This window comes from Microbacterium sp. NPDC090014, assembly GCF_044748285.1.
GTDB lineage: Bacteria > Actinomycetota > Actinomycetes > Actinomycetales > Microbacteriaceae > Microbacterium.
The window spans coordinates 2,251,800-2,308,133 of the sequence record NZ_JBIVFS010000001.1 but is presented as its reverse complement, the minus strand read 5'-3'; the positions used below and the strand labels follow the sequence as shown (position 1 = coordinate 2,308,133).

Annotated in this window: 57 protein-coding genes and 2 tRNA genes (1 of these 59 cut by a window edge); 39 read left to right on the top strand and 20 right to left on the bottom strand. The window is 67.4% G+C overall.

Translation table 11 applies throughout. From position 1 onward, the window contains the following. From ACIPV5_RS10975 to ACIPV5_RS10885, 19 genes are all read left to right on the top strand, one after another. A protein-coding gene (locus tag ACIPV5_RS10975) for a primosomal protein N' (protein WP_400341024.1) crosses the window boundary here: on the top strand, positions 1 to 560 show its final stretch. Its footprint begins 1,423 nt before the window's first position; only the last 560 of its 1,983 coding nucleotides appear in the window; its start codon lies beyond the left edge, outside the window; the stop codon is at positions 558 to 560. A 66-nt stretch (positions 561 to 626) separates the two neighbouring features. Then, positions 627 to 1,547, top strand: coding sequence for a methionyl-tRNA formyltransferase (gene fmt, locus ACIPV5_RS10970; RefSeq protein WP_400341023.1), 921 nt, complete (start codon positions 627 to 629; stop codon positions 1,545 to 1,547). After that, positions 1,544 to 3,106, top strand: coding sequence for an RsmB/NOP family class I SAM-dependent RNA methyltransferase (locus ACIPV5_RS10965; RefSeq protein WP_400341022.1), 1,563 nt, complete (start codon positions 1,544 to 1,546; stop codon positions 3,104 to 3,106). The genes fmt and ACIPV5_RS10965 overlap by 4 nt, the downstream gene beginning before the upstream one ends. A gap of 3 nt (positions 3,107 to 3,109) precedes the next feature. Next, positions 3,110 to 3,790: a ribulose-phosphate 3-epimerase gene (gene rpe / locus ACIPV5_RS10960; RefSeq protein WP_400341021.1), complete on the top strand. Its 681-nt coding sequence runs from the start codon at positions 3,110 to 3,112 to the stop codon at positions 3,788 to 3,790. Continuing rightward, on the top strand, positions 3,787 to 4,050 hold the full coding sequence (locus ACIPV5_RS10955; RefSeq protein WP_017202142.1) for a phosphoribosyl-ATP diphosphatase: 264 nt from the start codon (positions 3,787 to 3,789) through the stop codon (positions 4,048 to 4,050). Before rpe ends, ACIPV5_RS10955 begins: the two co-directional genes overlap by 4 nt. A 38-nt stretch (positions 4,051 to 4,088) precedes the next feature. Next, positions 4,089 to 4,931: an ATP phosphoribosyltransferase gene (hisG, locus tag ACIPV5_RS10950; protein WP_053096106.1), complete on the top strand. Its 843-nt coding sequence runs from the start codon at positions 4,089 to 4,091 to the stop codon at positions 4,929 to 4,931. Then, positions 4,931 to 5,692, top strand: a complete 762-nt coding sequence (hisF, locus tag ACIPV5_RS10945; RefSeq protein ID WP_053096104.1) for an imidazole glycerol phosphate synthase subunit HisF — start codon at positions 4,931 to 4,933, stop codon at positions 5,690 to 5,692. Before hisG ends, hisF begins: the two co-directional genes overlap by 1 nt. Continuing rightward, complete coding sequence (gene hisI, locus ACIPV5_RS10940; RefSeq protein ID WP_056278765.1) at positions 5,689 to 6,048, top strand: phosphoribosyl-AMP cyclohydrolase; 360 nt, start codon at positions 5,689 to 5,691, stop codon at positions 6,046 to 6,048. Before hisF ends, hisI begins: the two co-directional genes overlap by 4 nt. Then, on the top strand, positions 6,045 to 6,635 hold the full coding sequence (locus tag ACIPV5_RS10935) for a Trp biosynthesis-associated membrane protein (RefSeq protein WP_285365525.1): 591 nt from the start codon (positions 6,045 to 6,047) through the stop codon (positions 6,633 to 6,635). The genes hisI and ACIPV5_RS10935 overlap by 4 nt, the downstream gene beginning before the upstream one ends. 48 nt (positions 6,636 to 6,683) lie before the next feature. After that, positions 6,684 to 6,929, top strand: a complete 246-nt coding sequence (locus tag ACIPV5_RS10930; RefSeq protein WP_053096098.1) for an HGxxPAAW family protein — start codon at positions 6,684 to 6,686, stop codon at positions 6,927 to 6,929. Between the two features lie 2 nt (positions 6,930 to 6,931). Then, positions 6,932 to 7,702 carry an indole-3-glycerol phosphate synthase TrpC gene (gene trpC, locus ACIPV5_RS10925; RefSeq protein ID WP_400341264.1) on the top strand — a complete coding sequence of 257 codons (771 nt, stop codon included), beginning with the start codon at positions 6,932 to 6,934 and terminating at the stop codon, positions 7,700 to 7,702. Next, positions 7,702 to 8,970 (top strand): tryptophan synthase subunit beta, encoded by a 1,269-nt coding sequence (trpB, locus tag ACIPV5_RS10920; RefSeq protein WP_053096096.1) that lies wholly within the window; start codon positions 7,702 to 7,704, stop codon positions 8,968 to 8,970. Before trpC ends, trpB begins: the two co-directional genes overlap by 1 nt. Continuing rightward, positions 8,967 to 9,770: a tryptophan synthase subunit alpha gene (trpA, locus tag ACIPV5_RS10915; protein ID WP_053096094.1), complete on the top strand. Its 804-nt coding sequence runs from the start codon at positions 8,967 to 8,969 to the stop codon at positions 9,768 to 9,770. The genes trpB and trpA overlap by 4 nt, the downstream gene beginning before the upstream one ends. A gap of 10 nt (positions 9,771 to 9,780) precedes the next feature. Beyond that, complete coding sequence (lgt, locus tag ACIPV5_RS10910) at positions 9,781 to 10,809, top strand: prolipoprotein diacylglyceryl transferase (RefSeq protein ID WP_400341020.1); 1,029 nt, start codon at positions 9,781 to 9,783, stop codon at positions 10,807 to 10,809. A gap of 134 nt (positions 10,810 to 10,943) precedes the next feature. Then, entirely contained in the window at positions 10,944 to 15,467 is a 4,524-nt protein-coding gene (gltB, locus tag ACIPV5_RS10905; protein ID WP_157538235.1) for a glutamate synthase large subunit, read from the top strand. After that, positions 15,460 to 16,926 carry a glutamate synthase subunit beta gene (locus ACIPV5_RS10900; protein WP_053096090.1) on the top strand — a complete coding sequence of 489 codons (1,467 nt, stop codon included), beginning with the start codon at positions 15,460 to 15,462 and terminating at the stop codon, positions 16,924 to 16,926. Before gltB ends, ACIPV5_RS10900 begins: the two co-directional genes overlap by 8 nt. A 55-nt stretch (positions 16,927 to 16,981) precedes the next feature. Beyond that, complete coding sequence (gene pyk / locus ACIPV5_RS10895; protein WP_053096089.1) at positions 16,982 to 18,433, top strand: pyruvate kinase; 1,452 nt, start codon at positions 16,982 to 16,984, stop codon at positions 18,431 to 18,433. Positions 18,434 to 18,569: 136 nt separating this feature from the next. Further along, a complete protein-coding gene (locus ACIPV5_RS10890) occupies positions 18,570 to 19,229 on the top strand; it encodes a triacylglycerol lipase (protein WP_230100793.1) in 660 nt (219 codons plus the stop codon). Between the two features lie 72 nt (positions 19,230 to 19,301). Further along, the gene (locus ACIPV5_RS10885) at positions 19,302 to 19,844 is read left to right on the top strand and encodes a hypothetical protein (RefSeq protein WP_187249650.1); all 543 of its coding nucleotides are present in this window, start codon (positions 19,302 to 19,304) and stop codon (positions 19,842 to 19,844) included. A 16-nt stretch (positions 19,845 to 19,860) separates the two neighbouring features. Here ACIPV5_RS10885 and ACIPV5_RS10880 read toward each other — a convergent pair. Continuing rightward, a tRNA-Leu gene (locus tag ACIPV5_RS10880) sits at positions 19,861 to 19,943 on the bottom strand. A gap of 101 nt (positions 19,944 to 20,044) precedes the next feature. Here ACIPV5_RS10880 and ACIPV5_RS10875 point away from each other — a divergent pair. Both ACIPV5_RS10875 and ACIPV5_RS10870 read left to right on the top strand, forming a co-directional pair. After that, positions 20,045 to 20,665 carry an ANTAR domain-containing response regulator gene (locus tag ACIPV5_RS10875; RefSeq protein WP_042536652.1) on the top strand — a complete coding sequence of 207 codons (621 nt, stop codon included), beginning with the start codon at positions 20,045 to 20,047 and terminating at the stop codon, positions 20,663 to 20,665. Between the two features lie 3 nt (positions 20,666 to 20,668). Continuing rightward, a complete protein-coding gene (locus ACIPV5_RS10870; protein ID WP_400341019.1) occupies positions 20,669 to 21,232 on the top strand; it encodes a GNAT family N-acetyltransferase in 564 nt (187 codons plus the stop codon). Here ACIPV5_RS10870 and ACIPV5_RS10865 read toward each other — a convergent pair. Further along, on the bottom strand, positions 21,207 to 21,635 hold the full coding sequence (locus tag ACIPV5_RS10865) for a hotdog fold thioesterase (protein ID WP_056278760.1): 429 nt from the start codon (positions 21,633 to 21,635) through the stop codon (positions 21,207 to 21,209). The genes ACIPV5_RS10870 and ACIPV5_RS10865 overlap by 26 nt on opposite strands. Before the next feature lie 45 nt (positions 21,636 to 21,680). On the opposite strand from ACIPV5_RS10865, the gene polA reads away from it, so the two are divergent. The 6 genes from polA (at position 21,681) to ACIPV5_RS10835 (ending at position 30,124) form a co-directional block, all read left to right on the top strand. Further along, complete coding sequence (gene polA, locus ACIPV5_RS10860) at positions 21,681 to 24,314, top strand: DNA polymerase I (protein WP_285365539.1); 2,634 nt, start codon at positions 21,681 to 21,683, stop codon at positions 24,312 to 24,314. Between the two features lie 102 nt (positions 24,315 to 24,416). After that, a complete protein-coding gene (locus ACIPV5_RS10855; protein WP_053096084.1) occupies positions 24,417 to 26,093 on the top strand; it encodes a DUF885 domain-containing protein in 1,677 nt (558 codons plus the stop codon). A 53-nt stretch (positions 26,094 to 26,146) separates the two neighbouring features. Beyond that, complete coding sequence (locus ACIPV5_RS10850; protein ID WP_056278758.1) at positions 26,147 to 27,181, top strand: LLM class flavin-dependent oxidoreductase; 1,035 nt, start codon at positions 26,147 to 26,149, stop codon at positions 27,179 to 27,181. Positions 27,182 to 27,223: 42 nt separating this feature from the next. Beyond that, on the top strand, positions 27,224 to 28,576 hold the full coding sequence (locus ACIPV5_RS10845; protein WP_072591281.1) for an MFS transporter: 1,353 nt from the start codon (positions 27,224 to 27,226) through the stop codon (positions 28,574 to 28,576). Between the two features lie 37 nt (positions 28,577 to 28,613). Further along, the gene (locus ACIPV5_RS10840; protein WP_056278756.1) at positions 28,614 to 29,372 is read left to right on the top strand and encodes an SGNH/GDSL hydrolase family protein; all 759 of its coding nucleotides are present in this window, start codon (positions 28,614 to 28,616) and stop codon (positions 29,370 to 29,372) included. An 11-nt stretch (positions 29,373 to 29,383) separates the two neighbouring features. Further along, entirely contained in the window at positions 29,384 to 30,124 is a 741-nt protein-coding gene (locus ACIPV5_RS10835) for a formylglycine-generating enzyme family protein (RefSeq protein WP_400341263.1), read from the top strand. 16 nt (positions 30,125 to 30,140) lie between these two features. Here the strand turns inward: ACIPV5_RS10835 and ACIPV5_RS10830 are convergent, their stop codons facing one another. Next, positions 30,141 to 30,290, bottom strand: coding sequence for a hypothetical protein (locus ACIPV5_RS10830; protein WP_285365548.1), 150 nt, complete (start codon positions 30,288 to 30,290; stop codon positions 30,141 to 30,143). A gap of 79 nt (positions 30,291 to 30,369) precedes the next feature. After that, the gene (locus ACIPV5_RS10825) at positions 30,370 to 31,695 is read right to left on the bottom strand and encodes a nitrate/nitrite transporter (protein WP_053096080.1); all 1,326 of its coding nucleotides are present in this window, start codon (positions 31,693 to 31,695) and stop codon (positions 30,370 to 30,372) included. 96 nt (positions 31,696 to 31,791) lie between these two features. Here ACIPV5_RS10825 and ACIPV5_RS10820 point away from each other — a divergent pair, with 96 nt between their 5' ends. Genes ACIPV5_RS10820 through ACIPV5_RS10805 form a run of 4 tightly spaced genes read left to right on the top strand, consistent with a single transcriptional unit; the run spans position 31,792 to position 34,225 of the window. Then, positions 31,792 to 32,160: a VOC family protein gene (locus ACIPV5_RS10820; RefSeq protein ID WP_056278755.1), complete on the top strand. Its 369-nt coding sequence runs from the start codon at positions 31,792 to 31,794 to the stop codon at positions 32,158 to 32,160. A gap of 15 nt (positions 32,161 to 32,175) precedes the next feature. Next, positions 32,176 to 32,721, top strand: coding sequence for a GNAT family N-acetyltransferase (locus ACIPV5_RS10815; RefSeq protein ID WP_400341018.1), 546 nt, complete (start codon positions 32,176 to 32,178; stop codon positions 32,719 to 32,721). 27 nt (positions 32,722 to 32,748) lie between these two features. After that, on the top strand, positions 32,749 to 33,081 hold the full coding sequence (locus ACIPV5_RS10810) for an ArsR/SmtB family transcription factor (protein WP_400341017.1): 333 nt from the start codon (positions 32,749 to 32,751) through the stop codon (positions 33,079 to 33,081). A gap of 34 nt (positions 33,082 to 33,115) precedes the next feature. Next, positions 33,116 to 34,225 (top strand): GNAT family N-acetyltransferase, encoded by a 1,110-nt coding sequence (locus tag ACIPV5_RS10805; RefSeq protein ID WP_400341016.1) that lies wholly within the window; start codon positions 33,116 to 33,118, stop codon positions 34,223 to 34,225. Positions 34,226 to 34,345: 120 nt separating this feature from the next. On the opposite strand, the gene ACIPV5_RS10800 is transcribed toward ACIPV5_RS10805, so the two are convergent. Continuing rightward, positions 34,346 to 34,672, bottom strand: coding sequence for a hypothetical protein (locus ACIPV5_RS10800; protein WP_053096077.1), 327 nt, complete (start codon positions 34,670 to 34,672; stop codon positions 34,346 to 34,348). Positions 34,673 to 34,772: 100 nt separating this feature from the next. Here ACIPV5_RS10800 and ACIPV5_RS10795 point away from each other — a divergent pair, with 100 nt between their 5' ends. Beyond that, positions 34,773 to 35,618 (top strand): class I SAM-dependent methyltransferase, encoded by an 846-nt coding sequence (locus ACIPV5_RS10795; RefSeq protein ID WP_400341015.1) that lies wholly within the window; start codon positions 34,773 to 34,775, stop codon positions 35,616 to 35,618. 66 nt (positions 35,619 to 35,684) lie between these two features. Here the strand turns inward: ACIPV5_RS10795 and ACIPV5_RS10790 are convergent, their stop codons facing one another. Genes ACIPV5_RS10790 through ACIPV5_RS10780 form a run of 3 tightly spaced genes read right to left on the bottom strand, consistent with a single transcriptional unit; the run spans position 35,685 to position 38,876 of the window. Next, on the bottom strand, positions 35,685 to 38,036 hold the full coding sequence (locus tag ACIPV5_RS10790) for an excinuclease ABC subunit UvrA (RefSeq protein WP_056278728.1): 2,352 nt from the start codon (positions 38,034 to 38,036) through the stop codon (positions 35,685 to 35,687). Between the two features lie 25 nt (positions 38,037 to 38,061). Next, positions 38,062 to 38,472 carry a VOC family protein gene (locus tag ACIPV5_RS10785; protein WP_056279056.1) on the bottom strand — a complete coding sequence of 137 codons (411 nt, stop codon included), beginning with the start codon at positions 38,470 to 38,472 and terminating at the stop codon, positions 38,062 to 38,064. A 5-nt stretch (positions 38,473 to 38,477) separates the two neighbouring features. Then, positions 38,478 to 38,876: a helix-turn-helix transcriptional regulator gene (locus ACIPV5_RS10780; RefSeq protein ID WP_232224559.1), complete on the bottom strand. Its 399-nt coding sequence runs from the start codon at positions 38,874 to 38,876 to the stop codon at positions 38,478 to 38,480. Between the two features lie 179 nt (positions 38,877 to 39,055). Between ACIPV5_RS10780 and ACIPV5_RS10775 the strand changes: the two genes are divergently transcribed. Continuing rightward, positions 39,056 to 39,655 (top strand): HdeD family acid-resistance protein, encoded by a 600-nt coding sequence (locus ACIPV5_RS10775; RefSeq protein WP_400341014.1) that lies wholly within the window; start codon positions 39,056 to 39,058, stop codon positions 39,653 to 39,655. Between the two features lie 63 nt (positions 39,656 to 39,718). On the opposite strand, the gene ACIPV5_RS10770 is transcribed toward ACIPV5_RS10775, so the two are convergent. Continuing rightward, positions 39,719 to 40,483, bottom strand: coding sequence for an SDR family oxidoreductase (locus ACIPV5_RS10770; protein ID WP_056278725.1), 765 nt, complete (start codon positions 40,481 to 40,483; stop codon positions 39,719 to 39,721). A 120-nt stretch (positions 40,484 to 40,603) separates the two neighbouring features. Between ACIPV5_RS10770 and ACIPV5_RS10765 the strand changes: the two genes are divergently transcribed. From ACIPV5_RS10765 to ACIPV5_RS10750, 4 genes are all read left to right on the top strand, one after another. After that, positions 40,604 to 41,077 carry an NfeD family protein gene (locus ACIPV5_RS10765; RefSeq protein WP_400341013.1) on the top strand — a complete coding sequence of 158 codons (474 nt, stop codon included), beginning with the start codon at positions 40,604 to 40,606 and terminating at the stop codon, positions 41,075 to 41,077. A gap of 9 nt (positions 41,078 to 41,086) precedes the next feature. Next, positions 41,087 to 42,013: an SPFH domain-containing protein gene (locus tag ACIPV5_RS10760; protein WP_053096070.1), complete on the top strand. Its 927-nt coding sequence runs from the start codon at positions 41,087 to 41,089 to the stop codon at positions 42,011 to 42,013. After that, positions 42,010 to 42,783 carry a glycerophosphodiester phosphodiesterase family protein gene (locus ACIPV5_RS10755; protein WP_400341012.1) on the top strand — a complete coding sequence of 258 codons (774 nt, stop codon included), beginning with the start codon at positions 42,010 to 42,012 and terminating at the stop codon, positions 42,781 to 42,783. Before ACIPV5_RS10760 ends, ACIPV5_RS10755 begins: the two co-directional genes overlap by 4 nt. Before the next feature lie 125 nt (positions 42,784 to 42,908). Then, entirely contained in the window at positions 42,909 to 43,292 is a 384-nt protein-coding gene (locus ACIPV5_RS10750) for an RNA polymerase-binding protein RbpA (protein ID WP_053096068.1), read from the top strand. On the opposite strand, the gene lnt is transcribed toward ACIPV5_RS10750, so the two are convergent. Genes lnt through ACIPV5_RS10705 form a run of 9 tightly spaced genes read right to left on the bottom strand, consistent with a single transcriptional unit; the run spans position 43,289 to position 53,004 of the window. Then, complete coding sequence (gene lnt / locus ACIPV5_RS10745) at positions 43,289 to 44,812, bottom strand: apolipoprotein N-acyltransferase (RefSeq protein WP_400341011.1); 1,524 nt, start codon at positions 44,810 to 44,812, stop codon at positions 43,289 to 43,291. The genes ACIPV5_RS10750 and lnt overlap by 4 nt on opposite strands. A gap of 11 nt (positions 44,813 to 44,823) precedes the next feature. Continuing rightward, positions 44,824 to 47,301 (bottom strand): RNA helicase, encoded by a 2,478-nt coding sequence (locus ACIPV5_RS10740; RefSeq protein ID WP_056278721.1) that lies wholly within the window; start codon positions 47,299 to 47,301, stop codon positions 44,824 to 44,826. Then, positions 47,298 to 48,056 (bottom strand): twin-arginine translocase subunit TatC, encoded by a 759-nt coding sequence (gene tatC, locus ACIPV5_RS10735; protein WP_056278720.1) that lies wholly within the window; start codon positions 48,054 to 48,056, stop codon positions 47,298 to 47,300. The genes ACIPV5_RS10740 and tatC overlap by 4 nt, the downstream gene beginning before the upstream one ends. 54 nt (positions 48,057 to 48,110) lie before the next feature. After that, complete coding sequence (tatA, locus tag ACIPV5_RS10730) at positions 48,111 to 48,368, bottom strand: Sec-independent protein translocase subunit TatA (protein ID WP_053096064.1); 258 nt, start codon at positions 48,366 to 48,368, stop codon at positions 48,111 to 48,113. A 27-nt stretch (positions 48,369 to 48,395) separates the two neighbouring features. Beyond that, positions 48,396 to 49,385, bottom strand: coding sequence for a YafY family protein (locus ACIPV5_RS10725; RefSeq protein ID WP_053096063.1), 990 nt, complete (start codon positions 49,383 to 49,385; stop codon positions 48,396 to 48,398). Continuing rightward, on the bottom strand, positions 49,382 to 50,377 hold the full coding sequence (locus tag ACIPV5_RS10720) for a helix-turn-helix transcriptional regulator (protein ID WP_400341010.1): 996 nt from the start codon (positions 50,375 to 50,377) through the stop codon (positions 49,382 to 49,384). The genes ACIPV5_RS10725 and ACIPV5_RS10720 overlap by 4 nt, the downstream gene beginning before the upstream one ends. Beyond that, the gene (locus tag ACIPV5_RS10715) at positions 50,377 to 51,294 is read right to left on the bottom strand and encodes a hypothetical protein (protein ID WP_053096061.1); all 918 of its coding nucleotides are present in this window, start codon (positions 51,292 to 51,294) and stop codon (positions 50,377 to 50,379) included. Before ACIPV5_RS10715 ends, ACIPV5_RS10720 begins: the two co-directional genes overlap by 1 nt. Before the next feature lie 10 nt (positions 51,295 to 51,304). After that, complete coding sequence (locus tag ACIPV5_RS10710; protein WP_053096060.1) at positions 51,305 to 52,324, bottom strand: tRNA (adenine-N1)-methyltransferase; 1,020 nt, start codon at positions 52,322 to 52,324, stop codon at positions 51,305 to 51,307. Further along, positions 52,321 to 53,004 carry an HAD family phosphatase gene (locus ACIPV5_RS10705; RefSeq protein WP_072591272.1) on the bottom strand — a complete coding sequence of 228 codons (684 nt, stop codon included), beginning with the start codon at positions 53,002 to 53,004 and terminating at the stop codon, positions 52,321 to 52,323. Before ACIPV5_RS10705 ends, ACIPV5_RS10710 begins: the two co-directional genes overlap by 4 nt. A 91-nt stretch (positions 53,005 to 53,095) precedes the next feature. Here ACIPV5_RS10705 and ACIPV5_RS10700 point away from each other — a divergent pair, with 91 nt between their 5' ends. Beyond that, the gene (locus tag ACIPV5_RS10700; RefSeq protein ID WP_053096058.1) at positions 53,096 to 53,944 is read left to right on the top strand and encodes a PAC2 family protein; all 849 of its coding nucleotides are present in this window, start codon (positions 53,096 to 53,098) and stop codon (positions 53,942 to 53,944) included. 18 nt (positions 53,945 to 53,962) lie between these two features. Here the strand turns inward: ACIPV5_RS10700 and ACIPV5_RS10695 are convergent, their stop codons facing one another. Beyond that, on the bottom strand, positions 53,963 to 54,787 hold the full coding sequence (locus ACIPV5_RS10695) for an undecaprenyl-diphosphate phosphatase (protein ID WP_053096057.1): 825 nt from the start codon (positions 54,785 to 54,787) through the stop codon (positions 53,963 to 53,965). A 45-nt stretch (positions 54,788 to 54,832) separates the two neighbouring features. Then, entirely contained in the window at positions 54,833 to 56,128 is a 1,296-nt protein-coding gene (locus tag ACIPV5_RS10690; protein ID WP_400341009.1) for a M20/M25/M40 family metallo-hydrolase, read from the bottom strand. Between the two features lie 113 nt (positions 56,129 to 56,241). On the opposite strand from ACIPV5_RS10690, the gene ACIPV5_RS10685 reads away from it, so the two are divergent. After that, a tRNA-Leu gene (locus ACIPV5_RS10685) sits at positions 56,242 to 56,324 on the top strand. Positions 56,325 to 56,334: the final 10 nt, after the last annotated feature.

Sequence of the window (56,334 nt, the reverse complement as noted above, 5' to 3'; positions counted from 1 at the left end):
CACGGGGGGCCGAGCCGCTGGCGGAGGGCGGATACCGTGCCGTGGTCCTGCTCGACGGACCGAGGATGCTCCAGGCTCCCGACCTGCGGATCGGCGAGTCCTGTCTGCGCTGGTGGTCGAACGCGGCTGCACTCGCGGCTCCCGGTGCTCCCATCCATCTGGTCGGCGTCGACGGAGCGATCGCGCGAGCGCTTGCCACCTGGAGCCAGTCCGCCTATGCGAGGACCGAGCTCTCCGAACGTGCGCCGTTGCACATGCCGCCGGCTGCGAGGGTCGCGCTGGTCGAGGGGTCGACGGCATCCGTGGCGAGAGCGCTGGCGTCGCTGCAGGAGCTCGCTCTGCCCTCCGACGCAGTACTCGGCCCGGTGCCGATCGAGTCTGACGACTACCCGCCGCGTGTCAGGGCCCTGATCCGGTTCGACTACAGCGCGGGTGCCAGGGTCGCCACCACGTTGCGGGCCGCGGTCGTCGCCGAAGCGGTCAGCAACCGGCGGGGCAAGGGCAAGTCGACTCGGAGCGCCCTCACGGTTCGACTCGATATCCTCGATCCGGAACTCTGAACGCGAAGAACCACCTCGCGCTCCGATTTCACCCGATCCACCCCCGCATCCCTCCGGAGCACCTTCATGCGTCTCGTCTTCGCCGGCACACCGTCGGCAGCCGTCCCCACACTCCGCCGCCTCGCGGCCGAGCACGACATCGCTGCGGTCGTCACCCGCCCGGACGCGCCGCTGGGCCGCAAGCGGGTGCTCACGCCGTCGCCTGTCGCTCACGCCGCCGACGAGCTCGGACTGCCGGTCATCAAGGCGGCTCGCCTCGACGACGACGCGACGACCGCCATCACCGCGCTCGATGTCGAGCTCGGTGTGATCGTGGCGTACGGCGGACTCGTTCGCGAGCCGCTGCTCTCCGCACCGACGAAGGGCTGGATCAATCTGCATTTCTCGCTCCTCCCGCAGTGGCGCGGTGCCGCACCCGTGCAGCGAGCTCTGATCAACGGCGATGCGCAGATGGGTGCCAGTGTGTTCCAGCTCGTTCCCGCGCTCGATGCCGGTGATGTCTTCGCGACGCGGGTCGTCGCGGTCGCTCCCGAGGCGACGGCGGATGCCGCACTCGACGTGCTCGCTCTCGACGGCGCCGAACTGACGGCGGAGGTGGTCGCGGCGATCGCCGACGGCACTGCGCGCGCTGTGCCCCAGGAGGGGGAGGCGTCGCTGGCCCCGAAGCTGACTCTCGACGATGGTCTGCTCGATTGGACCCGCCCGCTCAGCGAGGTGTTCGCGCGGTTCCGCGGAGTCACCCCCGAACCAGGCGCCCACACGACCGTCGACGGGATCCGCCTCAAGGTGCTGGAGGCCACTCCCTCGGAAAGCGACGTCGCCCTCGCGCCGGGCGCGTTCACCGCGACCAAGTCCGCTCTCCTCATCGGAACGGCCTCGGCCCCGCTCGCGGTCACGCGGGTGCAGCCCTCGGGCAAGGGCGCGATGAGCGCGGTCGACTGGTGGCGCGGGCAGCGCGACACCGAGAACCTGCGAGCCGGCGCATGAGCGGGCGGCAGGACGACGGCGCACGTCGCGAGCCGCGTCGCGGCGAGTCCGGCCGCGGATCCCGTTCGGGACCGAGCACGCCGCGCGATCAGCGTCCACGTGACGGCCAGGCTCGGGGCGGGAAGCGCGACGGACAGTCCCGCGGCCCGCAGCGCACGGCGCCGCAGCGCACGGTGCAGCCTGCGCGGCGCGTGGCCTACGACGTGCTGCGGGCGGTGTCGGAATCGGATGCCTACGCGAACCTGATCCTTCCGGCCGCGATCGCGGACGCAGGACTCACTCCACAGGACGCCGCTCTCGCCACAGAACTCGCCTACGGCACACTGCGACGCCGCGGAACGTATGACGCGATCATCGCCGCGGCCGCCGACAGGCCTGTCGAGGAGATCGACGCCGGTGTGCTCGACGCGCTGAGACTCGCGACCCATCAGCTGCTCGCGACCCGCGTCGCGTCGCACGCGGCCGTCAACGAGTCGGTGAACATCGTCGCCGCCACACAGGGCCGCGGTGCATCCAGCTTCGCGAACGCCGTGCTGAGGCGAATCTCCCGCGAGACGCCGGGGGAGTGGGAGCAGCGCATCGAGTCCTCCGCGCGGTCGGACGACGAGCGGCTGGCGCTGCGCTCCGCTCACCCCGTCTGGGTCATCCGTGCCCTGCGTCGCGCGTTGGCCGCTGAAGGTCGCGTCGAGGAGCTCGACGACCTCCTCGACGCCGACAACGCCTCGCCGGAGGTCACTCTCGTCGCTCTGCCCGGCCTCGCCGAGCCCGGGGAGCCACGTCGACCGTATGCGCCGACGGCCTACGGATCTCCGGGCGGCGACCCGCACCACGTGATCGCCTCCTCGGGCGGCACGGTGCGTGTGCAGGATGAAGGGTCGCAGCTCGTCGCACTGGCTCTCGCCGAAGCTGCGCCGATCCGTTCCGGCGAACGCTGGCTCGACCTGTGCGCAGGCCCCGGCGGCAAGACGGCGCTGCTCGCGGCGGTCGCGCGACAGCACGATGTGTCGCTGGAGGCGAACGAGGTGGTGCCCACCCGTGCGCGACTCGTCCGCAACGCCCTGCGCGCCGTGCCCGCCGATGTCGTGGTTCATGAAGAGGACGGCCGCACGTTCGGCACCTCCCACGCGGGCCAGTTCGATCGCATCCTCGTCGATGCGCCGTGCACGGGACTCGGGGCTCTGCGGCGGCGGCCCGAGGCGAGATGGCGCAAGACCCCCGGTGATGTCGCCGAGCTGGTGCCGCTGCAGGTCGAACTGCTCTCGGCGGCCCTCGACGCGCTGGCGCCCGGCGGCATCGTCGCGTACGCGACCTGCTCGCCGCATCTCGCCGAGACGACGGGCGTCGTCCAGGAGGTGCTCCGTGGCCGCACCGACATCACCGAGCTCGATGCGCGTGCGGTCCTCGAGGGTGTCGTGACCTCACCGATCGATCTCGGCAGCGACGGCACCGGGCGGGTCCAGCTGTGGCCGCACCGGCACGGGACCGATGCGATGTTCCTCGCGCTCCTCCGACGAGCCGACACCGATCAGCGCGACGCCAGCGCCGAGCAAGGAGACTAGAGAGTGGACCTGCCCCGCGCACCGCGCATCAACCCCAGCATCCTGGCCGCCGACTTCGTGAACATGCAGCGTGATCTCGCCAAGATCGCCACTGCCGACTTCGCGCATGTCGACGTCATGGACAACCACTTCGTCCCGAACCTCACGTTCGGGCCGCAGATGGTCGAGCGGATCCAGGCGACCAGCCCGATCCCGCTCGACGTGCATCTGATGATCACCGACCCCGAGCGGTGGGCTCCCGCGTATGCGGAGCTCGGTGCCGCGAGCGTCACGTTCCACCTCGAGGCCGCCGCCGATCCGATCTCGCTGGCCCGCACTCTGCGCAGCATCGGGGCGAGGGCCGGAGTGGCGATCAAGCCGGACACCCCCGCGGACGGTCTCTACAGCGTGCTCGAGGAGTTCGACCAGATCCTCGTGATGACCGTCGAACCAGGGTTCGGCGGGCAGGGATTCATACCCGAGACGATGCCGAAGCTGCGCGCTCTCGCCGACGAGGCGAAGCGGCGAGGGTCGAACGTCTGGCTGCAGGTCGACGGCGGGATCTCCGATGCGACGATCGAGGCGGCGGCCGCCGCCGGCGCAGACACCTTCGTCGCAGGATCCGCGGTCTACGGCGCCGACGACGTCGAGGCGGCCGTCACCCGGCTCAGAGACCGCGCCAGAGCCGCTAGCCTGGAATCGTGAAGACTTTCGACGAGCTGTTCGCCGAGCTCAGCGTCAAGGCCGAGACCCGCCCCGAGGGATCAGGCACGGTTGCAGAGCTCGACGGCGGCGTGCACACGATCGGCAAGAAGATCGTCGAGGAGGCTGCCGAGGTCTGGATGGCGTCCGAGTACGAGTCCGACGAGGCCGCTGCAGAGGAGATCTCGCAGCTGCTGTACCACGTGCAGGTGATGATGCTCGCGAAGGGCCTGAGCCTGCAGGACGTCTACCGACATCTGTGAAGCGCTCCGCCCCACTCGCTTCGATCTGAAGGCATCCCATGCTGCGCATTGCTGTTCCCAACAAGGGCTCTCTCTCCGAGACAGCCGCCGACATGCTCGCGGAGGCCGGCTACGCCGGTCGCCGTGACCCCAAGACGCTCCACGTCGTCGACAGCGACAACGACGTCGAGTTCTTCTACCTCCGTCCGAAGGACATCGCGACGTACGTCGGCTCCGGCGCCATCGATGTCGGCATCACGGGTCGCGACCTGCTTCTCGACGCCCGCATGCCCGGCGCGCGCGAGATCGAGGCGCTCGGCTTCGCCGGCTCGACCTTCCGCTTCGCCGCGCCCTCGGGGCGCTACACCGAGGTGTCCGAGCTCGACGGTCTGCGCATCGCGACGTCGTATCCCGGTCTCGTCGACGCGTTCCTCGATGAGCGCGGAATCGCGGTCGACCTCGTGCCGCTCGACGGTGCGGTGGAGTCCGCCGTGCGCCTCGGTGTGGCCGACGCCGTGGCTGACGTCGTCGAGACGGGCACGACACTGCGTCAAGCGGGGCTCGACGTCTTCGGTCCCGTGATCCTGCAGTCCGAGGCCGTGCTGATCGCCGGTCCGCAGGATGCCGAGGGATCCGAGACGCTTCTCCGCCGTCTCCGCGGCGTCATGGTGGCCCGCCGGTTCGTGATGATCGATTACGACCTGCCGCTCGCTCTGCTCGACGACGCCGTGAAGATCGCCGGCGGCATCGAGTCTCCCACCGTCTCGCCCCTGCGCGACCCCGAGTGGGTCGCGGTGCGGGTCATGGTGGCCCGCGCGCGGGTCAACCCCGTGATGGATGCGCTCTACGCTCTCGGTGCCCGAGCGATCCTCGTCACGGCGATCCACAACGCGAGGCTCTGATGGCGCTCGCGAGTCGCGTCATCCCCTGCCTCGACGTCGCCGCCGGCCGCGTCGTCAAGGGAGTCAACTTCGAGAACCTGCGCGACATGGGCGACCCGGTCGAGCTTGCCCGCCACTACGCGGCGCAGGGCGCCGATGAGATCACCTTCCTCGACGTGACCGCGACGGTCGATGCACGCGCGACGACCTACGACGTCGTCCAGCGCACCGCCGAGCAGGTGTTCGTGCCGCTGACGGTCGGCGGGGGAGTCCGCAGCGTCGACGACGTGTCACGCCTGCTGTCCGTCGGAGCCGACAAGGTCGGTGTGAACTCCGCTGCGATCGCGCGCCCCGAGCTGATCGGCGAGATCGCCGACCGCTTCGGGGCGCAGGTGCTCGTGCTGTCGCTCGATGTCAAGCGGGCCGACACGACCGCATCCGGCTTCGTGGTCACCACCCACGGCGGACGCACGCAGACCACCCTCGACGCACTCGACTGGGCGCGAGAGGCCGCTGAACGCGGCGCGGGCGAGCTGCTCGTCAACTCGATCGACGCCGACGGCACGCGAGACGGCTTCGATCTCGAGCTGGTGAAGCTGATGCGCGAGGCAGCCTCGGTGCCCGTGATCGCGTCGGGCGGAGCAGGCAAGGCCGCAGACTTCGCTCCGGCGATCAAGGCCGGGGCGGATGCGGTTCTGGCAGCCAGCGTGTTCCACACCGGCGCGCTCACGGTCGGCGACGTGAAGGATGCACTGCGTGCGGAAGGAGTGCTCGTCCGATGAGCGACGTCGAAGAGCGCATCGCGCAGGTCGCCTTCAATGACGACGGTCTCGCACCGGTGATCGTGCAGCAGTGGGACACTGCAGAGGTCCTGATGCTCGCCTGGGTGGATGCCGAGGCGCTGCGACGTACCCTCACCACCGGACGTGCGGTCTACTGGTCTCGATCCCGCCGGGAGTACTGGCGCAAGGGCGACACCTCGGGCAACATCCAGGTGGTGCACGAGGCGCGGCTCGACTGCGACGGCGATGCGATCCTGCTTCGTGTCGACCAGACGGGACCGGCCTGTCACACGGGCACGCGTACCTGCTTCGACACGACCGACCTGCAGGCCGTCGAGGGGGGCTCCGCAGAATGACGCTCGCACGCAGAGGCCGGTCGATCGCCGTCTCGGGGTTCCTCCTCTCCGGTGCGATCGGCATCATCTCGTCGACGCAGACCTGGCTGACCGTCGCGCGCACCGATGCGGGAGAGGCGATCCTCGTGCCCGGGGCGTCCGCGCTGCCCTTGCTCGCGCCTCTCAGCCTCGCCGTGCTGGCGCTCGGCATCGCGCTCTCGATCGTCGGTCCCGTGCTCCGGCTGATCTTCGGCGTGCTCGCCACCGCTGCCGCGCTCTTCCTCGGGTGGACGACGCTCCAGTTGGTGCTGACCGAGCCGCTGAGCGCCGTCGGCCCCACCGTCACCGAGACGACCGGTCTCGCCGGGAGCTCGGCGATCACGGACGTGGTCGCCGGCATCGAGCTCTCCGCCTGGCCCGTCATGACGCTCATCGGCTGGGTCATCCTGCTCGCGGCATCCCTCGTCGTGCTCATCACGTGGCGCCGCTGGAAGCGCGGCGGCCGCCGCTACCGCACCGATGCCGCACATGTGGACGCGACCGCCGGCCCCGTGGACGCGATCGATTCGTGGGACGACCTGTCTCGCGGAACCGACCCGACGCGATGACCCCGATAGACTTGACCCGAACCAGCACGTCGTCCCCCGGAGGAGACCATGACCAACCCGATCGCTGACCCCGGCCACGGACACTCGCCTGCCGCATGGACGGGCGTCATCATCATGCTCGCCGGCTTCACGATCGGCACGCTGGCGTTCTGCCTCGCCGAGTTCAGCCCCGTCTGGGTCGCCCTGATCTGGGTCGGCGCGGCCATCATCCCGATCGGCGCGCTCGTGGGCTGGCTGCTCGCGAGGGCCGGCTACGGCGTGAAGGGCCCCAAGTACTCGCCGAAGGCGCACTAATGGTGCTCGCCGACCTCACGGCCGGCGCAGTCGCAGACGCTGAGCGTCGCGCTCTCACCAGGCCACTGGCCGAGGTGGAACGCGATGCTCTCGCACGCCCCGCCGCCAAGGACGCCCTGGCGTTCCTCGCTCCCGCCGAGCGCGTGAAGATCATCGCCGAGGTGAAGCGCGCGAGCCCGTCGCGTGGCGCCCTGGCCGAGATCCCGGATCCCGCTTTCCAGGCGTCGCTGTACGAGACGGGCGGCGCGTCGGCGATCAGCGTCCTGACCGAGGAACGCCGGTTCGGCGGCAGCCTCGCCGATCTCGAAGCCGTCACCGCGCGCGTGTCCCTTCCCGTGCTGCGCAAGGACTTCATCGCGAATCGATATCAGGTCCTCGAAGCACGAGCCGCCGGTGCCGATCTCGTGCTGCTGATCGTCGCGGGGCTCGAGCCGCATGTGCTCCGTGAGCTCTTCGGCTTCATCACCGAGCTCGGCATGACGCCGCTCGTCGAGACGCACTCGGCCGACGAGCTCGAGGTCGCGATCGATCTCGGGGCATCGCTGATCGGCGTCAATGCGCGCGACCTGAAGACCCTCGAGCTCGACCGCGATCTCTTCGGCCGTCTCGTCGACCGGATCCCTGAGACCGCGGTCAAGATCGCGGAATCCGCGGTCCTCACACCTGAAGACGTCAGCCACTACCGCTCAGCGGGCGCTGACGTCGTCCTGATCGGGGAGGCGCTCGTCACGGGCGACCCGGTCGCCACACTCAAGAGCTTCCTGGAGGCGTGATGAGCCTGCGAGACCAGCACGGTCCACTGTTCGGCGACTACGGCGGACGCTACATGCCCGAGTCGCTGATCGCCGCGATCGACGAGCTCTCGGCGGCATACGCCGACGCGATCGTCGATCCGGTCTTCCGCGACGAGCTGGCGTCTCTGCTCAGCTCCTACGCCGGGCGCCCATCGCCGCTCACCGAGGTCGCCCGGTTCGCCGAGCACGCCGGCGGAGCGCGAGTGTTCCTCAAGCGCGAGGACCTCAACCACACCGGCTCGCACAAGATCAACAACGTGCTGGGGCAGGCGCTGCTGACGAAGCGCCTCGGCAAGACCCGCGTGATCGCCGAGACGGGGGCAGGCCAGCACGGCGTCGCCACGGCTACCGCTGCCGCTCTCTTCGGCCTCGACTGCACCATCTACATGGGTGAGGTCGACACCGAGCGCCAGGCGCTCAACGTCGCGCGGATGCGACTGCTCGGCGCCGAGGTGATCGCGGTCACCTCCGGATCGCGCACGCTGAAGGACGCGATCAACGACGCGTACCGCGACTGGGTGGCGAGCGTCGAGACGACCAACTACATCTTCGGCACCGCGGCGGGGCCGCACCCGTTCCCCGCGATGGTTCGGGACTTCCAGAAGATCATCGGCGAAGAGGCTCGCCAGCAGCTGCTCGACGAGGTCGGCCGACTGCCTGACGCGGTCATCGCGTGCGTCGGAGGCGGCTCGAACGCGATCGGAATGTTCGATGCGTTCCTCGACGACGCCGGCGTGAAGCTCTACGGAGTCGAGGCGGCCGGCGACGGCGTCGACACACCTCGCCACGCGGCCTCCATCGAGCGTGGGCGTCCCGGCATCCTGCACGGCGCGAAGACCTACGTCCTCCAGGACGAAGACGGCCAGACGGTCGAGTCGCACTCGATCTCCGCAGGTCTCGACTACCCGGGCGTGGGCCCGGAGCACTCCTGGCTCGCCGACATCGGTCGCGCCGAGTACATCCCGGCGACCGACGACGAGGCTATGCAGGCGCTGCGCCTGCTGAGCCGCACCGAAGGCATCATCCCCGCCATCGAGTCCGCCCACGCCCTCGCGGGCGCCCTGCGCCTCGGACGTGAGATGGGTCCGGACGCCGTGCTCGCGATCTGCCTGTCGGGTCGCGGCGACAAGGACATGGACACAGCAGCCCGCTACTTCGACCTCTACGACGCCGAGGCGCTCGCGCACGATGTCGCCGACGAGAGCGACGCCGAAGCAGCCGCGTCGAAGGGGGAGCCGGAGCTGTGAGCCGCGTCGAACAGGCGATCGCCGCCGCCCATGACGCGGGCCGCAGCGCTTTCGTCGGATACCTCCCCGTCGGCTACCCCGACCTCGAGACGAGCATCCGCGCCGCCATCGCCCTCGCCGAGAACGGCGTCGACATCATCGAGCTCGGACCGCCCTACAGCGACCCGGTGATGGACGGCGCCGTGATCCAGGAGGCGACCACCGCGGCTCTCGCGAACGGCTTCAAGATGAAGGACCTCTTCACGGCCGTGCGCGCGATCACCGACGCCACCGATGTGCCCGTCCTGGTCATGACGTACTGGAATCCGGTGTTCCAGTACGGCGTCGATCGCTATGCGGACGACCTGCTGGCCGCGGGGGGAGCGGGCCTGATCACGCCCGACATCACCCCTGACGTGGCAGGGGAGTGGATCGCAGCGAGCGAGCGCACGGGCCTCGACCGCGTCTTCCTCGCCGCGCCCACCTCGACCGACGAGCGCCTCGACCTCGTCGTGAAGTCGTCCACCGGCTTCGTCTACACCGTCTCGACCATGGGCATCACCGGTGAGCGCACCGAGCTCGACCGCGCTGCGCGCACCCTGGTCGGACGCCTTCGCGAGCACGGCGACATCCGCGCCTGCGTCGGGATCGGCATCTCGACCGCCGAGCAGATCGCCGGAGTCTCCGAATACGCGGACGGCGCCATCGTCGGCACCGCACTCGTCCGCGCCCTCCGCGACGGCGGCATCCCCGCCCTCGCAGAGGTCACCCGAAACCTGGCGGTCGGCACGTCGTCGGCACGCCCCGTACACGAGAACTAGAATCGCACTCATGTCCCTCGCGCTCCACAGCACCTTCAGCGGCGTGCTCGCCAGCATCCCGAGCCCCACGGTCTCCTACATCGACCTCGGCCCGCTCCGGATCCACTTCTACGCGCTCTGCATCATCGCCGGCATCATCGCGGCGGTACTGCTCACCAACCACCGCCTCACCAAGCGCGGTGCAGAGCCGTGGGTCGTGATCGACATCTCGATCCTCGCCGTTCCGCTGGCCATCATCGGCGCGCGCATCTTCCACGTCCTGACCCACCCGAACTTCTACTTCGGCGAGGGCAGGAACACCTGGAATCCCTTCGAACCCGGATCCGTCTGGGCCATCTGGGAGGGCGGTATCGCCATCTTCGGCGCCCTCATCGGCGGCGCAGTGGGCGCGTACCTCGGATGCCGCTGGACCGGCATCCGCTTCTGGACCTTCGCCGACGCACTGGCACCCGGGCTCCTGCTCGCACAGGCCATGGGCCGTTTCGGCAACTGGTTCAACAACGAGCTCTACGGTCTGCCCACCGACCTGCCGTGGGGCCTCGAGATCCCCTCCGACAACTCGGCGTTCCCTCCCGGCCTTCCCGAGGGCACGCTCTTCCACCCCACGTTCCTGTACGAGGTGATCTGGAATGGTCTCGGCGTGATCGTGCTGCTCTGGCTGAGCCGCAAGGCGACCGAGTTCCAGTGGGGAAAGCTCTTCGCCATCTACCTCATCTGGTACAGCGCCGGACGTGTGGTCTGGGAGTCGATCCGCATCGATCCGAGCGAGATCATCCTGGGTCTCCGCAGCAACGTGTGGGCCGCCATCATCGGCATCATCGTGGGCATCGCGATCCTCATCGTCCAGTCTCGCCGTCACCCCGGTCTCGAGCCGTCGCCCTACCAGCCCGGCCGCGGCCGGAAGGACCTCGACGCTGATGTAGAATCGCAGAACAATCCCTCCGATTTCGTGGACGTGAGTGAGCCTCCGTCCGAAGAAGTCGCCGCAGGAGCCAGCGCCACAAGCACCGCTCCCACGGACTCGGAAGGCGCTCGATAGCCACCGGTCCGTGCGGACCCCATCGCATCCACCCGGCCAATGACGCCCCCGGGTCATCCGAAGATCTGAGGACGGTACTGGTGTATTTTCAGCCTCCCTACGGCGCTTCCGGCGCTTACCCCCCGAAGCAGGGCATGTACAACCCGGCGTTCGAGAAGGACGCCTGCGGCCTCGCCATGGTCGCGACCCTCCGCGGCGAGGCGGGCCACGACATCATCGCGCTCGCGCTCGAAGCGCTGCGCAACCTGGAGCACCGCGGGGCGATCGGCTCGGATGCCGGCACCGGAGACGGCGCGGGCATCCTGACGCAGATGCCGGACGCGTTCCTGCGCGCCGTCACCGACTTCGAACTGCCCCCGGTCGGCGAGTACGCCGCGGGCCTGGCATTCCTGCCGCGCGATTCCAGCGAACGCCGCCAGCAGAAGGCCGGCATCGAGAAGATCGCCCGCTCGGAGGGACTCCGCGTCCTCGGCTGGCGCGAGGTTCCGACGGTCAACGACAACCTCGGAAAGCTCGCCGACGAGGCGCGTCCCGCCTTCGAGCAGCTCTTCGTGAGCGCCGGGGGAGCGACGCACTCGGACGCCCCGCTCACCGGCATCGCCCTCGACCGCGTGGCATACCGACTGCGCAAGCGCGCCGGTCACGAGCTCGGCGCCTACTTCGTGACGCTGTCCGCCCGCACTCTCGGCTACAAGGGCATGGTCACGACGCTGCAGCTCGAGCCGTTCTACCCCGACCTGCAGGACGAGCGCTTCATGTCAGAGCTCGCGGTCGTGCACTCCCGCTACTCCACGAACACGTTCCCCTCCTGGCCGCTCGCTCAGCCGTTGCGCATGCTCGCGCACAACGGCGAGATCAACACGGTCGGCGGCAACCGCAACTGGATGCGGGCTCGCCAGTCGCAGCTCGAATCCGAGCTGCTGGGCGACGTCGCGCCGCTGCTGCCGATCTGCACCGACGGTGCCAGCGACTCCGCGTCGTTCGACGAGGTGCTCGAGCTGCTCACCCTCACCGGTCGCAGCCTGCCGCACGCCATCATGATGATGGTCCCCGAGGCATACGAGAAGCAGTCCGACATCTCTCCGGAGCTTCGTTCGTTCTACGAGTACCACTCGAACCAGATGGAGCCCTGGGACGGCCCGGCGGCGCTCATCTTCACCGACGGCACCGTCGTCGGCGCGACCCTCGACCGCAACGGGCTCCGCCCCGGGCGCTGGACCGAGACGACCGACGGCCTCATCGTCATCGGCTCGGAGACCGGTGTGCTCACCTTCGAACCCGAGCGGATCAAGCGTCGCGGACGCCTGCAGCCCGGCAAGATGTTCCTCGTCGACACGTCGCAGCGACGCATCATCGAAGACGAGGAGATCAAGCACGATCTCGCGACCATGCACCCGTGGCAGGAGTGGCTGGATGCCGGTTCCGTGCGGCTCGCGGACCTTCCCGAGCGGGAGCACATCGTGCACCCGCCCGCATCGATCACCCGCCGTCAGCGCACCTTCGGCTACACGGAGGAGGAGGTGCGCATCCTGCTGACCCCGATGGGCCAGAACGGTGTCGAGCCTCTCGGCGCGATGGGATCCGACACTCCGATCGCGGTGCTCAGCAAGCGTCCCCGCCTGCTCTTCGACTACTTCACTCAGCAGTTCGCGCAGGTGACCAACCCGCCGCTCGACTCGATCCGCGAAGAGGTCGTCACGAGTCTGAAGCTCGGTCTCGGCCCCGAGAGCAATCTGCTCACCTGGGGTCCCGACCACACCCGCACGGTGTCGCTCGACTTCCCGGTCATCGACAACGACGAGCTCGCGAAGATCCGTCACATCGACAAGGCTCTTCCCGATCGCTCCAGCGTGACGATCAGGGGCCTGTACCACTTCGACGCCGGCTCGAACACGCTCGAGAAGCGTCTGACCGAGATGTGCGACGAGGTCGATGAGGCCATCGAGAGCGGTGCCGAGTTCATCATCCTGTCGGATCGCGACTCGAACAAGGATCTGACCCCGATCCCTTCGCTCCTCATGGTCTCGGCCATCCATCACCACCTGATCCGTCGTGAAAACCGCATGAAGGTCGGTCTGATCGTCGAGGCGGGTGACGTCCGCGAGGTGCATCACGTCGCGACGCTGATCGGATACGGCGCGTCGGCGGTCAACCCGTACCTCGCGATGGAGACCGTCGAGCACCTGGTGCGCACCGGCTACATCACCGGCATCAGCCCCGAGAAGGCCGTCCGCAACCTGATCTACGCGCTCGGCAAGGGCGTGCTGAAGATCATGTCGAAGATGGGCATCTCGACCGTCTCGTCGTACGCCGGCGCACAGGTCTTCGAGGCCGTCGGTCTGAGCGAGGAGTTCATCGACAAGTACTTCACCCGCACCGAGTCGAAGCTCGGCGGCATCGGCATCCAAGAGATCTTCATCGAGAATCAGGCTCGTCACGATTACGCCTACCCGGAGGATGAGGCTGCTCGCGCTCACGAGCGCCTCTGGACCGGTGGCGAGTACCAGTGGCGTCGCGACGGTTCCCCGCACCTCTTCAACCCGGAGACGGTGTTCAAGCTGCAGCACGCCACACGCGAGCGCCGCTACGACATCTTCCGCGAGTACACCAGGATGGTCGACGATCAGGCGGCGGAGCTCAAGACGCTGCGCGGTCTGTTCTCGCTGCGGACCGGTACGCGCAAGCCCGTGCCGCTCGACGAGGTCGAGCCGGTCTCGGCGATCGTCAAGCGGTTCTCGACCGGCGCGATGAGCTACGGATCGATCTCGAAAGAGGCCCACGAGACTCTCGCGATCGCCATGAACAGGCTCGGCGGCAAGTCCAACACGGGTGAGGGCGGGGAGGATGCCGACCGTCTGCTCGATCCCGAGCGCCGCAGCGCGATCAAGCAGGTCGCCTCGGGACGTTTCGGTGTCACCAGCCTGTACCTCACCGAGGCCGACGACATCCAGATCAAGCTCGCCCAGGGTGCGAAGCCCGGCGAGGGCGGTCAGCTGCCTCCGCAGAAGGTGTATCCGTGGGTCGCGCGCACGCGCGGCGGAACACCCGGTGTGGGACTCATCTCGCCCCCGCCGCACCACGACATCTACTCGATCGAAGACCTGAAGCAGCTCATCTTCGACCTGAAGCGGGCCAACCCCGAGGCGCGGATCCACACGAAGCTCGTCAGCCAGTCGGGCATCGGCGCGGTCTCGGCGGGTGTCGCGAAGGCTCTGAGCGACGTCATCCTGGTCTCAGGTCACGACGGCGGCACGGGTGCGAGCCCGATGAACTCGCTCAAGCACGCGGGAACGCCGTGGGAGCTCGGGCTCGCCGAGACCCAGCAGACGCTGATGCTCAACGGCATGCGCGATCGCGTGGTCGTGCAGGTCGACGGCCAGCTCAAGACGGGACGCGATGTCATCATCGGCGCTCTGCTGGGCGCGGAGGAGTTCGGGTTCGCGACGGCTCCGCTCGTCGTCAGCGGCTGCATCATGATGCGCGTCTGCCACCTCGACACCTGCCCGGTGGGCGTTGCGACGCAGAACCCCGTGCTCCGCGAGCGCTTCACCGGCAAGCCGGAGTTCGTCGTGAACTTCATGGAGTTCATCGCCGAAGAGGTGCGCGAGATCCTGGCCGAGCTCGGCTACCGCTCGATCGATGAGATCGTCGGCCGCACCGAGCTGATCGAGGCGAACGCCGCACTCCAGCACTGGAAGGCGGAGGGCCTCGACCTGAGCCCCGTGCTCGAGGGACCGGCATTCCCGGCGAGCGAGCCGCGTCGCAGCCGCCGCACGCAGGATCACGAGCTCGAGAAGCACTTCGACGTGCAGCTCATCGACATCGCCAAGCCGGCGCTCCTCAACGGCGAACCGGTGGTGGTCGAGCTGCCGATCGCGAACACCGAACGCGCCGTCGGGACGATGCTGGGTCACCAGGTCACCTCCCGACACGGCGCCGCGGGGCTTCCCAGCGGCACCATCGACGTCACGCTGCACGGCACCGCCGGTCAATCGCTCGGCGCTTTCCTGCCTTCTGGGATCGTGCTTCGACTCGAGGGCGACGCGAACGACTACGTCGGCAAGGGGCTCTCGGGCGGCGACATCTCGATCCGTCCCGCTCGCGGGGCTGCCATCGCTCCGCACGAGAACGTGATCGCCGGCAACGTGATCGGCTACGGCGCGACGTCCGGGACCATGTATCTCTCCGGCGTGGTCGGCGAGCGATTCCTCGTGCGCAACTCCGGCGCGACCGCCGTCGTCGAGGGAGTGGGCGACCACGCGCTCGAGTACATGACGGGCGGCGTCGCGGTGATCCTCGGCTCGACGGGTCGCAACCTCGGCGCCGGCATGTCCGGGGGAGTGGCCTACATCCACTCGCTCGACAGCGGCAAGATCAACGCCCAGTCGCTCGGCAGCGGCGAGCTCCGGCTCGAACCGCTCGACCGAGCCGACCTCGAAGTGCTGCGGAGCCTGATCGTGGCACACGTGGAGCGCACGGCCTCGCCGCTCGGCTCCGACATCCTGGCACGGTTCGATGAGACCGCAGGCCAGTTCACGAAGGTGCTTCCTCGCGACTACGCGGCAGTCCGCAGCATGCGCGAAGAAGCAGTCGCCGAGGGCATCGACCCCGACGGCGACATCGTCTGGAACCGCATCCTGGAGGTGACCGGTGGCTGATCCCAAAGGTTTTCTGAAGGTCACAGAACGTGAGCTTCCCCCGCGTCGCCCTGTGCCGGTGCGCATCATGGACTGGAAAGAGGTCTACGAGCCCGGCGACCAGGCCGTCCTGAAGCGGCAGGCAGGTCGCTGCATGGACTGCGGCGTGCCGTTCTGTCATCAGGGCTGCCCGCTGGGCAACCTGATCCCCGAGTGGAACGACCTGACCTGGCGCGGCGAGGGCCGTGCGGCGATCGATCGCCTGCACGCGACCAACAACTTCCCGGAGTTCACCGGTCGCCTGTGCCCGGCACCGTGCGAGAGCTCCTGCGTGCTCGGCATCAACCAGCCTCCTGTCACGATCAAGCAGATCGAGGTCTCGATCATCGACGAGGCGTTCGCCAAGGGCTGGGTCGAACCGCAGCCACCGGCCCGCCTGACGGGCAAGACCGTCGCGGTCGTCGGGTCCGGCCCTGCCGGTCTCGCCGCTGCTCAGCAGCTCACGCGCGCCGGTCACACGGTCGCGGTGTTCGAGCGCGACGACCGCATCGGCGGCCTGCTGCGTTACGGGATCCCCGACTTCAAGATGGAGAAGGGGCAGCTCGAGTCGCGCCTTCGCCAGATGCAGGAAGAGGGAACACGCTTCCGCGCCGGAGTAGAGATCGGCAAGGACATCTCGTGGGCCGACCTGCGCGCCCGCTACGACGCCATCGTGATCGCCACCGGATCCACGGTTCCGCGCGACCTGTCGATCCCTGGTCGCGACCTCGACGGAGTGCACTTCGCGATGGAGTACCTGGTCGAGTCGAACCACGCGGTCGCCGGTGACAAGGTGCCGGAGCAGATCACCGCCGAGGGCAAGCACGTCATCGTGATCGGCGGCGGTGACACCGGTGCGGACTGCATCGGCACCGCACACCGTCAGGGCGCGATCAGCGTGACGAACCTCGCGATCGGCAAGCAGCCAGGCACCGAGCGGCCGGGCCACCAGCCCTGGCCGATGATGCCGACGCTGTTCGAGATCTCCTCGGCACATGAAGAGGGCGGCGAGCGGGTCTTCCTCGCCTCGACCGTCGAATTCCTCTCGAACGATGTCGGCGAGGTGCGCGCGCTCCGCGTCGCCGAGACCGAGTTCATCGACGGCCGCCGGGTTCCCAAGAGCGGGACGGAGCGCGAGATCCCCGCAGATCTCGTACTGATCGCGATGGGCTTCACCGGTCCGGAGCAGGACGGCTACTCCGAGGACACCCTCCCGCAGGTGACCGACCGCGGTGCCTTCCGACGCGATGACAGCTACGAGTCCACGGTTCCCGGCGTCTTCGTCGCCGGCGATGCCGGTCGCGGACAGTCGCTGATCGTCTGGGCGATCGCCGAGGGCCGCGCGGCTGCGGCGAACGTCGACCGATTCCTCATGGGGACCACCGTGCTGCCCGAGCCGGTGCGACCACATGAAGTCGCTATCGGTCTCCAGCCCGCGTAGGCTGAGCGGCGGCACCGTCGCCTGATTTCCATCCCCCACTACCCTGGAGCAATCTTTGAGACGCGCGAAAATCGTCGCCACCCTGGGCCCCGCCACCTCCACGTACGAGACCGTGCGTGCACTCATCGACGCCGGAGTGGACGTCGCCCGTCTGAACCTCAGCCACGGTGACTACTCCGTGCACGAGAACAACTACGCCAACGTCCGTCGCGCTGCCGACGATGCGGGCCGCGCCGTCGCCATCCTCGTCGACCTTCAGGGGCCGAAGATCCGTCTCGGCAAGTTCGAGAACGGTCCCTACGAGCTCGCCGAAGGCGACATCTTCAAGATCACGACCGAAGACATCATCGGCAACAAGGAGATCTCGGGCACGACGTTCAAGGGCCTGCCCAACGACGTCAAGCCGGGCGACTTCCTGCTTATCGACGACGGCAAGGTCCGCGTCGAGGTCGTCGAGACCGACGGAGTCACCGTCACGACGCGCGTGATCGTCGCGGGCGCCGTCTCGAACAACAAGGGCATCAACCTGCCCGGCGTCGCCGTCAACGTCCCCGCGCTCAGCGAGAAGGACGAGGACGACCTCCGTTGGGGCCTGCGCATCGGCGCCGACCTCATCGCCCTGTCGTTCGTCCGCAACGCCGAAGACGTCAGCCGCGTGCACGAGATCATGGCAGAAGAGGGCGTCAAGGTTCCCGTCATCGCCAAGGTCGAGAAGCCGCAGGCCGTCGACGCTCTCGAGGAGATCGTCGACGCGTTCGACGCGATCATGGTCGCCCGTGGCGACCTCGGGGTCGAGCTGCCTCTGGAGGCCGTGCCGATCGTCCAGAAGCGCGCTGTCGAACTGGCACGCCGCAACGCGAAGCCCGTCATCGTCGCCACTCAGATGCTCGAGTCGATGATCAACAGCCCGGTGCCGACGCGCGCCGAGACCTCCGACGTCGCCAACGCCGTGCTCGACGGCGCGGATGCCGTGATGCTCTCGGGCGAGACCAGTGTGGGTGACTACCCGGTCGTTGTCGTCGAGACGATGGCTCGCATCATCGAGTCCACCGAAGAGCACGGACTCGAGCGCATCGCCCCGCTGACGAACAAGCCGCGCACGCAGGGTGGTGCGATCACTCTCGCCGCTCTCGAGGTGGCCGAGTTCGTCGACGCGAAGTTCCTTTGCGTGTTCACCCAGTCGGGTGACTCGGCGCGTCGTCTCTCGCGTCTGCGCTCGCGCATCCCGATGATCGCGTTCACACCCGAGCCGAGCATCCGCCGTCGCATGGCGCTCACCTGGGGCATCCGCTCGAAGCTCGTCGACATGGTCCAGCACACGGACCTGATGTATCTGCAGGTTGACGACTATCTGCTCAGCAGCGGACTCGCCGTCGAGGGTGACAAGGTCGTCGTGATCTCCGGTTCCCCTCCCGGAATCGTCGGCTCGACCAACGACATCCGCGTGCACAAGGTCGGAGACGCCGTGAACGGCGCGGCTCCGATCTACAAGGAAGCCACGGTCTGATCCAGGCAAGAGGCGAAGGGGCGGAGCCACGGTTCCGCCCCTTCGTCGTATCCGTCGCCGGGGAGTCCTGGCGGTTGGTATCGTCTGGCGTGACGGATGCGGCGCGGCCACCAGGGGAGGGGACATCATCGATCTCGTGAGACGGGCCCGCTGGTGGATCGCGGACTACGCCTATGCCGCCTACTGGCAGGTGCGCTCGGCCTTCGACCGCCGCGATCCGTCTTCGTTCGCCGGGGGCCATGCTGCTCCGATCGTCATCCTTCCCGGGGTCTACGAGACATGGCGCTTCATGCAACCGCTGATCACGGCCCTGCATGATCGCGGCCATCCGATCTACGTGGTCGATGCCCTGAGACGCAATCAGCGTCCCGTGCGGGATGCAGCGCGGGTCGTGACGGCCTTCCTCGAGCGCGCGGACCTGTCCGACGTGCTGCTCGTCGCGCACAGCAAGGGTGGACTCGCGGGCAAGCTCGCGATGGCCGGCCCGGCGGGGACTCGAGTACGCGCCATGTTGGCGGTCGCGACTCCCTTCGGCGGTTCCCGGTACGCACGGATACTCCCTGTCCCGTCTCTGTGGGCCTTCGCCCCCTCGCATCCCTCGATCGTGGAGCTCGCTCGGCATCAGGACGTGAACGAACGGATCGTATCGGTGTACGCCACCTTCGATCCGCATATCCCCGAGGGCAGCGAACTGCCGGGTGCGCGCCGGAACGTCCGGCTCGACACAGGCGGGCACTTCCGGATCCTCGCGGATCCTCGCGTCCTCGGCGAGGTCGCGTCTCTCTCCGAACCCTGAGCGGGTCGACCTCGGCGCCCGCGGCACCGTCTCGGGACCGGTCGGCGCCGCGACATGACGGATTCTCAGCGCATGACGGATACTCTGGTGCTGGCGCACGCCGTGACAGACCACGCGGGCGCCGTGCCCATGGATGAAGCGACCATCGAACCCGCCACGGACGCGCGCCTCGACAGCGCCCGGCCGCCGTGCGGCGTGCCCGTTGCGGGTCGTTCGGAGGCCCCGGCCGACCCTGCTGCGGTGATGGCTGATCCGATGACGTCGTCGAAGCCCGGCAGCATCGGGGTCCGCTATCGCCTCAAGCGTCGATTCCGAACGTGCGACGCGATCGCGTGCGTGCCGGTGCCGCTCGCGCAGACGCGCATCGCCGAGACGATCGCGGCGGACGACGGAGCCCGCATCTACGGTGGCGGCACCTACATGCCCGTGCTGCGTGACGGAGCCCCGGTGGACGCCTCCGACGAGAACCTCGACGCGATCATCCGTGCGGCGGTGCCGACACGGGTCGTGCTCGCAGAGCATCCTGCCGTCGCGGAGCGCGAACTGCACGCGGCCATGCGGCCCGCGCTGGATCGCTACCTCCTCATCGACGATGAGATCTGGTCACTCGTCTGAGGGCTGTTCTCTGATGTGCCGGCGGTGGGACTCGAACCCACACGCCCTTTCGGACAAAGCATTTTGAGTGCTCCGCGTCTGCCATTCCGCCACGCCGGCTCGTGTGTCGCGTCTTCGACTTTAGCGCAGCGGATCAGTGTCGATCCTCACGCGCCGCGGCATCGGGGGACCTCAGAGGCGCTCTCCACTAGGATGGATCTGTGACCGAGCAAGAACAGGCAGCCGAGCAGCCCACGTCATCCGCACCCCGACGCGTCGTCGTCGCCGAGGACGAGTCGCTGATCCGTCTCGACATCGTCGAGATCCTCCGCGACAACGGCTTCGATGTCGTCGGCGAGGCCGGCGACGGAGAGACCGCCGTGGCGCTGGCGACCGAGCTGCGCCCCGATCTCGTCATCATGGACGTCAAGATGCCGCAGCTCGATGGCATCAGCGCCGCCGAGAAGCTGCACAAGGGCAACATCGCACCCGTCGTCCTCCTCACGGCATTCAGCCAGAAGGAACTCGTCGAACGGGCCAGCGAGGCCGGCGCCCTGGCCTATGTGGTCAAGCCGTTCACGCCGAACGACCTGCTGCCCGCCATCGAGATCGCTCTCGCTCGTCACGAGCAGATCATCACGCTCGAGGCCGAGGTCGCCGACATGGTCGAGCGCTTCGAGACCCGCAAGCTCGTCGACCGCGCCAAGGGACTGCTCAACGAGAAGATGGGCCTTTCCGAGCCCGAGGCGTTCCGCTGGATCCAGAAGGCATCGATGGACCGCCGCCTGACGATGCAGGACGTGGCGAAGGCGATCATCGAGCAGCTCGCTCCGAAGAAGTAGCCTTTGCTTCCACTCGACGCAGAGCATGTTCTGCGTCCGGTCCGGATCGGCGACGGCGCGGCCCTCGCGAGAGCGTACTCCGCGAATCGCGACCATCTCGCGCCGTGGGAACCGCTCAGGGCTCCGGAGTTCTTCACTCCGGAGTGGCAGGAGTTCCATGCGGAGCAGTGCGTCATCGAAGCCTCGGCCGGTCGCAACATCCGGTTCGTGATCGAGTCGTCCGATGGTGAGATCCGCGGAAGGATCAACCTCAACAACATCGTCCGCGGGGCTTTCTGGAATGCGGACCTGGGCTACTGGGTCGACAGGACGCGTCTGCGGCGGGGACTCGCTTCCCGCGGCGTGCACCGGGTCGCCGAGTACGCCCGCGACGAGGTGCAGCTGCACAGGCTGCAGGCAGCGACCCTCCTGCACAACTCTGCTTCACAGCGTGTGCTCGCCGACAACGGCTTCGAGCGCATCGGCATCGCGCCGCAGTACCTGCGCATCGCGGGGGAGTGGCAGGATCACCTGCTGTTCCAGTTGCTGCTGGTCGAGCCGCTCAGCCTGCCGCGGGAGCGTCCTTGATCATGTTGGTGATCCGGATGGTCGAGCAACGACGCCCCTGATCGTCGGTCACGACGATCTCGTGCACGGTGATGCTGCGGCCGAGATGGACGGGTGTGCAGACGCCCGTCACGACACCCGACGTGGCGGAGCGCGTGTGGGTGGCGTTGATGTCCACCCCGACCGCGAGTCGGCCCGGGCCCGCGTGCAGGTTCGCCGCCATCGAGCCGAGCGACTCGCCGAGAACCACGTAGGCACCGCCGTGCATGAGGCCGACGGGCTGTGTGTTCCCCTCGACCGGGAGCGTCGCGACGCATCGCTCGGTGGTGAACTCGAGGAACTCCATGCCCATCTTCTGAGCGAGAGCACCCATTCCGCGGGCTGTCGCCCAGTCGAGTCCTGCACTGGTGGCAGTGTCGCTCATGGTTCCTCCTCAGCGGGTGTCTGTCGTCCTCGTTAGGCTGACAGGGTGACGGACTCCGCAAAGCCTACCCTCATGGTCGTCGACGGCCATTCGCTCGCCTATCGTGCCTTCTTCGCCCTCCCGGTCGAGAACTTCACGACGAAGGACAATCAGCACACGAACGCCATCTACGGCTTCCTGTCGATGCTGGTGAACCTCATCAAGGCCGAGCAGCCGACGCACATGGCGATCGCGTTCGACACCTCCCGTCATTCGTTCCGCACCGATCAGTATCCCGAATACAAGGCGACGCGGTCGGAGTCCCCGCAGGAGTTCCGGGGTCAGATCCCGCTGCTGCAGGACTGCCTAGCGGCGATGTCGATCCCCGTGCTCACCAAAGAGGGCTTCGAGGCCGACGACATCCTCGCAACGCTCTCGACGCAGGGCGCGGAGCAGGGATACGACGTCCTGGTGGTCTCCGGAGACCGTGACACGATCCAGCTGGTCACCGACGACGTCACGCTGCTGTACCCGTCCGTGCAGGGGGTCTCGCAGCTCAAGCGCTACGACCCGGTGACCGTGCAGGAACGCTACGGAGTGCGGCCCGAGCAGTATCCCGACATCGCGGCTCTCGTGGGCGAGACGAGCGACAATCTCCCCGGCGTGCCCAAGGTGGGGGAGAAGACCGCCGTCAAGTGGCTGACGCAGTTCGGTTCGCTCGACGACCTGCTCGAGCGAGCCGATGAGATCAAGGGGGTCGTGGGCGGCAACCTGCGCGATCACATCGAGGACGTGCGCCGTAACCGTCGGCTCAACCGACTGCTGCGCGACGTCGAGCTTCCCGTCGCTCCCGACGACCTCGCGGTCGCCCCGATCGACGCTCAGGCCGTGCGCGACATCTTCGCCCGCCTCGAGTTCCGCACCCTGCTGCCCCGTGTCTTCGAAGCAGTCGGCGCCGGCGAGGTCGCCGACGATCCGGCCGCGACGGTTGTGCTGCCCGAACCGACGCAGGTCACCGCAGCCGAGTTCGTCAGCTGGGCCGACGCGCAGACGGACGACGTCGCACTGCGTATCGTCGTGCAGGGCGGGGCACCGACGCGTCTCGGCGCCGCGACCGCGAGCGAGCTCCGCGAACTCGACTGGAACGATGACGACATCGAGGTGCTGAGACCGTGGCTCGAGTCGACGCGCCCCAAGGTGCTGCATGATGCGAAGCCCCAGGTGAAGGCGCTGCTGCGCCTCGGCATCCGACTCCAGGGACTCGCTTACGACACCAGTCTTGCCGGCTGGCTGCTGCGACCGAGCTTCCCCGACAAGACCCTGTCCGACCTCGTCGAACGGTATCTCGGAGAGAAGCTGCCCGAGGCGGATCCCTCGCAGCTCGTGCCGGAGACGGAGGGCGCCACCCCATCGCAGGAGGCCTGGTTCGCGCTCCGCGTCGCCACGGCTCTGCGTGACGACATCCCCGAGTCGGTCGCCGCTGTGCTCACCGACATCGAGCTTCCGACCCTGCTCACCCTGGCCGACATGGAGGTCGCGGGAGTCGCGGTGTCGCACGACGTCCTCTCGACGTTCTCGGGCGAGCTGGCGACGCGCGCCGACCGCCTCGCACAGGAGGCGTTCGGGATCGTCGGTCGCGAGTTCAATCTCGGATCTCCGAAGCAGCTCCAGGAGGTGCTGTTCGACGACCTGCAGCTGCCCAAGACCCGCAAGACGAAGACCGGATACTCCACGGATGCTGCGGTGCTCGCCGATCTCCAGGAGTCGCATCCGCATCCTTTCCTCGGTCTGCTGCTGCAGCACCGCGAGGCCACGAAGCTCCGCCAGATCATCGAGTCGCTCGACACCGCGATCGGAACCGATCACCGCGTGCACACGACGTATGTGCAGACCGGAAGCCAGACTGGGCGCCTGTCGAGCACAGACCCGAACCTGCAGAACATCCCGGTGCGCACCGAGGAGTCGCGTCGCATCCGCAGCGCGTTCCAGGTGGGAGAGGGGTACGAGTCGCTGCTCACCGCCGACTACTCGCAGATCGAGATGCGCATCATGGCCCATCTGTCCGGCGACGAAGGCCTCATCGAGGCGTTCAACAGCGGTGAGGACCTCCACCGCTTCGTCGGCGCGCGAGTGTTCGGGGTCGAACCGAGCGAGGTGACGTCCGCGATGCGCACGAAGGTGAAGGCGATGTCCTACGGCCTCGTCTACGGTCTCTCCGCGTTCGGCCTGTCGAAGCAGCTCCGCATCGAGCAGTCCGAGGCGAAGCAGCTGATGGTCGAGTACTTCGCGCGGTTCGGAGCGGTACGCGACTACCTCCGGGCATCCGTCATGAAGGCCAAAGAGGTCGGCTACACCGAGACCATCTTCGGGCGGCGGCGACCCTTCCCCGACCTCGCGAGCCCCAACCGCGTGCTGCGCGAGAACGCAGAGCGCGCAGCGCTCAACGCACCGATCCAGGGCAGCGCGGCCGACATCATGAAGATCGCGCTGCTGCACATCCACGAAGACCTCAGGTCGGAGGGACTGTCCTCGCGTGCGCTGCTGCAGATCCACGACGAACTCGTCGTCGAGGTCGCACCGGGGGAGTGGGACGCGGCCGAGCGGATCGTTCGGACTCGCATGGGCGATGCGGCGGATCTCACCGTGCCGCTCGACGTGCAGGTCGGGCGCGGGCAGGACTGGAACGAGGCGGCGCACTGATTCCGACCGCGCGTCCGTGACGACGGATGCGACCGCGAGGGCCGACAGCCCCGGCGACGGGTACCAATATCCTGCGCCGGGGCGCAGGGCTACGCTGGAGGGATGACCTCTTCCTCTCGCACACCGTCTGCCATCGACAGAGTCGCCGATGAGTGGGTCGACACCATCGCGGTGCTCGCTCCGACGCTCGGCACTTACATCGGCCGGGACGACGTCAACGACCGTTTCGGCGACCTGAGCCCCGAGGGGCACGAGGAGATCGTGCGAGCGACTCGCTCGACCCTCGCCGCGCTCGAAGCGCTCGAACCCGTGGACGCGATCGATGAGGTCACCAAAACCGATCTGGCCGCCGAGCTGAGTCTCGACCTCGAACTGCACGATGCCGACTGGCACCTGCGCGACCTGAACGTCATCGCGTCGGCGGCGCAGGACGTACGGTCGGCCTTCGACCTGATGCCCACCGCGACGGCGGACGACTGGAGCGTCATCGCCACCCGCCTCGCCGCGGTCCCTGATGCGCTCCGGGGCTACACCGAGACCCTCCGTGCAGGCATCGCCGCCGGAGTGACCCCCGCACGCCGTCAGGTCGTGGAAGTCGCGACGCAGATCGATCGCTATACCGCCGATGACGGATTCTTCGCTGCATTCGTTGCCGAGGCAGCGCCTCAGGAAGGCAATCTCCCCGCATCGCTCGCCCGTACTCTGGCCGACAACTCGGCCGCCGCTCGGGTCGCCTACGACGAGCTCCGCAGCTTCCTCGCGGACGAGCTGGCACCGGCAGCGACTGAGACGGACGCCGTCGGCCGAGAACTCTACGCGCTCAACTCGCGACGTTTCCTCGGAGCGACGATCGACCTCGACGAGACCTATGAATGGGGCCGCGAAGAACTCGCCCGCATGGTCGCGGAGCAGACCGCGATCGCGAACGAGATCCTGCCCGGAGCCACCGTCGAAGAGGCTGTCGCCCATCTCGAGGCCGACCCGTCCCGCAAGCTCGTGGGCACCGATGCTCTACAGCGCTGGATGCAGGAGACGAGCGACCGTGCCGTCGCAGAGCTCGGCGCGACGCACTTCGACATCCCGGAGGCGATCCGGACCCTCGAGTGCATGATCGCTCCGACGCAGGAGGGCGGCATCTACTACACCGGCCCCACCGACGACTTCTCACGCCCCGGCCGGATGTGGTGGTCGGTGCCCGAAGGCGTCACCGAGTTCGACACCTGGCGGGAACTGACGACCGTCTACCACGAGGGCGTCCCGGGACACCACCTGCAGATCGCCCAGGCGGTCTACAACCGCGCGGAGCTCAACTCCTGGCGCCGTCTGCTCGCAGGGACGTCGGGACACGCCGAGGGATGGGCGCTGTACGCCGAACGTCTGATGCAGCAGCTCGGCTACCTCGACGACCCGGCGGACAGGCTCGGCATGCTCGACGGTCAGCGGATGCGCGCAGCCCGCGTCGTGCTCGACATCGGCGTACACCTCGGCAAACCTCGTCTCGACGGTCAGGGCACGTGGGATGCCGACTACGCCCTGGACTTCATGCGCAAGAACGTGAACATGTCCGATCAGTTCGTGCAGTTCGAGGTCAACCGGTATCTGGGCTGGCCGGGGCAGGCTCCGTCGTACAAGGTCGGGCAGCGCATCTGGGAGCAGGTGCGCGATGCGTATCAGGCGGAGCGTGGCGCGGACTTCGATGTGAAGGAGTTCCACAAGCGCGCGCTCGACATGGGCGGGGTCGGACTCGACACGCTCCGCACGGCACTTCTGAATCGCTGAGGGAATGCCGCGCCGGTGTGCGCTGTTCATTCAGCTGAATAGAAAGGGCTGACATGAGCATCGAGTTCGGACTGGACACCTTCGGAGACATCACGAGAGGCGACGACGGCGAGCTCCTGACCGGCGCGCAGACGATCCGCAACATCGTCGAGCAGGCGGAGCGAGCCGACAGCGTCGGTGTCGACTTCTTCGGTGTGGGGGAGCACCACCGCGAGGAGTTCGCGGTGTCGTCCCCGGAGATGGTGCTCGCCACCATCGCAGGGCGCACAGAGAACATCCGCCTCGGCACCGCCGTCACCGTGCTCTCCTCCGACGACCCGGTGCGCGTCTTCGAACGGTTCTCGACACTCGACGCGCTCTCCAACGGACGCGCCGAGGTCGTGCTCGGGCGCGGATCGTTCATCGAGTCCTTCCCGCTCTTCGGATACGACCTCCGCGACTACGACGCGCTCTTCGAGCAGAAGCTCGACCTCTTCGTCGAGCTCCTCAAGGAGGAGCCGGTGACCTGGTCCGGCTCGATGCGCGCATCGCTCGAGAACGCGAATGTCTTCCCGAAGACGGAGAACGGTCTGCGCACCTGGGTGGGTGTCGGCGGCAGCCCCGAATCCGTCGTGCGGGTCGCCCGCCACGGACTGGGCCTGATGCTCGCGATCATCGGAGGTCCTGCGGGGCGATTCCGTCAGTTCGTCGACCTCTACCACCGCTCGATTGCGTCCTTCGGCACGACGTCGCATCCGATCGCGGTGCACTCGCCTGGTCACATCGCCGATACCGACGAGGAGGCGTGGGAGGCCGCGTACTCCGGTTTCGAGGCGATGAACAACACCATCGGTCGCGAGCGCGGGTGGCCTCCCTACAGCCGGGCGCGGTTCCAGAACGACGTCGGTCCCGCGGGTGCCCTCTACGTCGGTTCTCCCGACCGCGTCGCGGCCAAGATCGCCGACACCGTCACGACGCTCGGACTCGGGCGATTCGACATGAAGTACGCCACCGGCACCCTGTCGCACGACTCGATGATGCGCAGCATCGAGCTCTACGGGTCCGAGGTCATCCCTCGGGTGCGCAAGCTGCTGGCCGCCCAGGACTGACGCGGGACTCGGCAGCGCGGCGCTCCCCTCTACGATGAGGGGATGGCCAACACCGCGCTGCCGAGCCGGGCGTCCATCGCCGGGCGTCTCGATGAGCTTCCGTTCACGCGCCGCCACCTTCGTCTGCTCACAGGATCAGGCGTGGGGTGGGCTCTGGATGCGATGGACGTGGGACTCATCTCGTTCATCCTCGCCGCACTCACCCAGCAGTGGGGCCTGACGAAGGCGGATGCCGGGTGGATCGCCTCCGTCGGCTTCATCGGAATGGCGATCGGCGCAACGCTGGGCGGACTTCTCGCCGACCGGCTCGGACGGCGCCAGGTCTTCGCTCTGACGTTGCTCATCTACGGCATCGCCACCGGAGCGAGTGCGCTCGTGAGCGGCCTCGCCGCGCTTCTCGTGCTGCGCTTCCTTGTGGGGCTGGGGCTCGGCGCCGAGCTTCCCGTGGCGTCGACGTACGTGAGCGAGTTCGCGCCGGCGCGCATCAGAGGCCGGCTGATCGTCATCCTCGAGGCTTTCTGGGCGGTGGGATGGACGGCGGCCGCACTGATCGGCTTCTTCGTGATCCCCGCGTCCGACGCCGGCTGGCGCTGGGCGTTCGCCCTCGGCGCGATCCCCGCGGTCTACGCACTGATCGTGCGCTGGGGACTGCCGGAATCGCCTCGGTGGCTCGCGTCGCGCGGGCGCATCGCCGAGGCCGATCGCATCGTCTCGGCGTTCGAGGCCGACGCCGGTGTCGAGCCGGGGCCTGCGATCAGACGCGAGCCGATGTCGCGGGCGATCGCCGTGACGACGCGAGCTCGTCTGACGACACTGTGGAACGGCGAGTTCCGCGTGCGCACCCTGTGTCTATGGGTCGTCTGGCTGTGCGTGAATTTCGCGTACTACGGCGCCTTCATCTGGATCCCCAGCATCCTGGTCGATGCAGGCTTCGATCTCGTCCGCTCGTTCGGTTTCACTCTCATCATCACGCTCGCGCAGCTTCCGGGTTACGCCGTCGCCGCGTGGCTCATCGAGGTGTGGGGTCGACGCACGACGCTGTCGGTCTTCCTGATCGGCTCGGCGGTCTCGGCCGTCTTCTTCGGCACGTCGACGACCGAAGCCGCGATCATCGCCTCGGGCATGGCTCTCTCGTTCTTCAACCTGGGCGCATGGGGTGCGCTGTACGCGGTCACCCCGGAGATCTACCCGACCTCGCTTCGCGGCACCGGCGCGGGATGGGCCGCCGGAGTGGGGCGTATCGCGTCCATCATCGCTCCGCTCGCGGTGCCGGTCGTTCTCGTCGCCGGGGGCGCGCCGGTGCTGTTCGCGGTGTTCGGCGCGTGCTTCGTGGTCGCGGCCGCGGCGGCGTGGGGCCTGGTCGATCGCGGCGGGATGGCGCTCGACGACCGCTGATGCGCCTGGTGTCGGCGAGCGGGAATAGGCTGTCGAGGTGACAGACGTTCGCTATGTGGCCATCGGAGATTCCTTCACCGAGGGAGTGGGTGATGTGCTGCCCGACGGCCGCGAGCGAGGCTGGGCCGATCTCGTGGCTCAGGGGTGGGCCGATGCCGCCGGCCATTCGATCAGCTATGCCAACCTCGCCATCCGCGGCAAGCTGGCTTGGCCGATCGTCGAGCAGCAGCTGGAGCCGGCGCTCGCGCTGCGCCCGACCCACCTGTCGTTCAACGGCGGAGGCAACGACATGCTGCGGCCGCGGACCGACCTCGAGCACATCGCTGACGCGTTCAGCCGGGTCCTGCGCCGCTGCGACGAAGAAGGCGTCACCCTGATCCTCCTCTCCGGAGCGAATCCGAGCGGCCAGCTCCCGATGGGATCGCTCGTGCAGCGGCGAGGCGACCAGCTCTCGGATGCCGTGCTTCGACGCGTCGAAGGGCGCGACGATGTCGTGCGCGCATTGAACTGGCCCGACCGCGAGTTGGCAGATGCGAAGTACTGGTCCGAGGACCGCCTGCACATGAACGCCGCCGGTCACCACCGAGTCGCCGCACGGGTGCTGCAGGGGCTGGGCTACGAGCCTCCGTCGACCTGGTGGTCACCGACAGCCCTCACCGCGGGTGGCCCCGCGGGGCTCGCCTACTATCGAGAGTTCGTCGGCCCGTGGGTCAGGCGACGCGTCACGCGCACCTCGTCCGGTGACGGACGTGCCGCGAAGTACCCCGACTGGGTCGAGAGGGTGCCGCAGGCGTGACCGATATCGAGATGCGACCGATCCGGGGCGGGTCGGTCACACTGCATGATGCGCGCCGAAAGGTGGAACGCACCGTCAGTCTCGAGGATTTCGAGATCGGCGTCTTCCCGATCACCGAGGAGCAGCTGGCGGAGATCCTTCCGATCTCCTCACGCCATCCCCGTCGACCGGCCGCGGACCTGAGCTGGTTGCGCGCGATCCACTTCTGCAACGCCGCATCGGAGTGGGAGGGATTCGACCCGGTCTACCGATTCGACGGCGAGGACGTCACCTGGGACGTGACCGGAGAGGGCTATCGTCTCCCGACTGAAGCCGAATGGGAGTACGCGTGCCGGGCAGGGTCGACGGGGCCGCACTATGCACCTCTCGCCGAGGCCGCGTGGACGAGTGCCGACGGTGTGTCGGCTCCCCAGGAGGTCGGCGGCAAGCTGCCCAACCTCAACGGGCTGTTCGACATGCTCGGCAACGTGTGGGAGTGGTGCTGGGATCTGCTGGATCCCGCGCGATACGACGAGTATCGCGTGTTCCGCGGGGGCGGCTTCGCAGACGATTCGTGGAGCGTCCGCGCCTCGGTGCGTCGCGGGGGAGGACCCCGCATGCACCATGAGGACGTCGGGCTTCGAGTCGCGCGCGGCGCGTATGAGACTCCGGGAGAAGCTCAGGGGTGGTCGACGCGCGCCGACCAGGAGAGAGCAGCGTTCGACGGCCCGGTGCCGTTCGGCTGGACGCCGTTGCGGCGCCCAGGGCGCTGAATCGCTCGAGGCCGTCTCATCGCGACATGGGCCTGATCATGTACCGGCTCGGTCCCTCCGGCTCGGAGAAGCCGAACTTCGCGTAGAGGCCGTCCGCATCGCTGGTGGCGAGCATGATGCGCTTCACGGTCGAGGTCTCCTGCAGATCATCGACGATGCCCTGCACGAGCATCCTTCCGATTCCGATTCCGAGTCCTCGTTCGAGAAGGTGAAGCTCGGGGGCATGAGCACCATCCGCGGATTCCTCAGCGTCGCCGCTCAGGATCCAGCCCCATCCGGATGCGGGTGCGCTTGCGTTCGATCACGATGAAGGTGACACCGAGGATCCACAGCGGGATGGGCATGAGGAACGCCACTCGGAACGCCTCCAGCGAGTAGGTCTCCGGCGTCCCCGCGCCCTGCAGGTCGAGTGCGAGACCGATGAGGAAGATCGCGATGAGAGCGGCGATGAAGCCACCGGCATTCGTTACTCCTGTGGCCGTGCTGAGACGATGCGAGGGGTTGTGCGTGCGCGCGTGGTCGAAGGCGATCATGCTCGCCGGGCCTCCCGTCGCGAGCGCCACGGCGAGGACGTAGAGCAGCCAGAGCGGAGCCGGTTCGGGCAGGGCGAGGACGGCGACCCATGCGACGACCTGCACCCCGACGGCCGGAAGGACGAGTGCGAGCGAACGCTGATTCGGCAGCCGACGCGAGAGGTCTCCGATGATGGGGCCCAGTGCCATTCCGGCGATCACATACACCGAGATGATGCCCGCAGCATGCGCCGTGTCGAGCCCCTGCGCTGCGGTCAGGAAGGGCATTCCCCAGAGGAGGATGAACGCCGTGCCCGCGAAAGGTGTCGTGAAGTGCGACCAGAACGCGAGGCGGGTGCCGGGGTGCGCCCACGCGGCGCGGATGCCGACACCGGTGTCGATCGCCGACGTGACGACGCGGATGACACCCGTGTCGGTGTTGACCGTCACGTCGGCCCCACGCTCCGCCGGGTGATTGCGGATGACGAGCGCGACGAGAATGGTGAACAGCACGCCGAGCCCCGCGATGCTGCCGAAGGTGATCGTCCACGTCGTCGCGTGCAGGAGTGCGGCGAGGGGCACGAGTGCGATCAACTGTCCCGCCTGCCCGATGATGCCGGTGAACTGGACCATGATCGGCCCGCGCTGCGCAGGGAACCACGTCGCCACGAGCCGCAGCACGGCCGGGAAGATCGCCGCGTCGCCGGCGCCGAGCAGGATGCGCGCGAAGATCGCGATGCCGATGCCGGGGGAGAGGGCCATGGTGAGCTGACCTGCAGCCATGAGCAGCATGCCGATCGTCATGATCGGGCGCGAGCCGAAACGGTCGAGCAGGATGCCGATCGGAATCTGCATTCCGCCGTAGACGGCGAGTTGGACCACGGCGAACAGCGCGAGGGTCGACGCGTCGGCCTGGAATCGATCCGCGGCCTCCACCCCGACGGCGCCGAGGGAGGTGCGGTTCGTGATCGCCAGGACGTACGCCGCGACGCCGACACCCCAGATGAGCCAGGCTCTCCATCCCGGGGCGGTCACGGGGGAGCGGGGAACCTGATGCACTCCTCCCACGGTACTCCTGGTCGCGACCTCCCCTGTCGCGCAGCCCGCCCTCTCGGGTGTCTGGCGCATGTCGGATGCTGTCGCTAGCGTGGCCGCATGACACCCGCACCCGTGCACCACGCCATCAACTACGTCGAACTCGTCGTCAATGATCTCGAGACGGCGAAGCGGTTCTACCGCGACGCCTTCGGCTGGGTCTTCGTCGACTACGGTCCCGCCTATGCAGGCATCGCGTCACTCACAGGCGACGGATCCGAGGTCGGCGGGCTGCTCCTCTCCGATCAGGGACGCCCGCCCGGTGGCCCTCTCGTGCTGTTGTACTCCGACGATCTGGATGCCACCCAGGCGGCGATCACCGAGGCCGGCGGTGCGGTCGTGCAAGGTCCGTACGAGTTCCCGGGCGGCCGCCGCCTGCACTTCCTCGACCCCAGCGGCAACGAGCTCGGCGTCTGGTCCTCACGCTGAGGGCAGAATGAACCTGTGACCGAACAGCCTGATCTCGACACACTCATACGCCCCGAGCGCGCCTCTGTCCGCATCCGGCGGACGAACCTGCACGGTTCCGACGCGGTTGCGGTGACCCATCTCGTGCGGACGTACCTCCTCCAGACCGAGGACGAGAAGCGGGAGCACGGGATCGCAGTGCCATCCCCGCCCGGCACGCTGCCGCCGCATTACAGGCAGGAGGCTGATGACCCCGCTCTGACGTACGCCGGGTGCGTTGTGCTCATCGCAGAGCTGGACGATCAGCCCGTGGGAGTGGTCGTCATCCGGCCGGTCGCCGGAGAAGCAGAGGTCAAGAGGTTCTGGACGGATCCGAGCGTGCGGGGACGAGGCGTCGGCGGCGCTCTGCTCGATGCCGCCCTGGAGGTCGCGGGTTCCCCTGTCCGGCTGTCCGTCTGGCATTGGCGTGATGCGGCGATCCGTCTGTATGAATCCCGGGACTTCCTGCGTGTCGATTCCTGGGAGGATCGCGAGGCCCTCGTGTGCATGGTGCGACACCGCGATACTTTGCCCTTGCGCTAACCGTCCAGGTGCAGAATACTTTCATCTATGGCTAACCATGACGGCGTGAACGGAGTATTCCTCGCGCTCGCAGACCCGACGCGGCGGGAGGTGATCCGGATTCTCGGATCGGGTCCGGCGAGCGTGGGGGAGTTGGCGAAGTCGTTCGCGATCACGCTGCCCTCTTTCCTGAAGCACGTGCGCACACTGGAGGGGAATGGTCTCATCCGCACGACCAAACGCGGACGCGTGCGCACCTGCAGCCTCGACCGCGATCGACTCGCCACAGTGGGGGACTGGCTCGACGCTCAGCGCCGAATCTGGGATTCCCGTACCGATCGACTCGAAGTGGTCGCTGCAGGACTGGAGGAGCCCCGATGATCGACACGCTGGCGGCCGAGAACCCCGAGGCCCCGTGACGAACACATCCGGCCGAGCGGGCGCAAGACCCCTTCCTGGTCGCCTGCGGACGGCGCGCCTGATCCTTCGGCCGCAGACCGCCACCGACGCGACCGTCTTCCACACGCTCTGGACCGAGCGGGATGAGCGCGTGCCGGCGCACCGGAAGCTGGACGCAGCCGGACACCCTACGGCGTCCGACATCGCCGCGCACATCACCGATCCGGCCTCGGAGCGATCGAGCCTGCTCACAGTGGAGGACGCGGTGTCAGGGGAGGTTTACGGATACTGCGGGCTCGTCTTCGACGCGAACGGCAACGATGAGGAGCCCGAGGTAGCGTTCGAGCTCCTCCAGGCCGTGCACAATCGCGGATATGCCACGGAGGCCGCGACGGCGGTCCTGCGGTGGGCTGCCGAAGCGGGCTATCGCCGTGCGTGGGCGGGAGTCTGGGAGTGGAACGTGAGTTCGCGTCGCGTGCTCGACAAGCTGGGGTTCGTGGATTCGGGCCGATCGGGCCGCGTCAGCGAGCACGGTCGCACCCTCATCACGGTCCGCGACCTCGGGACCGAGCACACCCCGATCGAACGCACCGAGCTCGTCGAGCATCAGGATCTTTCCACATCGCAGTTGTCAGCGCTCGGCAAACTCTTCGACTCCGAGTACCGCGTGACGCACGGCGCCTGGAATCCTGACCGCCCGTACGGGTATTCGCCGGCGCATGTTCATGTGATGCTGTCGATCGGCCGGATCGTGATCGCGCATGTCGGCTTTCAGCGACGCACGATCAGTGCAGGCGGCCACGAGATCGTCGTCGCCGGAACCGGGGGAGTCCTCGTGCATTCCGACTGGCGCGGCAGTGGGGTCGGGCGACGGGTGATGGCGCGTGCCCAGCAGGCGATGCGGAACGACGCGCTGGTCGACTTCGGGTACCTCGGATGCCGTGAGGCGGTCGTGCCTTTCTATGAGAGCACCGGCTGGAGGCGGATCCGCGCGCAAGAACGTCACATATCGATCGCCGACGGTTCCGACGCGACCGAGCCCTTCGGAGCTCCCATACTCGTCTACGACGCATCTGACTCGCGATGGCCGCCGGGGGACGTCGATCTGAGGGGTACGCCCTGGTGACGCTCAGGCCTCCGGGAGAGGGCGCTCTCCCTCGAACTGACATAATGTGCATTATCGGCTATTACCCGTTCCGATGGCTCCCGCTGCGCCGTCGTCCAGAACGCCGCGGGACGGCCGGTGTCATTCGAGGTCGTATCCGGGTGGATACTCGATCTCCAGCGGCTGACTCGTCGGAGACTCGATAGAACGGGTGCGCTGTCGCAGTCGCTCGACGAGTTCGGGATCCTCGATCTCCGGACCCTCGCCAGCGGCCTCCTTGGACACGATCTGGCTCGCTGGACCGATGAGGAACTTCGCGACTGCTGTGCCGCCGTCGTTCTCCCGCACCGGGATCTCGACGATCTCCGCACGCTCATCGTCTCCCAGTGCTCGGCTGTAAGCCAGCAGCGCATCGGCGATCGCATCTCCAGTGAGGTACTCATCTCCGGCGTAGATGATCTTCTGCATGCTGCTTTTCTAGAGGATGACGCCGTCGACAAGATCTCCCTTGATCCGCGACTCGTTATTTGCTACGAGAACGATGCGAGCGCATCGCTAGGCTCTAGGCGTGAACGGTAGCAACATCGACATCGATTGGACGGTCGCCCGCGACGCCAATCAGGACAACTGGAACGATCGCGTACCGCTGCATGAGGTCGCCTACGGTCTCGACGCGTTCGACGATCCTTCGCATCTCAGCGACGTCGTCAGTGCCGATCTCCCGGTGCTTCGCCGATTCGTGCCCGACGGCAGGATCACGGGACTCGACCTGTGCCATCTGCAATGCCATATCGGTACCGACACAGTCTCGCTGGCCCGTGCGGGAGCGACCGTCACCGGCGTCGACTTCTCGGCGCCGGCCCTTGCTGCGGCCGAAGCGCTGGCCGAGCGCACGGGGGTTTCGGCGACATGGATCGAGACGGACGTCCTCGACGCACGCGCAGCCGTGACGGGTGACTTCGATGTCGTCTACACGAGCATCGGCACGATCACCTGGTTGGACGACCTCGACCGCTGGGCTGCGCAGATCGTCGGCCTGCTGCGTCCGGGAGGCACGTTCTTCATCCGCGACGGACATCCTGCTCTGTACGCGCTCGACGAAGATGCGCCGACGCTCGTGACCCGCTACCCGTATTTCGGCGACGGCCGGGCGCAGCGATGGGACGACGAATCGACCTACGCCGGGGACGGCAAGGTCGCGCACCCGCGCACGTACGAATGGCCGCACCCGCTCTCGGAGATCCTGGGGTCGCTGTTGAAAGCGGGCCTTCGTCTTCTGCACTTCGACGAGGGGCGAACACTCCCCTGGCGGTTCAGTCCTCGGATGGTCGAGGTCCCCGGCGGGTATGCCTGGCCAGAAACGGAACGGAACCTTCTCCCCTGCACGTACACCGTGGTCGCACGCAAGGACTGATCGCTCGTCGCGAAGGTTCGTACTCATCTGGCGACACGGCTCGTGACATGGCGCCAGCCGCCCGCTCTACGCGCCGACGTACTCTGCCAGATGCTCGCCCGTGACCGTCGATCGCGCAGCTACGAGTTCTGCGGGGCTTCCCTCGAAGACGATGCGGCCGCCATCGTGGCCCGCGCCGGGACCGACGTCGATGATCCAGTCGGCGTGCGCCATCACAGCCTGGTGATGCTCGATCACGATCACGGTCTTTCCGGATTCGACGAGTCGATCGAGCAGTCCGAGGATGTTCTGGACGTCAGCGAGGTGGAGCCCCGTGGTCGGCTCGTCGAGCACGTACGTGTCGCCCTTCTCCCCCATCTGGATGGCCAGCTTGATGCGCTGGCGTTCGCCTCCGGACAAGGTGGACAGCGGCTGTCCCAGCGATAGGTAACCGAGGCCCACATCTTCGAGGCGTCCGAGGATCGTCGCTGCCGCCGGCAGCTTCGCCTCCCCCTCGGAGAAGAACACCCGTGCCTCGGCGACCGGGAGATCCAAGACCTCGGTGATGTCCTTGCCCGCCAGCTTGTACTCGAGGACGGCAGCCTGGAAGCGCTTGCCGCCGCAGTCCTCGCAGGGTGTCTCTATCGTGTCCATGAACCCGAGTTCGGTGATGATGACACCGGCGCCCTTGCAGGTCGGGCAGGCACCCTCGGAGTTCGCGCTGAACAGGGCCGGCTTGACGCCGTTGGCTTTGGCGAACGCCTTGCGGATCGGTTCGAGCATGCCCGTGTAGGTGGCGGGATTGCTGCGCCGTGATCCCTTGATCGCGCCCTGGTCGATCGCCACGACCCCCTCGCGCTTCGACACGGACCCGTGGATCAGGGAGCTCTTGCCGGAACCCGCGACCCCGGTCACGACGGTGAGGATCCCGGTGGGGATGTCGACATCGACGTTCTGCAGGTTGTTGGCCGAGGCGCCTCGGATCTCGATCGCGCCGGTGGCACTGCGCACCGAATCCTTCAGCGCGGCTCGATCGTCGAGGTGGGCGCCGGTGCGGGTTCCGCTGGCCTTCAGTCCCTCGATGGTCCCCTCGAAGCAGATCTCACCGCCGGCGCTTCCGGCGCCGGGACCGAGATCCACCACGTGGTCTCCGATGGCGATGGTCTCCGGCTTGTGCTCCACCACCAGCACGGTGTTGCCCTTGTCGCGCAGGCGCAACAGAAGGGTGTTCATCCGCTGGATGTCATGCGGGTGGAGGCCGATGGTCGGCTCGTCGAACACGTACGTCACATCGGTGAGAGACGACCCGAGGTGACGCAGCATCTTGATGCGCTGCGCTTCTCCCCCGGACAGCGTCCCTGATGGGCGCTCGAGGCTCAGGTATCCCAAGCCGAGCGTGACGAACGCGTCGAGGTTCGCACTCAGCGCCTCGAGCAGGGGCGCCGCCCCGGGGAGTTCCAAGCCTCTCACCCACTCGGCGAGATCGGTCACCTGCATGCGGCAGGCATCGGCGATGCTGATGCCGTCGATCTTGGAGGACCTCGCTCCTTCGGTGAGGCGGGTGCCATCGCACTCCGGGCACGTCGCGAACGTCGCCACGCGTTCGACGAAGGCGCGGATGTGCGGCTGCAGCGCGTCGAGGTCTTTCGAGAGCATCGACTTCGTGATCTTGGGGATCAACCCCTCGTACGTCATGTTGATGCCCGAGATCTTGACCTTGGTGACCTCACCGTAGAGGAAGAGCTGTCGCTGCTTCTCGGTGAACTCCGAGACCGGCTTGTCGGCGGGATAGAAGCCCGATGCGGAGAAGCCCTTCACCATCCAGCCGTCCGCCGTGTAGCCGGGAACCATGATCGCTCCCTCGTCGAGAGACTTCGACTCGTCGACGATCTGCGCGAGGTCGAGATCCGACACCGCTCCCCTGCCCTCGCATCGAGGGCACATGCCGCCGAGGTAGATGGCGTCCTTGACGATCTTCTTCTCGCCGCCCGGCCCCGTCATCACTCCGCTGGCCTTCTGAGTCGGGATATTGAACGAGAACGCCGTCGGGCCTCCGATGTAGGGGTCACCGAGCTTGCTGAAGAGGATGCGCAGCATGGCGTTCGCGTCGGTGACCGTTCCGACGGTGGATCGCGGATTCGCGCCGAGACGCTCCTGATCGACGATGATCGAGGTCGTGAGTCCCTCGAGCACGTCGACGTCCGGACGCGGGACCGACGGCATGAAGCCCTGGACGAACGCGCTGTACGTCTCGTCGATCATGCGCCGTGACTCGGCGGCGATCGTGTCGAAGACCAGCGAGCTCTTGCCGGATCCGGAGACTCCGGTGAAGACGGTGAGGCGACGCTTGGGAATGTCGACGCTCACCTCTTTGAGGTTGTTCTCGCGCGCACCCTGTACGCGGATGATGTCGTGGCCGTCAGCGGGGTGCGTCGTCATGGTGATCCTCGAGTAGCGACCGGGGTCAGCCGGCCTGGTTGATTCGGAGCAGGTTGCCTGCGGGGTCTCGGAAGGCGCAGTCGCGCACGCCGTAGGGCTGATCCATGGGCTCCTGCACCACATCGGCGCCGTTGTCGACAAGTCGCTCGAACACCGCGTCGAGATCGTCGCTCGCGAGAGTCAGCGCGCCGTAGCTGCCCTTCGCGATGAGTTCGAGGATCGTCTGGCGCTCGGCGTCCGTAATCCCGGGATCGGTTGCCGGCGGGTGCAGCACGATCGACGTCTCCGGCTGCCCCGCGGGACCGACCGTGAGCCACCGCAGGCCGTCGTAGCCGACGTCGTTGCGCACCTCGAAGCCAAGGGCGTCACGGTAGAAGCCGAGAGCCGCCTCGGCATCGGTGTGCGGAAGGAATGCGTAGTGGATGCTGATGTTCATGAGACTCACGTTAGGTGCGCGCCCGTGCGCGGCGCTTCTTGATTCCTGATCGGTCGGATGACGTGCTTCGCCTGGAACGTCGGAATGCCGTCGACGTCGGCGGCGCGCTCACGATACACGCGGGGTGGGACACCGACCAGTTCCGTGAATCGAGTGCTGAACGTGCCCAGCGATGAGCATCCGACTTCGAAGCACACCTCGGTGACGCTGAGGTCGCCGCGGCGCAGCAGAGCCATCGCGCGCTCGATCCGCCGCGTCATCAGATAGGAGTATGGCGACTCGCCGTAGGTCTCCTTGAAGCGCCTGCTGAGATGGCCGGCCGACATGTGTGCTCCGCGGGCGAGCGCCTCCACATCGAGAGGTGTGGCGTACTCGCGGTCGATCCGATCCCGCACCTTGCGCATCACGACGAGTTCGCGGAGCCGCGCGTCATCGTCCGAGGTCACCCCCTGATTTTGCCATGACCGCGCGTGACGGAGTGTGAACGTCGGCGACATATCGATATCGGGTTCCCCCATCCGTCACCGGACAGCGCTACTCTGTCAGCATCCCTCACAGGATTTTCTCAGAAAGGGTCCCCACCATGACTGATTCCCTCGCTTCCGAAGCGAAATCGCTGTTCAAGTCCATTCGAGTCGTCCTGGCCGTCTCCGGTGTCATCGCACTGATGGCGGGCATCGTCCTGCTCGTCTGGCCCGCCAAGTCCGCCGTCATCGTGACGGGCATCTTCGCCACCTACCTCGTGATCGCGGGCCTCGTCTACATCGGGCTCGCCATCTTCTCCCGCGTGAAGGGCGGGTGGGCTCGAGTCGGGCACATCGTGCTGGGCCTCGTGTACATCGTGGCCGGCGTCATCGCGTTCGCGAACCTCGGCGTCGCCGCTGCCACTCTCGCGCTCGTCGTCGTCATCTTCATCGGCATCAGCTGGATCGTCGACGGAGTGGTGGCGTTGTCGCTTCTCGGAAAGGACGGCTCGCGAGTCTGGACGCTGCTTTACGCTCTGCTCAGCATCATCGCCGGTATCGTCGTCCTCTTCTCGCCCCTGTACGCGGCAGCCGTGCTCTGGCTGGTGCTCGGCATCTCGCTCGTCGTCCTCGGGATCGTGCAGATCGTGCGCGCGATCACACTGGGCAAGGACGCGAAGGAGTTCGTGGCATCGGCGAAGGCCGACTCCGCGCTCTGATCCTCCCCGCAACGCGAAGAGCCCCGTCCACGCGGACGGGGCTCTTTCGGTGCTATCAGCCGCTCACTCCGCGGCGAATGCGCTCACATCGCCGACGAGACGCGTGTTGTCGGCGGGGACAGCGTCGATTGCCGCGCGAGCGACCTCCGCGGCGAACTCCGACACGTTGTAGAGCTTGCCGGCGGATTCGCGCCGCTCCGCGATCGCTCCAGGGTTGGCGCGCTCGAGCAGAGTCGCGGTGATCGTGCCTTCGATCATGTCTCCGGACACCACGGTGAAGCCGATGCCCTTCTCCGCGAGCCCGGGGATCCGCTCGCGGAGCGCGTCTTCTCCGGCGCGCTTCGACAGGGCGACGGGCTCGTACTCCGGCATGGTCGGGGTGGTGCGTATGAAGTGCGCCTGGTGGCTCGTGACGAAGACGACCCGCGCGCCGTCGCCGAGCAGCGGAACAGCCGCATCGAGGACGTTCAGCTGCGCGTCGCGGTTGAGGGTCAGGGCGTAGTCCTCGGCCATTCCCGATTCCATGCCGCCGGAGGCATTGAGGACGAGGACGTCGAGGCGTCCGAACTCGGCCTTCACCGCATCGAACATCTCGCCGACGGATGCGGGGTCGGTCAGGTCGGCACCGACGACCAGCACGCGGCGGCCCAGCTCGCGCAGCTGCCCGGCGAGCTTCTCTGCACGTGGGGCCTTGTTGCGGAAGTTGATCACCACGTCGGCGCCGGCCTCGGCGAGGTAGCGCACGGTGTCCGCCCCGATGCCTCGAGACGAGCCGGTGACGAGGGCGACCTTGCCCTCGAGAGAACCTGCGGGAAGAACGTCGGTCACAGTGACTCCTCTGATGCGTGATTCGCCGTGATGACACGGCGCTTTCAGACTATCAAGCCGGCCCCGTCCAGCCGGGACCGCGCTCGACCTGCGTGATAGGTTGACCGCAAAGGAGGCCGCATGGACAACTTCGCGACATTCGTTCAGTTCATCGACCAATGGGCATGGATCGGTTGGCTGATCCTGATCGCCATCTTCCTCGTGATCGAGATGCTGACTCTCGACTTCACCTTCCTGATGCTGAGCTTCGGCAGCGTCGTCGGGCTCGTCACGGACTTCCTCGGCATCCCGGTCTGGGTACAGGTGCTGATAGCCGCCGCGGCGGCCGCGCTCTTCATCCTGTTCCTGCGTCCGCCGCTGATCAGACGCCTGCATCGGGGCGAGGACCCGACCAAGTCCAACGTCGACGCGCTTCTCGATCTCCGAGGCATCGCGCTGCAGGACATCACCCAGATCTCCGGCCAGGTGAAGCTGAGCAACGGCGACACCTGGACCGCCCGCACCGCCGGAGCCGTGCCGATCCCGCAAGGTTCACCGATCGCCGTCATGACGATCAACGGCGCGACCGCGACCGTCCGTCCCGTCAACGACTAGGAGAGTCTCTTGGACGATGCATCGTTCATCCCCGCAGCGATCGGGTGGATCCTCGTCATCGCGATCATCATCTTCGTGGTGGTCACGCTGGCTCGCTCCATCCGCATCATCCCCCAGGCCACGGCCGGCGTGGTCGAGCGCCTGGGCCGATATCACAAGACACTGACGCCAGGTCTGAACATCCTGGTGCCGTTCATCGACCGGCTGCGTCCCCTCATCGACATGCGCGAGCAGGTGGTGTCCTTCCCACCGCAGCCCGTGATCACCGAGGACAACCTGGTGGTCTCGATCGACACCGTCGTCTACTTCCAGGTCACCGACGCTCGCGCTGCGACATACGAGATCGCCAACTACCTGGGCGCCGTCGAGCAGCTGACGACGACGACACTGCGAAATGTGGTCGGTGGACTCAACCTCGAAGAGGCCCTGACCAGTCGCGACAACATCAACGGACAGCTTCGCGTCGTGCTCGACGAGGCGACGGGCAAGTGGGGAATCCGCGTCGGCCGCGTCGAGCTGAAGGCCATCGACCCGCCCATCTCCATCCAGGACTCGATGGAGAAGCAGATGCGCGCCGAGCGGGACCGTCGAGCGGCGATCCTCACGGCTGAGGGAACCAAGCAGTCGGCGATCCTCGAGGCCGAAGGTGCGCGACAGGCGGAGATCCTCCGCGCAGAGGGCGACAAGCAGGCCGCCGTGCTGCGCGCCCAGGGTGAGGCCGAAGCGATCCAGAACGTCTTCACCGCCATCCACCAGGGCGAGCCTGACGACAAGCTGCTCGCATACCAGTACCTGCAGATGCTTCCGAAGATCAGCGAAGGCCAGTCGAATAAGCTCTGGATCATCCCGAGCGAGCTGACCGAGGCGCTCAAGGGCATCGGCACCGCGTTCACCCCGCGACCGGGACAGCCCCCGACGAACCTGCCGGGCGCGTGACGCACCCGTATTTCGTCAAGGCGCGTCACCCCCGAGTCCTCGCTCACCGCGGTCTGATCACCGCGGCGGGCGGGGACTCCGGTGTCTGGGAGAACTCGGCCGCCGCCGTCGCCGCCGCTCATGCCGCCGGAGCAGAGTACATCGAGACCGACTGCCGGGTGACGGCCGACGGTGACGTCGTGCTCTTCCACGACGCGACGCTGCACAGACTGGCCGACGATCCCCGTCGCGTCGGTGAGGTGCGCACCCGCGAACTCGCCGCGATCTTCTCCGACCACGGCGGGCTGCTCACGGTCGCTGACGCACTCTCCGCTTTCCCGACCACGCGCTTCAACATCGACGTCAAGACCGTCGACGCGGCAGCACCCCTCGGCCCCCTCCTGGCGGACCACACGCATCGAGTTCTCGTGACCAGCTTCTCCGATGCGAACCGACGTGAGACGATCGCAGCGGTCCTGCGCGCGGGGGCCCCGCTCCGACCGGCGACGTCGGGCGGCAGCCGCACCATCGCCGCGGTCCGCGCTCTCTCCACTCTGCGCCTGTCCCCCGGCCGCGCTCTGCTCGACATCGACGTGCTGCAGATTCCTGAGCGGCATCGCGGCGTGAAGGTGCTGACGCCTGCGCTCCTCCGAGCGGCGCACCGGCGCGGCGTCGAGGTTCACGTGTGGACGGTGAACGACGCGGACTCCATGCGACGACTCGTCCGGCTCGGCGTCGACGGCATCGTCACCGACCGCGCCGATCTCGCGCTGGCCACGATCGGCCGTTGAGTCCGCCACGCCGCCATTACGCTGTGGCGCTGGGATTCCGCTGTGAATAGCGCCGAGAACGCGCTCGTATGGATGAAGCGCACAGGCTGGAGCGTTATACCTGACAGCGACGAGAGGACCACACAATGGCAGATCGCAGCCTACGCGGCATCCGACTCGGCGCCCAGAGCCTACAGAGCGAAGAGGGCGTCGTTTTCATGGAGCGCCGTGAAACCACCTACATCTGTGACACCTGCGGCCATGTCACGAACCTGATGTTCTCGGCGGACGCAGAGCCGCCCCAGACGTGGGAGTGCCGTTCCTGCGGAGCGGACGCGCGCCTGAACGTCGACGGCCAGGCCGTCACGCTCGATGCCACGGACGAGAAGGCCGCCCGCACACACTGGGACATGCTTCTCGAGCGTCGTACCCGCGCAGAGCTCGAGGAGCTCCTCGAGGAGCGACTCGCCTTCATCCGTGCCCGCCGCGGCGCAGGTGAAGACCCGACCCGCGAGAAGATCGGCGCCTAGCGCCTGCGGGCGCGCAACCACCCGAAGGCCAGCGCGCCCAGTCCGCCCCAGACCAGAAGACCCTGGATCCAGGGTCCCAGGACGACTCCAGCAGTCAGGCCGGAGCGCAGCTCGACATCTTCGAGCAACGCTCCGGCCTTTCCTGCATCCAGGCTCGAGACCGTCGTGCCATCCGCGCGGATCACCTGGCTGGTGCCGACCGTCGAGATGTTCACGACGCTGCGGCCGGTCTCGATCGCACGCATCCGCGCGACGGCGAGTTGCTGCAGATTCTCATTCGTCCCACGGAAGTCCGCGTTGTTCGTCTGGAAGACGAGCACTTCGGCACCGTCTGCCATGCCCTCGCTGATCACGTCGTCGTAGATCACGTCGAAGCAGATCGCCAGCCCGACCTTCACACCGTCGACGTCGATGACCGGCGGATTCGAGCCCGGGGTGTACTCGCGCTGGATCAGACCGATCAGATCGGGTGCGAGTGCGTTGAAGAAGGCGCGGTCGGGGACGTACTCCCCGAAGGGGACCGGATGCCGCTTGTCATGGACCTGCCCGTCAGCGCCCTCTTGCGTCCAGAGCATCGACGTGTTGTAGAAGAGACCGTCTCGTTCCGTGGCGGCATTCGCCAGCAGCGGTGCGCCGACACGCGAGGCGATCGCGCTCATTCTTCTCGCCAGAGAGTCCGATTGGAACGGATCGAAGTCGAGCGACCCCTCGGGCCAGACCAGCAGGTCGACGTCCTCGCCGTAGAGCGGTTCGGTCGCGTCGGTCTGCGCGTCGATGAGCGAGTAAGGCTCGCGCTCGTCGAAATACCCGCTCGGCCCGTTCCCCTGCACTGCCGCGATGCGCAGCGATCCGCTGGTGGTCGTGGGGAAGAGCGGTGTGAGCAGCAGAACCACGGTCACGACGACCGGTGCGATCAGCGCAGCCGGCCGGCACCAGAGTCGTTCGCGCACCACCTGGATCACGAGGGCGACGAGGAACACCATCAGGAAGCTGAGACCGCTCACGCCGGTCCAGGACGCGACGTGAGCCAGCGGGCTCTCGGCCTGGCTCATGCCCAGACGAGCCCAGGGGAACCCTCCATAGGGCCAGGAGCCGACGAACACCTCGCGCCCGACCCAGAGCGCCGCCACCACGGCCGGAAGGAGCAGGAGCCGCGCCCAGACGCTCGGGAAGGCTCGGGGCATCCAGCGATAGGCGAGGGTGATCAGGATCACAGCCACCGCCGTGAGCACGCCTTCCAGGACGCTCAGCGCCGCCCAGGGCAGCGGGCCCAGGTAGCGAGATGTGAAGGACACGAGCAGTCCGAAGAAGAGCACACCGTAGACGAGTCCGACCGCCAGAGCTCCGCCGGCCCGTCGACCGATCAGCGCCACGAGCAGCAGCGCTGTGGCCGGGAAAGCCAGCACCCACACCGCAGTGGACGGATAGGACAGATTCATCAGGAGCGCGGCCATCGCCGCAGCGGGGAGGGCGAGCGAGAGCGGCAGGAGGGGGCGCTGCGGCACGCGGGGTTCGGGCATCCTTCCTATTCTCACATCGAGGAATAGGCGACGATGCCGCGACGGACGCCGTCCAGAGCCACGCGGGCGTTGCGGGCCAGCGCACCGTCTTCCGCGACGATCGAGAGCTGATCGAGCAGATCGATCGTCTGTTTGGCCCATCGCACGAAGTCGCCGGCCGCCATGTCTGCGTCCACGAGGACGCGGTCCAGCATCCCTCCTCGCGCCCACGAGTGCATCGCACCGGCGAGGCCCGCCGACAGAGGCTCGGATCCCGGCAGATGGTGGTCCTTCTCGAGGTCGTCCAGCTCGGCCCACAGGGTCGTCGTCTTCTCGTACGCTGCGCGGAAGGCACCTCGGGGCAGGTCCCGCTCCCCCGCATTCGCCTCGTCGCGACGAGGCTCGTAGACGAGGCAGCACGCCATCGCAGCGAGGGACGGCGCGTCGAGACCGTTCCACAGCCCCTGTCTGAGAGATTCGGCCACCAGCAGATCGCGTTCGCCGTAGATCCGGCGCATCGTCCGCCCGGCCTCGGTGAGCGTTGTCTCCCCCTCGTCGTCTCGGTGGAGATAGTCCAGGGTCTCGAGCACCTCGACGACGCGATCGAAGACGCGCGCCACCGTGCCGGTCCTCGTCTCGATCTGTCGGCGGATGCGATCGTTCTGACGCTTGAGCTTCCAGTACCGCTCGGCCCAGCGCGCATGGGCTTCGCGATCAGGGCATCGATGGCATCCGTGACGCTGCATGCGCGTGCGGAGGCTGTGGATCTGCTTCATGCGCTTGTCGCGCGATGTGCGCGGCGCGTTCGAGTCCTGGCGGTTCTTCTTCTCGAGATCGCTCAGCTCGCGGCGGATGGAGGCGTAGTCCAGGAAGTCGCCGTGATCGCAGACCATCGCCGCCTTGTACCCGTCCAGCGACTCCTCCGCTTCGCGGACCTGTCTCGCCAGTCCGACGACTGCGCGGTCGGCCTGGAACTGCGCGAAAGACGACTCGAGCACTTCGCGGGCCCGGGGCTTGCCGAACAGATCGATCAGGTTGACGGCCATGTTGTACGTCGGCCGGAAGCTGGAGTTCAGCGGATAGGTGCGGCGAGAGGCGAGGGCCGCGACCGCCTGCGGATCCATGCCCTCGGTCCACTGCACCACCGCGTGACCTTCGACGTCGATGCCGCGTCGTCCCGCGCGACCGGTGAGCTGCGTGTACTCCCCCGATGTGATCGCGACTCGGGCCTCGCCGTTGAACTTCTCCATCTTCTCGAGAACGACGGTTCTCGCGGGCATGTTGATGCCCAGAGCCAGGGTCTCGGTGGCGAAGACGACCTTCACGAGCTTCCGCTTGAAGAGGTCCTCGACGACCTCCTTGAAGGCCGGCAGCAGACCCGCATGGTGCGCAGCCACACCGCGCTCGAGGTTCTCGAGCCACTCCCAGTAGCCCAGCACGCCGAGGTCCTCATCCTGCAGCGAACGGGTCCGGTCCTCGACGATCGCTCGGATCTCCGCGCGCTCCTCGGTCGACGTCAGCCGCACGCCCGATCTCCGGACCTGCTGCACCGCCGCATCGCACCCGACTCTGCTGAAGATGAAGAAGATGGCAGGCAGGAGGTTGGCCTGCTCGAGCAGCCGCACCACGTCCGGGCGATCCATGCGCTCGATCCGACGCACGTTCGCGGAACGGACGGGGCGACGTCCGCCTCGTGGCGGGCGCTGCGCCTGTCGGCCGGCATGGCGATTGCTGCGATACTCCTGCGCCGAACGATTGTTGTCGTAGTTGGAGCCGGTGAAGGAGCGGATCCGCATCAGCTCCTGATTGACCTGTGCGGTCGCGATCCCCGCCCGATCGTCGAAGAGCGGCAGCAGATCATCGCGGACGAGCACGTGCTGCTCGAGCGGAACCGGACGGATCTCCGAGACGATCACCTCGGTGTCCCCGCGCACGGTGTCGAGCCAGTCTCCGAACTCCTCGGCGTTCGAGACGGTGGCGCTCAAGGAGACCAGCCGTACGTGCTGCGGCAGGTGGATGATCACCTCCTCCCACACTGCCCCGCGGAAACGATCCGCGAGGTAGTGGACCTCGTCCATGATGACGTAGCGGAGGTCTCGGAGCGCGGCCGAGTCGGCGTAGATCATGTTGCGCAGCACCTCGGTCGTCATCACGACGATCCGGGCATTGCCGTTGATGTTCGTGTCGCCGGTGAGCAGACCGACGTCGTCCGGGCCGTACACATCGACCAGCTCGCGGAACTTCTGATTCGAGAGCGCCTTCATCGGCGTGGTGTAGAAGGCCTTGTCCCGCGGAGTCTGCATCGCGAGATGGATGGCGAACTCGCCGACGATCGTCTTGCCTGCACCGGTCGGCGCGGCGACGAGCACGCTCTGGCCGTCTTCGAGTGCGTGGCATCCTTCGACCTGGAAGGGGTCGAGCTCGAACTTCTGGTTCGCGGCGAAGGCGACGGTCGCCGGGTGCCCTGCCGCCTGTCGAGCCGCGGCGTATCGTTCGGCCGGCGAGCTCATACGGCCACGGGTTCGATGCCTGCAGCGGCGTCGCGCTTGCGCTTGCGTCGGTCGAAGAGCATCGAGATGAAGGTCGCCGCGAAGTACAGCACGATCATCGATCCCATCAGCAGCAGCATCGAGAACACATCAGCAGGCGGAGTCGTGACGGCGGCGAAGATCGTGCACACCAGGATGGCGACTCGCCAGCCCTTCAGGATGTCGCGGCCCGACATGATGCCGGCGAGATTGAGTGCCACCAGGAAGACAGGCAGCACGAAGGCGATGCCGAGCACGAGCAGGAACTTGAAGACGAAGTCGTAGTAGGTGGAGTAGTCGAAGAACTGCGCCATGCCGGTGGGGACGAACGATGCCATGACTTCGATCACATGCGGAAGCACGAAGAACGCGACGGTGCAACCGCCGAAGAACAGCGGGATGGCCGCCCCGAGGAATCCCCAGGTGTACTGGGTCTCCTTCTTCGTGAGCCCCGGCATGACGAAGGCCCAGACCTGCCACAGCCACACCGGCGCGGAGATCAGGAGTCCGATCGCGAAGGCAATCCGCATGCGCAGATCGAACCCGCTCGTCACGGTGGTGAAATTCAGGCCGGTGTACTCGCGCCCCTGCTGCTCCGCGATCGTGGCGATCGGCACCGAGAGCAGGTCGATGATCGGCCCTGTCACGAAGAAGGCGATGATCATGCCGACCACCAGGGCACCAGCTGCGATGAACAGACGCTTACGGAGCTCGATCAGGTGCGCGCCGAGAGACATCCGCCTGTCACGGCCCGGCGTCTCCTGGTCGGCGGAATCGAGAGCGGACACGAACTAGGCGGATCGAGGAGGCTGACCCGGATCCGTGTCGCGAGCCGTCACCGTGGTGTCTGCGACCGAGGTCGTGGTGGTCGGGGATGCCGGATCTGCGGCATCAGTCGCGTCCTCGTTCTTCATCGCCTTCATCTCGCCCTTGAACACCCGGGCGGACTGACCGAGGCTCTTCGCCAGTGCCGGCAGCTTCGCCGCACCGAAGAGCAGCAGGATGACGGCGAGGATGATCAGCAGATGTGGCCAACCGAAAGCGCCCATGATTCTCCTTCGTCGTTTGGTGAAAGTCTAACGGGCGTTGTCGCCTTCGGGGTGGCGATACAGGGCGAGTCCGGCCGCAGCCCATTCCCGCGCGGCAGTTCGAGCGACCCCGGGATCCACCACTTCGAGGGCGCCGCCGAACTTCGCCGCCAGTCGCTTCACTCCCCGAGGGTCTGCGAGATGCAGCCGAACGGTGACGATCCCATCGCTGACGTCGGAGTTGTCGGCCGTCAGGAAGTCCCCGAGCAGGGGCGCCATCCGCTCGGGCACCCGCACTCGCACCTCCCCCTCGTCCTCGACGGCCGAGAAGGCCTCCGGGACGTGCTCGCCCGCGTGCGTGATCGGGATGTCGGTCAGCCGGGCATCGCTCACGCGATCCAGGTGGAAGGTGCGCATGGCCTGTCGCATATGGCACCACCCCTGCAGATACCACTGCGCGTTGGTGATGAGCACCTGCACGGGATCCACGGTGCGCGTCGTGGGCGCGGCATCGGGGGCCTGATACGTGAACGACACGGCGACGCCGTTCTGCACGGCTCTCGACACCACCTGGCGGACCTCGTCGACGGCGCTCGGCGCGACGACGACCTCGGCCGGCGCATCGGCCGCGCCGCGCGAGAGCTTCGAGATGAGGCCGCTGACCAATCCCGAGTCGGAGACCGCCGGCACGGCGGCGACCATCTGCAGGCCCGCGAGGAGCGCGGCGGCTTCTCGGGCCGTGAATCGAGGAACCCGGCGCAGAGCGACGTCGTTGGTGATCTCGATGATGTCCTCTTCGTCGAGGAGGTCCCAGTTGATGTCGAACATCTCCTGCGGCTGCTGCCAGAAGCCGGAATCACCGGGCAGGCCGATGACCGTGAGCTTCTCGACCATCTGCCGCATCTCCGTCGAGGTCACACCGAACTCGGCAGCCGCCTCGGCGAGCGAGACCTGTCCGTGCTCGAGGAGATAGGGCACCAGAGTCAGATAGACGCGGACTCGGTCAGCGGCGAGCAGCGGCTTGCCTTGGGCGCTCATCGGACCTCCCCCGCATCCGAATTCGTCGCCACGACCGCGGTCAGGCGATCGACGACGGCCGAGCGGAGCTCCGCAGGCTCGACAACCCGCACCTCGGGACCGTACGACGCGAGCTCGTCGGCGAAGATGTGCAGGTCCACGAACGGGACGAGGATGCCCTGGGGCGCCGCCGGAGTCGCCCGGCGGCCGAGCCGCAGCGACGCCTCGGTGCCGGGTGTGACCTCGAGCAGCGCAGAGTTCTGAGCGGCGACGCGCTCGAGACCGGCCAGGGCACGCTCCCCCGCACCCTCGCGCAGCGCAGGGTCGAATGCCTTCGCCGTGATCTTCACATCGCCGACGATCCTGCTGAGCAGGAACATGCGGTCCTGCTCGATGTCCACATCGACGCCGAACACGTGCCATCTCGCTTCATAGTCGACGAGTGCGAGCGGGCGGATGCTGCGGCGCCGCGGTGCGCCCTCCCCCGGCTTGAGGTAGTCGAAGACGACCACGCGGCTCTTCTCGATCGCATCCTGCAGGGGAGGGAAAGCGGCATCGCGGGCGGTGATCCGCGGCGCGAACCCGATGATCGGTTCGTCGCCGTCGATCCCGAGCGCCCGGATCTTGCGCACGCCGGCCTTGGCGTCGCCGGATGCGGACTCGGCACTCCACACGCTCCCCGCCAGCTGCAGCACAGCGAGCTCGGCGGCCGTGAACTCGATATCGCTGGGCAGGTCGTATTCCGCCTGCGGAATACGGTAACGCGCTTCGCGGAGGTCATTCGGATCGGCCTGATCCCCGATCGTCTCGACGGGGACGCCGAGAGTGCGCAGTTCGTCCTTGTCGCGCTCGAACATCTTCTCGAGTGCATCCGAACGCACGCCCGCATCGGCGCGCTGACGGTAACCCGACACGTTGTCGAGGATCTGCTGCTTCGTGAGCCCGATCTCCGTGGCCATGAGCGCCACGACGAGATTCGTCAGGCGCTCTTCCGCGGGAATACGGGCCGCCATCACTGCTCCGGGACGGGAACGACGCCCAGGATGTCGACCACGATCGCGGTCGCCGGGTTTCCGTCTGCCTCGGGCACGACGACCAGGAGCTGGGAGCCGACCGTCGCGCCGACGAGCTCCTTCGCTGCGGGGCCGATGTTGGGCTCGGCACCCCACGTGCTCGAGGTGACCGTCTTGTCGTCCCATCCGAGCGCCATGATGTTGGTCACGATGGTCGATTCCTTCTCGACCTTCTCCCCGTCGCCCTTGATGAGCGTCTGAGTGACGGTCTCGGTGGGGGCGTCGCTGTCGGGGATGATCACTCCGGGGGTGCCATCGGGAGCGCGGACGACGGTCGGCAGGCCCCGGGCGTCGTTGAATTGCGATGAGCCCTCGGCGTGAGCGAGGTAGACATCCTGGAGGTCGATGATGGCGACCACGTTCTCATCCTCTTCGAGACCGAAGGCCTCGACATTCGCCTCGCCGAAGTCCTCGGGGGTCAGCACCGCGACGATCCGGCTGCCTCCGGTCGCGCACTCCAACACGGTCTCGAGACCGGCGGACCGCTCTGCCCAGTAGGAGATGCTGTGCACACGGCTCGGGTCGCCGTTGAACTCGGACTCGTACAGCTTCTCGCCGCTCTCGCCGCCATAGAAGGCGATGTCGAGCACCATCGGCTGGGAGGTGGTGGTGAGCGTGTTTCCCTCGCCGGTCACCACGTCGGCGAAGGACGTCTCGTCCGCCTTCACCGGGCTGTACACGGTGACGTCCGGAGCCTCTCCGAGGTCGCCCTCGACGGTGACCGAATCCTTCACGGATGCGGTCGATGCCGCCGCCCGATCGCACGCATCACCGGCGAACGAGGGCGCCGAGGCGCATCCGGTCAGAGTGAGGACGGCGAGGCTGATGGTTGCCAGAACGGCGGACGTTTTACGCACGCGCTCCAGTCTATTCCGTCGGTGGCTCGGATTCGCGCGAACCGGCGGCGAGACGGGCGCCCTCAGCGGCCTTCGCGGCCTCTCTCGCCCGCTTGCGCAGATTCTTGTCGTTGATCTCGCGATCGCCGACAGCCCCCGGCGTCCACGCCTCGACATCCGCATCGCCGTAGCTGCTCTTCGATGCCCTGCGCTTCACCTGAGGGGCCACGGCGCCCGGCGCCAGCCGACGAGCCGTGAGGAGGAAGCCGGTGTGCGCCACCATCCGGTGATCGGGTCGCACGGCGAGACCCTCGACGTGCCAGCCGCGAACCATCGTCTCGGACGCCTCGGGATCCGTGAACAGGCCCGTGCTCCGGATGTACTCGGCCACCCGCGAGAGCTGCGTGGCGGTGGCCACGTAGCACAGCACGACGCCGCCGGGGGTGAGTGCGTCGGCGACGACATCCATGCATTCCCACGGCGCGAGCATGTCGAGTACGACACGGTCGACCGTGCCCGCCGGGAACTCCGCCGGCAGCGCATCCGCGAGATCTCCCACCACGACGTCCCAGGTGTCCGGCGTCTCGCCGAAGAAGGTCTCGACGTTGCCCCGTGCGACCTGGGCGAAGTCCTCACGACGCTCGAACGACACCAGCCGGCCGACCGGACCGATGGCCCGCAGGAGCGAGAGCGAAAGGGCACCGGACCCGACACCCGCTTCCACGACGACGGCACCGGGGAAGATGTCGGCCTGCATCACGATCTGCGCGGCGTCCTTGGGGTAGACGATCGCGGCGCCGCGCGGCATCGACATCGCGAAGTCGCGGAGCAGAGGCCGGAGCGCGAGGTACTCGTGTCCCGAGCTGTTCGCGGCCACTGAGCCGTCGGGCAGACCGATGAGGTCGCGGTGCCGGAGCACGCCCTGGTGCGTGTGCAGCTCGCCGTCCTCTCGGAGGGTCACGGTGTGCAGGCGACCCTTGGGGCCGGTCAGCTGCACCCGATCGCCCTCGCGGAACGGCCCGCTCGGCCGCTGTGAGGTGGTGTCGGTCATCGGGTGGCTCCCGTCATGGAGGTCTTTCGGTCGAAGAGTTCGATCAGGTCGGCGGCGGTGCGCCCCTCGAGGCTCGGCCACAGCTCATGCGCGCCCACGTGATCGAGCGAGACGATGTGCGGCACGCCGAGGGCGACGGCGCCGGATGCGATGCCCGCGCGGAGCCCGGTCGGTGAGTCCTCGATGACCACAGCATCGGCGATGTCGATCTCGAGCAGGGATGCCGCGTGGAGGTAGGGCTCGGGGTGGGGCTTCGGGTTGGTCACATCATCGCCGGCGACGACGATGTCGAAGGCCTGGAACTCGATCAGGTCGACGACGCTCAGCGCCATGCGACGCAGCGACATCGTGACGAGTCCTGTGGGGATCCCCGCTGACCTCAGGTCCTGCAGCAGCTCGCGGGCGCCGGGGCGGAAGGGCACTCCTTGCGTGCGCAGTGCATCCTGGACGCCGTCGGTGAGGAGCGAGATGATCGCCTCGGCATCCATGTCGACGCCCGCGTTCTGAAGGATGATCGCGCTGTCGATGAGTCCGTTGCCGACGAGCTGAAGCGCATCCTCGTGGGTCCACGTGCCGCCGAAGGATTCGACCAGCGCGGTCTCGGCCGCCATCCAGTACGGCTCGGTGTCGACGAGTGTTCCGTCCATGTCCCAGAGGATCGCGCGGGGCTGTCTGCTCACCGAACCATGTTACCCGTGGCTCCACCCCGTCCCCGCGCCGTCGGACTAGCCTGGAGGGATACCGATCCGGAATCCACGAAGGGAGCCCACGATGGATGGCCTCGGTTCACGCATCGTCATCGTCGCCTTCGACGGGTGGAACGACGCAGGGGAAGCCGCGAGCGGCGCGGTCGCCGCACTGCGCGAGACGACGGACTACGACCTCGTGCACTCGATCGACCCGGAACTGTACTTCGACTACCAGTACACGCGCCCTGCGACGAAGATGGACGCCGAAGGGCGTCGCCAGCTCACCTGGCCCGAAGCCGGACTCTGGCGCCCGCGCGACCCCGGCCCCGGTCCCGAGTTCTGGATCCTCACGGGCGTGGAGCCTGCGCGCACCTGGCAGGCTTTCGCGTCGGAGTTCATCGACGTCGCTCTTCGCGACGACATCACGGGCTTCGTGACGCTCGGCGCGATGCTCTCCGACGTGCCCCACACCCGCCCCATCTCGATCTTCGCCTCGAGCCAGAACGAGCAGGTCCGCGAGGCGCACGGCCTCGAGCGCTCGCTCTACGAAGGCCCCGTCGGAATTCTCAGCGTCATCGAGCACTTCGCCGAGAGCGCCGGCATTCCGACCGCCAGTCTGTGGGCGAGCGTGCCGCACTACGTCGCCTCCGCCACACCGTCGCCCAAGGTGACCCTCGCTCTTCTCGATCGGCTCGAGGAGCTGACCGGCGTGGATGTGCCTCGCGACCACCTGCGCACCGAGGCCGCCGCCTGGGAGGCATCGATCGATGCCGCCGCCGCGGACGACGAGGACATGACCGAGTACATCCATCAGCTCGAGCGCACGCGCGACACGTGGGACTCCCCCGATGCGTCGGGCGATGCCATCGCTCAGGCCTTCGAGCGCTATCTCAAGCGCCGTGGCGACGGCCCCGGCGACCACAAGCGGTAGTCGCCGGGGCCCTCGTCATCACGCCGCGATGACGCCGGTCCCCAGCAGCACCAGGAGGACGGTCCCCAGGAGGATGCGGTAGATCACGAACGGCAGGAAGCTCCGCTTCGAGATGTAGTTCATGAAGAACGCGATCACGCCGAGCGCCACGACGAATGCGATGCCCGTCGCCGCGAGCGTGTCTCCGAAGGAGAAGAACGACGGCTCGTCCCAGCTCTTGAACACCTGGTAGAAGCCACTGCCGAACACGGCGGGGATCGCGAGCAGGAACGCGTAGCGAGCGGCAGCGGCACGCTCGTAGCCGAGGAAGAGTCCCATCGTGATCGTTCCACCGGAGCGCGAGACTCCGGGGATCAGCGCCAGAGCCTGCGCGAAGCCGTACGCGATGCCGTGCGGGTAGGTGAGCTGATCGAGCTTGCGCCGCTTCGCGCCGACGTGGTCGGCGATCCCGAGCAGGATACCGAAGACGATCAGCATGATCGCGACGATCCAGAGGGAGCGGAAGACGGTCTCGATCTGGTCCTGGAAGAGCAGCCCCAGGACCACGATCGGAATGCTGCCGATGATGATCATCCATCCCATGCGCGCATCCGGATCGCTGCGCGGGACCCTGCCGGTCAGCGACCGGAACCACTGCGCGATGATCCGCACGATGTCGCGCCAGAAGAACACCACGACCGCCGCCTCCGTGCCGATCTGGGTGATCGCGGTGAACGCGGCGCCGGGATCCTCGCCCGACGGCAGGAAGGTGCCGAGGATGCGCAGATGGGCGCTGGAGGAGATCGGGAGGAACTCGGTGAGTCCCTGGACGATGCCGAGGATGAGCGCTTCGAACAAGTGCATGGAGGAGCTTTCTGAGTCGTGGTGCGCGGACGTGGAGCCGAGAGCTCAATACGTGCGCAGCAGATCGGCCAGCACCCGCTGACCGAAGACAAGCGATTCTACGGGCACCCGCTCATCGACCCCGTGGAACATCCCGGTGAAGTCGAGGTCTGCGGGAAGCCGGAGAGGCGCGAACCCGTACCCGGTGATTCCGAGATATGCGAGCGCCTTGTTGTCGGTTCCTGCACCCAGCAGGTACGGGATGACCGGCACGCCGGGGTCATGCCGGCCGAGACTCGCGATCATCGCCTCGACGAGCTCGCCGTCGAAAGGCGTCTCCATGCCGATGTCCCGCACCACCGTCTGGATCTCGATCTCGTCGCCGACGATCTGCTGCAACTCGGCGAGCACGTCGTCTTCGGTTCCGGGGATCACCCGCACGTCGATCAGCGCCTCGGCACGCTCCGGGATCACGTTGTGCTTGTATCCGGCGGACAGGGCGGTCGGGTTCGTCGTCGTGCGGAACGACGAACGGAGGAAGGCCTCCGCGGGCCCCGCAGCCGCCGCGAGGGCATCCGGGTCGTCGACGGAGCGCCCGGTGAGATCGCTCAAGCCCTGCAGCAGTGCTTCGGTGGTGGGAGTGAGTCGCAGGGGCCACCGCGTGCGACCCAGGGCCGCCACGGCCTCCGCGAGCTTCGAGACCGCATTGTCGTCGTGGAGACGGCTTCCGTGGCCGGCGCGGCCCTTCGCCACGAGGCGTATCCAGATGAGCGCCTTCTCCCCCACCTGCAGCAGGTAGGCGCGGCGATCGTCGACCGTGATCGAATAGCCGCCCACCTCGCTGATCGCCTCGGTCGCGCCCTCGAACCACTCGGGGCGGTTCTGCACCACGAGAGCCGATCCCTCCACTCCGCCGTTCTCCTCATCGGCGAAGAAGGCGAGCACCAGGTCGCGTTCGGGCTGCTCGCCCGCTCGCAGCAGGTCGCCGACCGCCGTCAGGATCATCGCGTTCATGTTCTTCATGTCGACGGCGCCCCGCCCCCAGAGCATGCCGTCCTTGACGACGCCCGCGAAAGGATCGACGGTCCAGTCCTCGGCCATGGCCGGGACGACGTCGAGGTGGCCATGCACCACGAGCGCCGGCTTGCTCCGGTCGCGTCCGGGCACCCGCGCCATGACGTTCGTGCGCCGCGGGATGGGCTCGTAGTACTCGACTTCCAGGCCGAGATCCTGCAGATAGGCGCCGACGTACTCGGCCGCTTCCCGCTCGCCCTTCGCGTTGCCCCCGCCGAAGTTCGAGGTGTCGAATCGGATCAGGTCGCGCGCGATGCGAACCACCTCGGGCAGAGACACGTCAGTCATGGAGTCCAGGCTATCGAAAGGCCGTGGCGCGCCCGGGCGTCGCCGTCGGTTTCTGAGTGCCCCGAAGCTCGTGCTAATGTAAATCTTCGTTCGGCAACGAACATCCAACACCTGCGCGGGTGGCGGAATGGTAGACGCGCTACGTTGAGGTCGTAGTGCCCGTAAGGGCGTGGGGGTTCAAGTCCCCCTCCGCGCACAGACAGGCC

Excerpts from the sequence above, each read along its gene's own strand:
- fmt (WP_400341023.1), top strand. The coding sequence starts at position 627 with ATGCGTCTCGTCTTCGCCGGCACACCGTCGGCAGCCGTCCCCACACTC.
- ACIPV5_RS10965 (WP_400341022.1), top strand. The coding sequence starts at position 1,544 with ATGAGCGGGCGGCAGGACGACGGCGCACGTCGCGAGCCGCGTCGCGGC.
- hisG (WP_053096106.1), top strand. The coding sequence starts at position 4,089 with ATGCTGCGCATTGCTGTTCCCAACAAGGGCTCTCTCTCCGAGACAGCC.
- hisF (WP_053096104.1), top strand. The coding sequence starts at position 4,931 with ATGGCGCTCGCGAGTCGCGTCATCCCCTGCCTCGACGTCGCCGCCGGC.
- hisI (WP_056278765.1), top strand. The coding sequence starts at position 5,689 with ATGAGCGACGTCGAAGAGCGCATCGCGCAGGTCGCCTTCAATGACGAC.
- ACIPV5_RS10935 (WP_285365525.1), top strand. The coding sequence starts at position 6,045 with ATGACGCTCGCACGCAGAGGCCGGTCGATCGCCGTCTCGGGGTTCCTC.
- ACIPV5_RS10930 (WP_053096098.1), top strand. The coding sequence starts at position 6,684 with ATGACCAACCCGATCGCTGACCCCGGCCACGGACACTCGCCTGCCGCA.
- trpB (WP_053096096.1), top strand. The coding sequence starts at position 7,702 with ATGAGCCTGCGAGACCAGCACGGTCCACTGTTCGGCGACTACGGCGGA.
- lgt (WP_400341020.1), top strand. The coding sequence starts at position 9,781 with ATGTCCCTCGCGCTCCACAGCACCTTCAGCGGCGTGCTCGCCAGCATC.
- gltB (WP_157538235.1), top strand. The coding sequence starts at position 10,944 with ATGTACAACCCGGCGTTCGAGAAGGACGCCTGCGGCCTCGCCATGGTC.
- ACIPV5_RS10885 (WP_187249650.1), top strand. The coding sequence starts at position 19,302 with ATGACGGATACTCTGGTGCTGGCGCACGCCGTGACAGACCACGCGGGC.
- ACIPV5_RS10865 (WP_056278760.1), bottom strand. The coding sequence starts at position 21,635 with ATGAGCGACACTGCCACCAGTGCAGGACTCGACTGGGCGACAGCCCGC.
- ACIPV5_RS10855 (WP_053096084.1), top strand. The coding sequence starts at position 24,417 with ATGACCTCTTCCTCTCGCACACCGTCTGCCATCGACAGAGTCGCCGAT.
- ACIPV5_RS10850 (WP_056278758.1), top strand. The coding sequence starts at position 26,147 with ATGAGCATCGAGTTCGGACTGGACACCTTCGGAGACATCACGAGAGGC.
- ACIPV5_RS10845 (WP_072591281.1), top strand. The coding sequence starts at position 27,224 with ATGGCCAACACCGCGCTGCCGAGCCGGGCGTCCATCGCCGGGCGTCTC.
- ACIPV5_RS10835 (WP_400341263.1), top strand. The coding sequence starts at position 29,384 with ATGCGACCGATCCGGGGCGGGTCGGTCACACTGCATGATGCGCGCCGA.
- ACIPV5_RS10820 (WP_056278755.1), top strand. The coding sequence starts at position 31,792 with ATGACACCCGCACCCGTGCACCACGCCATCAACTACGTCGAACTCGTC.
- ACIPV5_RS10810 (WP_400341017.1), top strand. The coding sequence starts at position 32,749 with ATGGCTAACCATGACGGCGTGAACGGAGTATTCCTCGCGCTCGCAGAC.
- ACIPV5_RS10800 (WP_053096077.1), bottom strand. The coding sequence starts at position 34,672 with ATGCAGAAGATCATCTACGCCGGAGATGAGTACCTCACTGGAGATGCG.
- ACIPV5_RS10790 (WP_056278728.1), bottom strand. The coding sequence starts at position 38,036 with ATGACGACGCACCCCGCTGACGGCCACGACATCATCCGCGTACAGGGT.
- ACIPV5_RS10785 (WP_056279056.1), bottom strand. The coding sequence starts at position 38,472 with ATGAACATCAGCATCCACTACGCATTCCTTCCGCACACCGATGCCGAG.
- ACIPV5_RS10780 (WP_232224559.1), bottom strand. The coding sequence starts at position 38,876 with ATGCGCAAGGTGCGGGATCGGATCGACCGCGAGTACGCCACACCTCTC.
- ACIPV5_RS10775 (WP_400341014.1), top strand. The coding sequence starts at position 39,056 with ATGACTGATTCCCTCGCTTCCGAAGCGAAATCGCTGTTCAAGTCCATT.
- ACIPV5_RS10765 (WP_400341013.1), top strand. The coding sequence starts at position 40,604 with ATGGACAACTTCGCGACATTCGTTCAGTTCATCGACCAATGGGCATGG.
- ACIPV5_RS10750 (WP_053096068.1), top strand. The coding sequence starts at position 42,909 with ATGGCAGATCGCAGCCTACGCGGCATCCGACTCGGCGCCCAGAGCCTA.
- lnt (WP_400341011.1), bottom strand. The coding sequence starts at position 44,812 with ATGCCCGAACCCCGCGTGCCGCAGCGCCCCCTCCTGCCGCTCTCGCTC.
- ACIPV5_RS10740 (WP_056278721.1), bottom strand. The coding sequence starts at position 47,301 with ATGAGCTCGCCGGCCGAACGATACGCCGCGGCTCGACAGGCGGCAGGG.
- tatC (WP_056278720.1), bottom strand. The coding sequence starts at position 48,056 with ATGTCTCTCGGCGCGCACCTGATCGAGCTCCGTAAGCGTCTGTTCATC.
- tatA (WP_053096064.1), bottom strand. The coding sequence starts at position 48,368 with ATGGGCGCTTTCGGTTGGCCACATCTGCTGATCATCCTCGCCGTCATC.
- ACIPV5_RS10725 (WP_053096063.1), bottom strand. The coding sequence starts at position 49,385 with ATGAGCGCCCAAGGCAAGCCGCTGCTCGCCGCTGACCGAGTCCGCGTC.
- ACIPV5_RS10720 (WP_400341010.1), bottom strand. The coding sequence starts at position 50,377 with ATGGCGGCCCGTATTCCCGCGGAAGAGCGCCTGACGAATCTCGTCGTG.
- ACIPV5_RS10710 (WP_053096060.1), bottom strand. The coding sequence starts at position 52,324 with ATGACCGACACCACCTCACAGCGGCCGAGCGGGCCGTTCCGCGAGGGC.
- ACIPV5_RS10700 (WP_053096058.1), top strand. The coding sequence starts at position 53,096 with ATGGATGGCCTCGGTTCACGCATCGTCATCGTCGCCTTCGACGGGTGG.
- ACIPV5_RS10695 (WP_053096057.1), bottom strand. The coding sequence starts at position 54,787 with ATGCACTTGTTCGAAGCGCTCATCCTCGGCATCGTCCAGGGACTCACC.
- ACIPV5_RS10690 (WP_400341009.1), bottom strand. The coding sequence starts at position 56,128 with ATGACTGACGTGTCTCTGCCCGAGGTGGTTCGCATCGCGCGCGACCTG.